The following is a 57,303-nucleotide window of genomic DNA, read 5'->3' as shown; positions in this document are numbered from 1 at the left end:
AGCAGCCTGCTAGTCAAGTCCCACGTGGGCTCTCAGCTTGTTGTAGTCATACACCGCACGGCCCGTGCGCCTGACTCCAGGGTCATGGCATTCCATGTCGTCAATCAAAGCAGCGACCTGCGCACGACCTGCAGCTGAGGCTGCGACGTGACGAGGCATATGATCCCCAAGCGACGGACAGACCCGTTCCGCCCACTCTAAGTACAGGGTTTCTAAAAATCTGCTCAGAAGGACCCGATCCTCCGCCGCCGAAATGACCAAGGTCAGGGGCTCCTCGACGGCCAATTCTGACTCCTTGAGCTTCCGGGGTGGCGGGGTACTGATCTCGCCGCGAAAATGGAGAGAGAATCCGAACGTCGCAGCCAGCTTGTGCTTGACGGCATCGAGCCGCTCCCTCGAATCACACTCGACCCATAACTGGGTCGCAGTAAGGATCAGCCTTGCGACCACCGAGGGTTCAAGAGCCTCGAATGCTCCCCTCTGCACGAAGTACAGAGCCTTTTTCGAGGGGGAGGCTCCATCACCGGAAGGAACCGTCACCTCCCGCTCGAATCCTTCAAGGCTTGCGAGCGTGTCACCCATGTATGCGTACTCGCTATGATCGTACAGAGCCAAGGCATACAGGTAGGGTTGCCCCCCTTTCACCACATAACGAATACTCACCACCGCGTCGAGGAGCGCGGCAAGCCTCATGCGGGCGAAGGTCCAGAGTAAGACATGCCCATAGCGCTTGGCGAATTCCGGCCAATCGCCGAGTTCGAACGACCCGGATGAAATCTCCACCTGCCGCCGATAGTCGAGCGTCGCGTTCAGCAGGCCCTTGCCGTCCTCCTTGGCCAATATGATTGCGGTGCCTGCGATGACCGCCCGCTCCCATTCCACATCGCCAGGCTCGCGAATCAGCCGCGTCAATAACACTTGCCCCTGTTGCAACCCTTTGCTGAATTCTCCGTCCGGCACACGATAGACCCGGGCATCACCTATCGAGTGAAAGACCAGGCGCTTTTCCTGTTCGTCGACCGACAGGAATTCGGCCAGATCGAGATAGGAATGTTTCAGCGGGTCCAGCCACTCACGCTCTTCTTGCGGAATATGCTCTGTGATGATGTCGCGCAACTGCTCGATCAACGTCAGTTGTCCATCCTGCGGGTAGAAGTCGGCGTAGAGTATGAGATTGGCTAACTCCGTTTCCTCCGGCAGGGGGGACAAAAGCGCGCCCCCGCCCCTCTCAAGATAGGGCTGGAGGGCGAATCCCACTGCGATCTGCCGCTGGGCAACCATCCTCGGTTCCAACGAAAGGGATTCCAATCGGGTGAGCAGCGCATCGAGCGACGGGACAAGAGGTACCCAAAGGCCGGCTGTTGCTTCATTCGCGAGCTTCATGGATTTCTTCCATCACGATAGCCTCGGCATCAAGCCAGTCCTCGAGATCCTGCCCGTCTCGGTACCCTCGTTCTTGCCATAATTCATAGGCCTTTCGCGAAATACGATCCAGCATGCCGTCCGGCAGCTCAATAGCTTGTGGCGATGCCGCCAAGGGGGAACGCATCGAGGGTTTCTTTTTTATCGGGGATTTTACCGCACTTGTCATGACCGGCTCCTTGGTTAAGTGTGCGTTACGGGGGTGACTTCTGTCGAAATCACCCTACTACGGCCAGGTCCCAATTTTTGGCTGCGTACTGCAATGACAGGACAGAGCGCTTTTCGCAGGACTGCCTCCGCTACGCTGCCGGAGATGCTGTGCGAAATTCCACGCCGTCCGTGCGTCCCCATGACAATGAGATCACAGGGCAGGGTCTTGGCAGAATCCAGGATTGAATCGGCCGGAGAGCCGCCCCGTAACAGGGATTCCATCGGTACCTGGGAATCCCTGTGCGAGCATGTCAACTCTTCCAGTCGTTTCGTCCAACTCGCTCGTTCCTGGCCGCGTCTCTTGCTATCGCCGAAGCTAAAGTCCAAACCGTACGAGACTGGCTCCAGAACATGCAACAACACGAGGGAGGCCTTCGCCTGCTGCGCCACTACAACCGCGTACTCCAATGCATCGAGGGAGCAGTCTGAAAAATCGACCGGCATGAGGATCCTTTCGAGCGTGACCGGTCTCGACAGAGTACCTCTCTCCTCTGAGTCGGCCGGCTCCGTTCGCACCGTCAATACCGGGCAGGGAGCTCCTCGAATGACCCGCTCAGCGGTACTGCCCAACAAGATATGTGCGAGGCCGGTCTTCCCCCTGGTCCCTACGACGAGGAGATCCGAGTCCTCTGCCTTCGCGGCAGTGATCACCTCTTCACTCGGAATCCCCGTAGCCACTCTCGTCGTAACCGCAATGCCACGCCGCTCCGCACGAGCCTTGAGGTCGACTAACTGCGACGATGCCTGCTTGAGCAGCTCAGCCAAGTATTGCTGATTGACCGAGTAATCGGGATTGAGCCCCGGTAGAAATTCCGCGACGCTGAGCACTGTCAAAGAAGCCCTCCACGAACAGGCCATAAAACAGGCATAGTCTTCCGCCCGCTTGGCCCAGAGTGAAAAATCCGTGGCAAACAGGATTCGCTTAATCAAGGCACTCGTCTCCTTACCTTCCGACCCATAACGTCTGGCAGACAGCTGAAGAACTATTCCAGCATGGCAAAACTTCGACGGCGCACAGGCTGCTCAAAAAGGCCATCCAGCAAGGCCGCAGGCGAGTCGAAACCGGAGGCGTACCCTCTGGGGTACGTTGAGGATTTCGATGAGCCGAGAACGACGCTGGTGGACTTTTTCAGCAGCCTGCATATTGTTTACACTGCCTCCGCGCTGAGCAAGAGCAGCTCACCCGCCATATTCGGATGGATGGAGCAACGGAACTCATATCGGCCAGGCCGTGACAGGTTAAACCGAATCACCGTATCCCGTTTGGGGTCGAGATAGACTCCCCCGAGGCCTCGCCCATAGACAATCACTCCGTCCTTCTCGATCTGGGTGGGCAGGCCCTCAAACATAGCCGACCCAAAATCGTGCCGTTCGGCATCCTCATTCCTGACCTTAATGACTGTGGGAAATCCGAGACGGAGCACGTCCTGTTTGGTCACGAACTTGAAATCTTTGATCGTGACCTGGACGACCTGCTCCGACTGCGAAAACACCGGCCCTGCGGTCTCCCACCAAAACCAGCCAGTGATGGCAAGCACCAGAAGCCATCCCTGCTGCGCTTTCCGACTTGTCATGCTTACCTCCCTTTCAACGTATGCTCGACTGATCGCCTCGGCTTGGACAGCAATGGAACAGTCAGCACCGGACACCCAGCGGTTCGTACCACTTTTTCTGCGGTACTGCCGAAAAAAATCTTATCCACGTTCCCTGAACGCCCGCCGTAACTCCCCATCACCACTAGATCCACTTTTTCGATCCGGGCTGTCTTCGCAATCTCCACAAACGGGCCGCCCTCTAAGATGATTCGTTTCACAGCCACACCTTTGGCTGCCTCCAATTCAAGCAATCGCCGCACATTCAGTCGCGCATGATGCCGCAGCCGACGCTTCTGGCCTTGCGCATCTGAGGGCACCGCCAATAACCCCAGCTGATTGAAGGTCGCCAGTGCACTCGTGTCGACTACATGTAACAGCAGCAACTCCGATTGAAATGTCTTGGCAAGAGTGAGCGCGACGCGAAAGGCTTCTTCCGAGCAAGGAGAAAAATCTATCGGCACAAGAATCTTTCTAAAAAGCGACTCCGCCATGCCACCCCTCCAAGAGTTTGACTCATTCCCTGTATCCCCTGTATCAGCAAGGCCGGTGCCATCCGATCTAGGCTGAAGGCTGAAGGCTGATAGCTTGATGGAATCAGAGAATTTCTCTCTCCTGCCGGACCTTAAGCCATCAGCGGTCGGTTTCTCGCATGTCAGGCGGGGGTGTCCTGCTACAGTTTGGCCTTTCTCTCTGTGGCAAAAGGCAACAGATTCCTCTTCGTTCCTTATGACTCACGTTTCACGCTTCACGTTTCACGCTTCACGAGGCTATTACGGAAACGGCACCGGACTTGCTGGTCTCTGTGTAACGCAACGGAGCACGCATCTATGACAAGGACACAATGGCTGTTGCTGGGAGCTGTCCTAGTCGGACTCGCGGTGGGGGTCTACATCTTGTTTTTCTGCCCCACTGATTGTCAGTGAGCATCGAATGGTGACCGGGCGACGATACGGACGGTTTTCCCATAATCGCCCCGTAACATTGATCAGGGTCGCAGCCCTCAAGGTGAGGGGCAATGAGTGAAACAACGGTAAAACTCACGCGGGGGTCTCTGTCCCTCGAAGGAATCCTCGGCCTTCCGGCGCAGGCGCTTGGAATAGTGGTCTTCGCGCACGGAAGCGGCAGCGGGCGATTCAGCCCCCGCAATAATTTCGTTGCCCGTAAGCTCCAGCAAGGAAGGGTGGGCACGCTCCTGATCGATCTCCTGACTCCCGATGAAGCAGAGGACCGGAGTAAGGTCTTCGACATCGACCTCCTGGCTGATCGGGTTCTCTGGTCCAAAGACTGGCTCGAACAGGACGGTCGAACGAAGGGCCTGGACCTCGGCTATTTCGGGGCCAGTACCGGAGCCGGCGCGGCCCTGCAAGCGGCAGCCAGGGATCCCTCGTCCATTCGAGCTGTCGTGTCGCGGGGTGGCAGACCAGATCTGGCCGAACCCTACCTCTCGTCGGTCACAGCGCCGACAATGCTGATTGTCGGCGGAGACGACGAACCGGTCATCGAGATGAATCGAGCGGCTTACCGGTTGCTGACCTGCCCTAAACGTATGGTCATCGTGCCCGGCGCCTCGCACCTGTTCGAAGAACCAGGCACGCTCGAAGAGGTGGCTGAGCACGCGCTTATCTGGTTTCAGCAATACTTTCGCCCTGCCTCGCCGAGGGCACAGGCCCACGAACAAAGGAGCGTCCTCGATGAAAACCATACTCGCGGTTGACGGATCGGATAATTCTTATGAGGCAGTTCACGCTCTGAAATACTTTGCCAGGGCAGAACAGCTCACCCTGTTTCACGTGCTGGACGTTCCGAAACCGGCCTATCCGATGATGATGCCGGAAGCGGCGGAAGAGATTTATAAGACTCTCGAGCAGAGCATGAGAGAAGACGGCGAGCGGCTGCTCGATCGAATCCAGTCCCTCCTCCCGCCGCACGCAGGCCCTTCGACGAAACAGCTTCGAATCGGGTCTCCGGCAGAGGCCATTGTAGCGATGGCTGAGGAGCAGAAGGCCGATCTCATCGTGATGGGGGCACGGGGCCTTGGCCCCGTCAAAGAGCGGCTGTTCGGCAGTGTGTCACATCGCGTCCTCACTCTGGCCCCCTGCGCCACCTTGATCGTCAACGGCCCGGTCAAGGCCATGAAAGAGATCCTGCTGCCGCTCCAGGGGTCACACTGCTCACCGTATTGCCTGAAACAGCACCACCCTGGCCAAACGATGCCGCTGCGGCCGCTGCCTCTACCGAGATATTGGAGAAGCAGACTGACTTCCTCAATGGTGTTGCGGAACGGCTTCGCGCCATCGGTTATCAGGCGCACGGAGTTGCTACGGTCGGCATACCTGCTACCATCATCCTGCAACAAGCGACTACGCTAAGATCGGACCTGATTCTGATGGGCACAAGAGGCCGGCAAGGAATCACCCGCTTCATGCTCGGCAGCGTATCCCATGCCGTCTTACACAACACGCCCTGCCCGGTACTCGTGTTTCACTGAGAGACGGTCTGTCTGGTCTATCTAGTCTGTCTGGTCTCTCTGGTTTATTTGGTTTGGTTCGGAGTATGAGAGGAACTAAATGTGCCAGCTAACCAGATAGACCAGACAGACTAGATAGACCAAACAGACCTCATGACGGCTTTTTCAGCTCCGCACAAGAATGACTGCGGCCAACAGGACGGCGAGCGCAAGTATGAGCAAAAAGCGAGCGACCCAGGGGGACCACAGGACTAGAGCCCGATCGAACCTGGTACGGCTTTCCATGGGAAGTTGCATGATCTGCCCGACGAGCGGCCCGAGGATAAAATCATGGGCCAGGGTCAAGAATAATAGGATGGTCACGAGTCCCAGCTTGGCCGCCAGGATCCTGGGCCATCCCGACGGGTCTGTGATTGGAATCCCCCTTTCATGCAGCAACAGAGGACCCGTGATTAAGAGGACCATGATCGCGCTCCAGACTACCGCGCGGAATCGCAAGGCCGTCGTTCGAATCAGTACCGCCCTCTGGGATGCAAATGGCTCACGCCTGAGCACCGGCACCAGCACAACCGACAGGAACAGCATACCGCCGATCCAGGCAACGGCCGCGAGGAGATGGAGCCACATCACGAGTAGAGTCATAGATTCACAAAGAAGACCGGTCTGGTCGCCTCTGATCGGAACGGATGAGGTTCCAGCCGAGCCCCAGTATCGCCAGACTGTATCAGAGCTTGGCGATACGGACCAGGCGATCCCGGCTGAGCAGCGTGATGGACCGCCGGTCGAGACTGATGAGGCCCTCCTTGCAGAAAGCGCTGAGCAGGCGGATGGCGGTTTCCACGGCAACTCCCGCCATATCCGCCAGTTCTTCGCGCTTTAGATTGATCCCGATGAGCGTCCCTCTGCCCGCCTTCTGGCCGAAACGAGCCCCCAATTCCAACAGCAGCGCTGCGAGCCGCTCCCGCCCGCTCCGGAATGCAAAGAGATCGCGCTGATCCATCCGGAGGCCCAGTTCACTGCTGAGCAATTGGATCAGCCTGATGGCCAATTCGCTGTTCCGGCGGATGAGTTCCAGGTACGCCCGTTTGTCTATGAAACAGATATGGCAGGGCTCCAGCGTCTCGCAGGTCACCTCATGAAGCGCCTCGTTGCGGAACACGTGTTTCTCGATCAGGTCTCCGCCCTCCGCGATGCGCACGATCTGCCGCTGCCCCCGCGCCGAGGAGCGGGTGAGCTTGACCTTGCCCGAGCAGAGCAGGTACAGCCCGAGGCAGGCATGGCCCTCGTAAAACACAGTCTGCCGGGCGTCGTACTGCAGGGAGTGCCGAAGCTTCTGAAACGTGGCCGACTCCGCGTCGGCCAGGTCGCACAGGATCGCCTTGGCACGCAGGCTGCAGGTCGCACAGTTCTTGAATAAAGCCGAGGACCGTCTCATAGGGTCATCCGTTTTACGCCCTCGCTGCGACGCTCGACCGGAGAACAGGCGCACGATCTAACTTCTGTCGTCCGCTAGAACCCGATCGCGATGTAGGGACCGATGGTCCAGAAGTTATTGACCGTGTTGGTTTGATTGGAAGCCACGTGGTATCGGCTATCCGCGCCAACCCACAACTCCTTCCAAATCCGATATTCCGCCCCGGCGCCGAACTGCACCCCGATGTCCAAGTATTGCGTCTGATTCGACGGCGGGCTGATCACATGAAAGTCGAGTCCAACGGGAATCACCCAAGGTTGGAAATCGCTGCCCTGCATAAACTTCACTTTTGGCGACACGCTGACCGTCAACATGGTCAGTTGCACCTGCGTCGTACCACCGGTGCTCACACCAGTGACCGGCACCGAACCGGTATCCGAGTTCGCGACGGTGTTGGAATTCCACCGTTTGTATTCCACTCCGATTTCGCCCACGACCGCGATATTTTTCATCATGCCCCACACGTCTTTCGTGAGCATGAGATCCGTGCCGGCGCCGACGTAATAGCCGGTGCTGCTGCCATTCGAGGGACCTGTGCCCAATGTGCTGTGCCCATCAGTAAACAGCTCGTTGCTTCGATCGCTACTGAGTTGGGCATAACCTCCGCGAAAGAACACACGATTCCCGGTCGACGTCGCGTCTTCAGCCGAAGCCGGCGACACAGCACACACAGCGGGTACTGCTGCGATCAACAGCAGCACGACGCTCAACCATCCTGCCAATCTGAACCGTAGACTGCCCCTCTCTATCATGACATCCCCCTTTGGTGAGTGTTGCACAGGGGGGTCATGCTAGGCTTGACAGACAGTTTTGACTCTGATGTTCGTCAGTCGAGAACATGATCTTCGTCATGTTCATCACTGCGCGCGCCTCAACAGGGATATCCGGCTCATTACATTAGGAGAGCCGGCGTGAGTTCGAAGCGTCGTTGCGGTGTAACTACTCAGGTATTTAGCAGGGTGTTGACAAACTACTTGAACATGACAGAAACGCAAGGCCCGAATACTCACGGACCCGTTCAGAAGCCGTCGCAGGCTGTTCAGAAAGGCCGTCCAGCAAGGCCGCAGCAAGCGATGAGGCGAAGCGTACTCGCTGCAGTACGTTGAGCCTCTGAGCGCCGCGAGAACGCCGCTGGCGGACTTTGTCAACAGCCTGTTAGGCTGAAGACTGCAGGCCGAAGCGCAAGGCACAGAGTAAACAGCTTGTTCCCACTCTTGTGTCTCTGACCCTTTGATCCTATTCCATTAGCCTTCAGTCTTCAGTCTATCCACCTGACCGATCGGAAGGGTGGCAGCCCCCTGTCGCTCCGACGTCGCGTCAGCCGCCGAGCGTGTCGAGCATGTCCTTGAGGCTCTTGCGGATGCAGGTGAAAATCGGCGTATCGCGCAACGTATAGCGTGAACCCTCGGTTTCGCGGAGCGCCATGACGAGATCCAGAAAGTCTTCCGGCTTATGGCTTTTCCCGGCACGACGGTCAGACGTTTGCCCTCTTGATTTTCGTGGGTGTGATGATCCACGTAGACTGAGCGCTTGGTGATCGAGAGATACGAGTAGGGCGTGCTCAGGTATTGTCCCAGGCCCGAGGCCAGGATCTTGGTGGTCATGTCCTGGAAGAGTTCCAGCTCGTAGCCGATCCGCCACAGCATGATATCGCAGTCGCCCCGGATCCCGATGCAGGAGTAGGCCACGACGAGCACCTTGCCGTTGTAGTCTTCGATCGCGCGGATAAACTCCTGCTTGCCTTTGGTCCGTTCACTCTCCGGGAGGCGCCGCCAGGCCGGGTCGACTTCATAGAAGGCGAAGTTCACATATTGACGCCTAGGTGCTTGGAGCGCGGGGGTTTGTTCTGGTGTCGACATCGAAACTCCTCCGTATAACGTCTTGAAAAATCGTAACTGCTTAGGTGTTCAGGCTGAAGACTGAAGACTGAAGACTAAAAGCCTTCAGCCTATCTACCTGAGTAGTTACAGAAAATTTTTATTCTCGTGTAAGTTCTCCCATAAATTTTTCCCCGCATTCAACCAGCACGTGCAACACGTTGAAGACTTCCGTGGTCAGCAACCGTCTTGACTGTCAAGCACACTGAACCAGGTCCGGGCGCCGGGGAGGCCGATGTTTGAACATCGCGTTCAGGATGATCAGCAGTTTCCGCATGCAGGCGGTCAGGGCCACCTTCTTGGCTTTGCCCACCCCACACAATCGCTGATAGAACGTCTTGATAGCCGGATTGCAGCGTGTCGCCACGAGCGGACGGCGGCGGTGGATCCCGACGCAGGCGGATGTCGGACGTCCGCGACGGCCTGTGGACGCCAGACCGAGAGTTCGGCATGGTCATGGTCTCCTTTCCTCCAACACGTGCCGTTCCACCTCCAGCCAATCTTGGAGGTCGTAGCCGGCCGGCACCCTCGCTTTTCGAAGAGGGCATAGGCGCGGATGGCGATTCTGGCATGGCGTGCGTAGGCATCGGCCAGCGGCGGAACTCCCTCCTCAACCGCCGATGCGGTGCTCTGAGCACTCGTGCTCTTGGTCTTCCTCTTGGCCAACGCCTGCTTGGCAACGGTGCCTGAGGGGGATCTGCGAGTCGCCATCGTGAACCTCCGTTAGGCGGACGCCAGCATCTGCGGTGCAGTCTCCGGAATCGGGTATGGGATGAACGGCCGGTCGAGGCAGTTCAAAGAAAACGCCGGGGTCTTGCCGATGCGGCAGATCGTTTCCGCGATCCGTTCCGGCTTGCCCCAGTCGCTCCACAGCACACCGGCCAGTTCCATGACCGCCACACGGTTCGGCAGCCGTTGGAGCAGGTGCGAAGAAAAGTTATACGCCGGCATCTCCTGATAGACGGCCTCCAAGGCAGAGCGTTCGTCCGGCGTGTCCCAGGCAGACGCCAGCCGTTCAAAGAGAGGCATCATGTCGGGAAAACAGGCGTAACCGGCGTGCCACAACGCCTCCGCCTTGGCGGCGAGGACCAGCGTGTTCCATAAGGCGCCGGCCCGGAGTGCCGCATCCGCCAGCTCGGTCGAAGGCTTTTCGAGAAATGAAGACACCGCGCGGACCGGGTGACTCGGCGACCCGGTCAACGCCGGGCCACGCTCAATCCATCCGTACTCGGTCTCCAACCGATCCGGCTGGACGCCCAGCAAGAGAATCCGGTCCGGTATGGCTTCGATAGACATAATCGCGCGCCGCACGGTGTCGAGAAATCGGTGCTCCGGAAAAATAAAGTGATCCGACGGATGAACCACGATCGTTGCCTTAGGATTGCGGCCCCACACGTAGGACAGCGGCAGGAACACACCCGCCGCCGTGTCACGGTTGGCCGGTTGCAACACGAGTTTGCCGATCGGCCGGCCGCGCAACTGGGATTCCACGTCGAGCCGATGGTGGCGAGCCGCGACGACGACGACGCGGTCCGCCGAAGTGAGCCGTCTCGCACGGTCCACCGTGTGTTGAAACATCGATCGGGTCCCGACGAAGGTGCAATATTGCTTCGGTCGAGACCGACCCAACCATCGCTGCACAAGGGGTTTGACCCGTTCCCCTTCCCCGCCAGCCAACACGATGGACCAGGCCACCCTGCCCGCATCTCTTTGATCTGCCATGATCGTCGTCCTTTCCCCGGCGCTTCCGCCGGTCTGTCTTGTCTGGTCACCTGAGCCGTGACTGGAGTTGGCCGTCTCACTCCTCACCACCGACACCGGGGCCGCGTCACTACCACACTCCTTCTTGTCCGGCTCGGCGGACGGCCGGCCAGGGCTGCGACGCTTTCCCCGGCAATGTACTAGAAGCCTTCAAGCATTGGGTTACGTGGCCTTACCCCGGATCATCACCGCTTCTGCTGCAATCACCGCTTTTGAGAAGTCTACCCCGTAGTTTGTGAGCCAGGACAACATGCTTCCATTCATACTCTGTATCCTCCCGTTCAGCTTCTTGACCTAGCCCTGATCGAATCTGACCAGCCCTTCGGCGAGTCCAAACCTGGATAACCCGTAGATGAGCCACTTCGACGGATCAAAGTTGTACCACAGGGGTCCGTTCCGGTAGTCCCGCTGAAAGGCGTGATGGTAATTGTGGTACCCTTCTCCCAGCGTGATCAGCGACACCCACCAACTGTCCCGGCTGGTATTGGACTGACTGTAGGGCTGACTTCCCCATAGATGGCAGATGGAATTGATGCAGAACGTGGAGTTCAGCACCAGAAAGACCCGCCCGACACCGGCCAGCAAGAAGCAGCCCGCGCCGCCTATCCAGCCGTCGTAGGCGTATCCCGCGAGAAACGGCAGCGCCAGGCCGGACAGGACGATGGGGACGTACCAGCGGTGCTGCCACATCACCACGCGATCCTTGCGAAGCCAGGGCGCGTATCGTTCGGTCCAGTGCGGGCTTTTCGTGAAGAGCCAGCCACAGTGGCTGTACCAGAATCCTCTCGTCGCGTTGTAGGGATCCTCCCCCTGGTCCACGCGCGCATGGTGCCGCGCATGATCGGCGCCCCATTTCAGCGCCGAGTTCTCCAACGCCCAGCCGCCCGCGACCAAGAACGCAGCCTTGACCCAGTCGGGACATCGGAAGCTGCGATGGGAAATCATCCGGTGGTACCCCACGGTGATCCCCAGTCCGCTGATGAGATAGAGGACGCCGCCCATGGCCCAGTCCAGCCGCGTATAGCCATGGACATAGCCGAAGAGCGGCACTCCGATGAGGGCCGTTAACGTGACCAGCGAGAACAGCGCTGCCGTCGGAATATCCAACGCGCTTCGGCTGTTCTCTGCGGAAGCATTCAGGTGATGGCTCATAACGTTCTCTTTTTGTCACGACTCAGGTAGATAGGCTGAAGGGGTTCAGGCTGAAGTATTTGAAATTTCGAACTCCGGCCTTCAGCCTGAACCCCTTCAGCCTGTGCCCGCAGCCTCATGCGCACAGCCCCAACGCTTGAAGCCGCTCCACGAAGGTCAGCGGGCTCGAGTCGATTCCGGCTTCGGTGGCCGCGACCCTCTGGAGTAGATGCGGACGATCTCCGATGTTCCGAAAGATCCGATCGCGGAACCAAGCCACCAGCGGGTTCCCGGTCTCCCACAACCAGACGTACTCATCCGCCACCCGTTGTACACGTTCGATGACCGGCCTCCGCGCCTCCTCGTAAGGAGCCAGCGCTCGCGCCGAAAAATCTCCGCGCACGAAGCAGGACATCTCCAGAACCTCCGCCAGCGCTTTGCCGTCTGCCATCGCATGAAAGGTCCCCTGGGCCACGTGAGGGTGGCAGGCATGCGCCGCATCTCCGATCAGGGCCGCTCCATCCACGACCCACTTGGCTGTGCGCACGCGTATTGGAACCAGTCGGGAGACGTGCTCCCAGGAGGTGATGGTCCGAAGCGCATCGCCGATTCTTGGCTCGACGCGAGCGATGTGCCGTTTCACCCGCTCGAGTCCCTCTTGCCCCATCGTTGGAATCTTGTCGGCGGGCACCATGTACAGCAAGCACAGTTGGTCCGATGAACAGGGGAACAGGCCGAGTATCCGTCCAAGCCCCAAGTAATAGCGAACCTGGTTCTGCAGGTTCCCGAATTTCGGCGGGCACTGCACGAGCATGCCGAGAAAGCCGTTGCGGTACCGCTTCACCTGGGACCGGATCCCCACCGCCCCGCGCACCCACGAGCCACACCCATCCGCGCCGATCGTCACACAGGCGGAGAACTCGCGCTCCTGCCCCCCTTCCATCGCCTTGACACCGGCCACCTGCGCGCCCTGCCGCACAAGTCCGGTGATGCGAACGTTCCTGTGGACCCTCACCGTGGGACAGGCATCGAGCGCTCGCTCAAATAGATGCCGCACCAGATCGGGCAGCGTGATGAGGGCGTACGGCGTCGCATGTGAGAGCGCGCGGTAATCGACCTGACACAGCGGGCCGCCCCTCATGCGATCGAAGTGAAACCGTTGAACCTGCGCGGCGCTCACTTCCTCCAAGCTCTTGAACAGACCGAGTTCCGCCATGGCCTGGAGGCCGGCCGGCTGAATCATTTCGGGCCGATGAACCGGCGGCGGCTCGCCCCCCTGAAGCATGCTGACCCGATAGCCCTTCGCCCCCAGGCGAAGCGCGAGGCTGAGCCCAGCCACACCAGCTCCGACGATCAGGACATCGCTGGAATCCCTCATGCGCCGTCTTTCGTGTGACCCGTCGCGGCAACAGGCTCCACTTGGGATAAAGGGATATGGGGGTAGCGGATACCCCACTATCCCGTTACCCCTCTACCCCGCCGATTGCCCATCACCCCCTAGCCCGCTGCCCTCGTTCGCTCACTCCATCGGCCAGAACTCATGATTGTGCTTAACCCGATCACACCTATGATGATCAAGAAAAAGACGAAAGCCCCTACGAGAAAAAACGTCGCGCGCAGTTCCGTCATCATGATGCCCTACTCCCTTTGCTTTTAACCCGCATAGAGATATCGATGGGGCATTCCCCACTACATCATTCTGTTTCAGAATCCGATTCCTACATAGGCGCCAACCGTGTCGTAATTGTTCACGGTGTTGGTTTGGTTTGAGGCCAAGTAGTTGGTCTGGCTCGACTCCTGCTTCTCGTTCAACCCTGTATCATATCCCCACCCTTGGTTTGTGCCAGGAGAGCCTGTTGTCGCGACTGCGATCGTCGAACATACGGGCTGCACTCGTGAATGCCTCACTCAAGCGAGACGGGCGAGACCGGCGGGAAAAGCACGACAGGCAGGGACAGGGCTCGCACGTCGCGCTCGTCACACCTTTCCCGCTCACCTTACCCCTCACGTCTTCCTACCATCAGCTATCCGCTCTCAGCCGAGCATTCACCATTCATCATTGAACATCCGTATCTACTCAGGTGTTCAGGCTGAAGGCCGAAGACTAAAAGCCTTCAGCCTATCCACCTGGTAGTTACACGAACGAAACAATACAGACGACCCTGGACCTAGATTAGGAGGTCGCCCGTGGACGGCGCTCAGGACGCCGAAGGCCTCTCTCTATTTCCAGCCAGCCGGTTGGTCGGCCCCGCTCTTTTGGCATCCGGAGCACGGGGGCCGACTTACCGTAGTCGATTGCACGGCTTAGTTAGTATGGGAGCACATGCAAACACTTCTTGTCCTCGTTGTTAAAGACCACATCGGCCAGGTTCGACATGCGGCAGACAATCTGCGCCGCCACGCCGCCGGTCCCGCCGAACAGCCCGCACCAGCCCAAGGTCACAAACCCCCAGTGCAACGGCGCCGCAAACAGCTCGTCCACGAACCAGAACGCATGGCCCCACTCATTGAGCCCCACATTGGGGAGAATCATCATCGGCCCCACGATCGCTCCCACCAGCGGGAACGACACGTTATTGGCAAACTGCGGCAACCGGGTCATGGCATAGAGATAACTTGCCACACCCATCGTGATGTAGAGCGGAAAAGTGAAGTAGAAGGCGACGATATGGCTGGCTGTGAAGCTCGTATCGCGGATGATCACCTGGTGCCACGACGCATCCTGCTCCAGGGTATAGCTGCCCGCCCAATACACGCCGAACACGTACATTGCCAGCCACATCATCCAGTAGAAATACCGCTTGAGTTCCATCTTCGGATCCAGATTGGCCAGGTTGCGATCCCGCGTGCTCCAAATCCACCCGAAGATTGCGGCCGCGTTGATGATGTTGGCAGCTGTATTAAATTTCCACAGCCCCATCCAGACCGACTCGAATTCCGGCGTCATCGAGTCCAAGCCGTGGGAGTAGCCGAAGACGCGCTGAAACACGACCTCGGCGCTCACTGCCGCTAACATCGCAAACCAACTGACCTTAAAGATCCTCGAGTCGTACCAGCGCGACATGTCATACCCTGGGTCGCGACCTCCGACTGTTGTACTAGCCATGTTCCTTACCTCCTTTTGAAAGAAAAATAGAACAGAATGAGAAGCTCGGGAAGTGTTCTTGCCGCTCCTGCTTCCGACCAATGTGCGAGCGCACCCGCCTCCTTCCTTAAGCTTATTTTGCCGAAAGAGAAGGAAGCCCACACTGTGATCGGTCAGTCCGGTCTATGATTTATGTCAACATGTTGGGATAGGCCATTGGACCTATGCCTGTGATGACCGGGCAAAAGGCGAGGGGCGCGAGCGCGCGGCGAGGCGCCCGGAGGCGCGTTCCTCGTGAAGCGTATCTCGTTATTCGCGCGAGACTTGCGAGAAAAGCGAGACTGGTCCGACGTGTCATCTTCGCGAGTCGCGCAGAACTCGCACATCTTGCCTGTCGCACTTCACGCTTCACGAACGACGTTTCACGATTAACGCTTGACGAGGCAGGGTTCAGCGCCGGGCAATTCTGGCGAGACGGTCAGGTTTCAGCAGCGTGATAGCCCTTCCATCGATGGTGAGCAATCCCTCATCCCGAAACACACTGAGCAGGCGGATGGCGGTTTCAACCGTGATCCCGGCCATCTCAGCTACTTCTTCCCGCTTGAGAGTGAGCCCAACCCGGACCTGATCGGCGCTTTCCCCCCCGAATCGGTCACCGAGTTCCACGAGCAGGCCGGCCAACCGCTCGCGAGCGGTCTTGAACGTGAACTGGTCGAGCTGATCCATATTTACCCCAAGCTCATGACTGAGGAGTTGGATCAATTTGATCGCCAGTTTGGGATTCCGGTGGATCACCGCGAGGTAGCGCTCCTTGTCGATGACACAGACTCGAGATGGCTCCAACGTCTCGCACGTCACCTCGTGAAGCACCCGCTCGCCGAATCCTTGTTTCTCGATCAGCTCACCAGGACCCAAGATCCGGACAATCTGCCGCTGGCCTCGCGCCGAAGAACGAGTCAGCTTGACCTTGCCCGCACACAACAAGTAGAGGCCCAGGCACAAGTTGCCTTCGTAAAAGACAGTCTGGCGAGACTCGTAATCGAGGGAGCGTTTGATGTGCTGAAATTCTTCGAGATCCTCGCCTTCGAGGTCGCACAACACCGCCTGCGCGCGGAGTGTGCACGTATCGCAATTCCCGATGAGACAGGACTTCCGTTTCATGACTTGTCGATCATTATTTGCCCCTCACCCCCTCACGGCATTCTGAGATTCGGGCACCATTCCACTTCGGCTTGTATCGCAATCGCCTTCAGTTGAGCACGAACGGGTGGGGCGCCGATCTCCCGGACGACTTGAAGGCAGCGCACACAGATGAACTGGCACTGGGCGACGCAGGCGCGATCCGGGCAGTCACCCGCCTCACCGATTCTCGCAGCCTGCCGCGCGCAATGGGCCCAGGGGTCGAGTTCAGTCAAGCTCTCGCGATAACACCTCAGCGCGCTCAAGAACTTCGTCAGACCTTCGACAGGTCGTTCATCGATCGACACCTGGACGTTCGGAAGCTCGCCCGCCGCCCCAATCAGTCGCTCCACGAGATCGAAAGACAGGGACAGATCCGGAAAGATAGCCGTGTACGCCGGTGTCCGGCCTTCCGTCTCAGTTCGAAACATCGGAGCCGAACGGGCCAAGCTGAGCACGAGGGGGAATGCCTCGGAATCGGACTGGGGAATCCGCAGGACCAGACGCATCGCTCGGCTCACCCTTTCCCCTTCGACGGATTCCACCGCAACAGCGCGGCGGGCCCGAAGTAGGCAAACGCATCCTTGAAATTGGAGAACGCTCGCTTGAACGACCCCATCTCTTGATTGGTCACGTATTGCAACGTGAGAATGATCCGTTCTTCGCCCTTTCCGAGGGGCGTGACAGCGTGCCAGAGCTTGTCGCCGTTAAAGAGGACGACTGTCCCAGAGCCCATGGGAATCCGCGTTTCCCTGATTTCTTCGGTCTTCCCGCGCTTCCGCACGCGAGCGACCAGTCGGCAATGTTCCGATTGCTCAACCAGACCGATCAATACCGTGTACCGTTTCCCTTTGTAGTAGGACGTATCGTAATGAAAACCGATGTGATCGCCTGGTTGCTGGTAGTAGTAGAGGGCGCACGAATGGGGATCGTCTTCGGGACAGAGCATGAGGGGCGCATCCACAAGCTGGCTCAGGAACGTGATCAACGCCGGCGAGCGATAGAGGGAGAGGATGGCCGGCGCCTTGTGAAGAACCGTATAGAAGCTGACGCTGCCTCCCTTCTTGTGTCCGGGAACGTAGTTCCGATTCACATCGGGCGTCAGCAGATCTACCTCTCGGAGGAACTGATCGACCACGGGCTGAGTGAGAAAACAATCCAGCACGACAAACTCATTCTGCTCCCGGTAGCAACAGCGGGTTTCTGTGAGATCCAGTCCCTCAATGGCACGGGCAATCTCTTGCTCGATACTGAGTTCCAGATGCCGCATCTCTTCTCCCGCTTGCAGGATGCCCCATCGGTTCACAAGCCACTGGTTTTGAGAACACCGTACAGGAATGGACACGTTTCGTCGCGCCCGGGTGGGTGAAAAGAGCGACTTTTACGGCCTCCTCGACTCATAGGCCCAGGCGGTGATCGAACCGCCGGCGACCAGACTCAGGAGCAGCAAGCCCGGATGACCAATTTCATGTCGCCGCCTCGTCTGGTCTTATTCGCCGTCCATCGCTAAAAAATATATGAGGGGAGCACTCATGCTCCCCCCATAGTTCGGATACTGTGAAGCAACCTTACGTCCGTTGAGGCGGGCCTCTTCCTCCTCAACGAGACGCCAGTATCCGCATGCTTCTCGTGCCGGCATAGACGTCAGCGATACTCTTGATGGGCATAGTAGGTGTACGTCTTGCTCTGCCCCGGACCAATCGTCTGATCGTCCGGATTCGTTCCGACATTGACGCCGAAGGAATCTTTCGGATCGAACACCATCGTATCGACATGGAAACCGGCTTGGGCCTTCGCCATCTCATTCTTCAAGTTGATCTTCAGGCAATCTCCGACATTCACGTGCAGAGTCAACGGGCTCGGCTTCAACTCGCCGGCCTTGACCCGGCCCGACCCCCGTATCATACGGCTTCCCCTCTTATGCCCGCCTCACCAGGTGGGTAGTTGATCTGAATCTCGCTATCAGTCATCAGTCTTCAGCTCTCAGCCAGAAATTGCATCGTGCAGTTCTCGCTGATGGCTAACAGCTGAAAGCTTCTTTGCTTTGTGCTGCATTCCTTGGCCTTTGTTAAGAGCTGGTGGGGGCTTCCTCCTTGTGGGGGGGGGAGGGTCATTCGGAGGCCGGTCCAAAATCACCCAGACCTCCACCACCAGTATATGATATGCGCAACTCGCATGCCTCGATGGAGACACAGGCAGGAAGAGGCCATATTGTCCGCTCCAATCCTTACGATTCGCGGTTGATGACGAATGAAACTGGAATGCGCTGGTCGGTCAGATTTCCACAAATCTAGACAGCCTGAGCAGGCTGAAACGACAAGTACTGTAATTTCAATTGGATGGACTGTCTAAACTGCTGGACAGTACTTCTGGCCTATCTGGGGCAGAAACGGGCAGACTCGAGGACCGTGAACGAGAATAGGGATCATTGTACCGAGCTACGGGAGGTTTGGCGCAGGAGACCATACAGGGACGAGGCGCAGGTCCATTCCTCATCACAGTCCATGTGTACGGAGCTTGTTATAAAGACTGGCCCTGCTAATCTTCAGCAGCTTTGCGGCCTTTGCGCGATTGCCGCCTGTTTGCTGGAGAGCTTGAATAATCTGAGCACGTTCCGCCTGGCGGGTGGCCCCGCTTGTCACGGTGCGGAGATCCTGCCCTGCGGGCTCCAAACCCATCGCTACGAGGTCCTTACAACTCAGTTCGGGGCCGATAGTGGTAACGACTGCCCGTTCGAGATAATGTTGCAGTTCCCGCACATTGCCGGGCCATTGAGCCTGGGTGAGCGTTCGCATTGCATCGGGCGAGACCTTTCGAATCAGCTGCCGGTGGCGCGCGCAGGACGTCGCGACGAAATGCTGTGCCAGAAGCGGAATGTCTTCGCGCCGCTCACGGAGCGGCGGAAGACACAGGGGCAGCACCGCAAGCCGGTAATACAGGTCTTGTCGAAAGGTCTTGGCCTTCACGAGGTCGACAAGATCTTTGTTCGTCGCTGTAATGACCCGCACGTCGATCTTGATCGGCTGGTTCCCCCCAACCCGTTTGATCTCCCCCTCTTGAAGCACCCGCAGCAGCTTGGCCTGAAACGTCGCAGTCGTGTCGGCAATTTCATCCAGGAAGATCGTCCCTCCATCCGCCTCTTCGAACAGCCCCTGTTTGGAGGCATGCGCCCCAGTAAAGGCCCCCTTCACGTGGCCGAATAACTCACTCTCCAACAGGGTTTCCGGCAGCGAACCGCAATCGACCACGACGAAGGGCTTCTCCCGTCGATAGCTGGTGCGATGAATCGTCCTGGCTACCAGTTCCTTGCCTGTGCCGCTCTCTCCTTGAATCAACACAGTTGCGGAACTGTCCGCCACGAGCTGTATCATGTCGAGGATCTCTCGCATCGGCTCACTCGTGCCGATCAGCTCGTCCAGCTTCGATTCTTTTTTCTCCCCCGCTCGCTCGCTGCTCGTCTCCGTTACAGGTTTCGGCAGTTTCTTCAACAACACCAGCACAGACTCGACCTTTCCGCTGCCCGAGACGAGCGGAAAGGCCTGATGCATCCCACAGGCAGTGCCGTCCCCTCCGGAAGAACAGGCTACGGACAGGACCTCGGACGATTCATATAATTTGGTCGCAGGGCAGGTGCCGCAGGGGTCGTTCCGATGGGCGAAGGCCTGATAGCACTTTGCCTGATGGCCGGACGACCGAGGTACTTCCTGGGACCAGGCGGATTCATTCGCGTAGACCACATTGAACTCGCGATCCAACACCGCCACTCGCTCAGAGAAGCCGCCTCCTATCTGTTTGATGGCCTCCAGGCGGGCTACAAGGATGGGATCTGTAAAGGGGTGGACTGCAGAAATTTCTTTTTGAGATCCGGCCATCACACGCCACTCGCATGTAATAAAATCAAGCACTCAGTATAATTCAGTGTATTTTCCCACTCAATGAAGGGCCTAGGAGACGCTGTATGGCTCCTCGTAGTTCGCTGAGGCGGACCGGCTTATCGAAGTAGGCCTCGACGCCGATGGCCAATGCATCAGCTTTCGTCTGAGGATCTCCAAATGAGGTAATTAGCACCATCGGCACCCCGGGAGCAAATGTCCGGAGCCTAGAGATATAATCCAATCCCCCCGCCGGCATCCGAAGGTCCGTCAGGATGAGTGAGGGGCGAGCATCCAGCACCAACCGCAGCGCCTCGTCCCCATCAACCGCTTGTCGAATCGATACCCCCAGATCGTACAATTCATCGCAGAGCAGACTCCGCATCTCCCGATCATCTTCAACGATGAGCACCACAGCCTGATTCTTCTCCTCTGCCATCATTCGCCCCCCTCCATCCGGCCCCTTCCCTGTTTCATGAGCAAATGCACAACCTGTGCGAGCCGGACCCTGTCACTTATGGGGCACGACAGATTTCAGAAGCGAGCTAACTTGTTGGGGTTTTTCTCGTGATGAGTCGCACCGAGGGGAGACAAGCGCCAAGGCTTGCTGACAATTGCGCCAGCTGCCATCTTGCCCCTGTCGCAGATTGCAACAGAAAGAGCGCCGGCCCGCATTACCGGAAGGTTGAGGCTGAGGTTAAGGCTGAGGTGTCAGAAAACTGACAAGATGGAGCAACATCCGAAGTTTCCGGAACGTTTCACTTTTCACGTCTTACGCCTCCCCCCTCACCCCTTACGCCTCACGTTTTCAACGGGGCTTTGTCAAGGGGAAGTCTGATGCAAAACGTCGTACCCTTGCCGACAATGCTTTCTATCGCAATGGTTCCGTTATGTTCGTCGATGATACCCTTCACAACCGTGAGACCTAGACCGGTCCCCTTGCCGAAATCTTTCGTCGTGAAAAATGGCTCGAATACCTTCGAACGGACCTCCTCCGGCATCCCATGGCCTGTATCGGATAGGCAGAGACAGAGGTGGCTGTCCTCCCGAGCGAGGCGCAGCTCCAGCCGACCTCCTTCCGGCATGGCATGGAGGCTATTCGTCACGAGATTGACGAGCACTTGGATGAGCTGGTCCCGGTCGGCACAGACAGGAGGCAATGACGGCTCAATCGTCTTGGCAATCGTAATGCGGCTTTGAGCGATCCTTTCCTCGAACATCTCCAGACTCTCTTCCACGATCTCAGTCAGATCGATGGCCCGCCGCTCCGGTGCCTTCCGCCTGGCAAAGGCCAGGAGTTGGTTCATCACCTTGGTGATTCGTTCGACCTGCGTGACGATCGTGGCAAGGCCCCTCTTCATCCCTTCATCGGCGGTGCGGTTGAGCAGATATTCTGCACGCCCGAGGATCACGTTCATCGGCGTCCCGATTTCGTGCGCCATGCCGGAGGCGAGTGTCCCAAGCTCTGCAATCCGCTCCGTCCAACGGAGCTGTTCCTGCATGCGTTTGAAGTCGGTAATGTCGAGCCCGGCTGCCACAACGTACTCGACCCTGCCGCTGGGATCCGTCAGTATCGTATTCGACCAGGAAATGCGCCTCAGACCCCCATCCTTCCCTTTCCAGTAATTTTCATAATCATTGCGTGGCTCGCCGCCCCTGAGCCGCTCGAACACCGCCCTCACTCCATCAACTTCATCGGGAGACAAGAACAGTTCCCATACATATCGGCCTATCACTTCTTCAGACATGTAGCCTGTCGTCTGTTCACAGGCGCGATTGAATCGCAGAATCCGCCCCTCCCGATCCAGCACGACCACGAGTGCCCCGGCTGTCTCCAGCACAGCGTCGCTGAAGTCCCGCTCTTTCTGAAGCAACCGTTCCGCCCGTTTTCGCTCACCGATATCCACGACCGACGCTAAGACTCGCATCCCCTCCCGCACCCAGATCGGACTGAGGCCGATCTCGATTGGAAACTCTGTTCCATCTTTTCGCACACCGCTAAGATCTCGTCCTTTTCCCATTCCGCGATGTTCTGCGTGGGCGAAGAATTCGTCCCGGTCGCCGGCATGATTCGACCGCATACGTTGCGGCACAAGCATTTCAACAGGTTGTCCGATCAATTCCACCCGCTCATAGCCGAACAGCTGCTCAATCTGCTGGTTCACCAGGAGAATGGTACCGCTTTTATCTACCATCAACATCCCATTCGGAGACAACTCGACCACGAGGCGAAATTGTTCCTCCGCTCGCTTACGCTCGGTGAGATCGCGTACGATCGCCGCAAGACCGGTCGGCTTCCCATCATCCCCCTTCAACGCAAAGACGGTGATGGACACGGGAACTTGGGAGCCATTCTTCCGCAAGTAGTCAATTTCATACTCAACCGGCTCCCCGGCCTGGAGGACCTGGGCTACAGCATGGTCCCGTCGTGCTTGCTGCTGTTCGGGGATCAAGTCGCGCGCATTCATCCTGAGCAACTCCTCCCTTGAGAAGCCGGTCAATTCGGAAAAGGCCCGATTGACAAGGAGAATGGCCCCATCCACTGTTGCATAGCCGATCGCATCCTTCGATGCTTCGACAATAGCTTCAAATTGTTTCAGCACGGACGAGTCCTTCCCGCACAGGCTTGTCGTGGATCAACCCTAACCACATTATTGATGAGCGCTTCTGCTGCAAGCGCCGATCTACCGTGTGAAGCGTCGTTCGTGAAGCGTTTTTCGTTTCGGATTCAGAGCTTTCACTCACAAGAGACGTTACAGGCATCTTCCGCATCTCGTTTCGAGCTTCACGAGATACGCTTCACGGGGGACGCAATTTCGCGACGGAGTGCCATAAGAAATGCGGACTGGGTGGTCATTCCTCTGGATGAGGTGTACCTTCGATCTCGGCGAGCTTACGATACAACGTTTTACGGTCGATACCAAGGGCGTGAGCGGCTTGATACTTGTTGCCTCCGGTCTTTTCGAGGATCTTGAGGATATACTCCTTCTCCACTTGATCCAATGGCAGCGTCCGTTCAGCTGCATCGTCGAGTACGCGCCGATCGCCGCGGGCTCCTTGAATCATTGACGGCAAATCATCAGGAACGATGTTCTCGTTTCGGCTGAGCGTGACGGCCCGCTCGATCACATTTTCCAGTTCCCGTACGTTGCCCGGCCAGGCATAATCCACAAGCATCGCCAGCGCTGATTCGCTCACGCTCTGTACCTGTTTTCCGCGAGACTCGTCATACTTCTTCATAAAGGCATTGACGAGCAGCGGGATATCCTCTCGACGCTCACGCAAGGGAGGCAGCCGCAGCTCGATGACATTGAGCCGGTAATACAAGTCTTCCCGGAAGCGCTTGGCCTTAACTTCTTCCGTCAGCTTGAGATTCGTGGCCGCAATGATGCGCACATCGACGGAAATCGGTTTGTTGGCCCCCACGCGGCGAATCTCTTTCTCCTGGATCGCGCGCAAGATCTTGGCCTGCAGCATCAACGGCAGTTCGCTGATCTCGTCGAGGAACAGCGTGCCCTTCTGCGCCTCCTCAAAGAGGCCGCGTTTGTCCACCTTCGCATCCGTAAAGGCGCCTCGCATGTGGCCGAACAACTCGCTTTCGAGCAGCTGTTCCGGAATGGCGGCGCAGTTGACGGGGATAAACGGCGCATCCCGGCGATCGCTATTGTAATGGATCGCCTTGGCCACTAACTCCTTGCCGGTTCCGCTCTCGCCGGTGATCAGGATATTCGTCGGACTATCGGCCACGCGCCGGATCAGATCGAATATCTCCTGCATCGGTTTGCTCTTGCCGATGATCTGATGAAAACTGTACTCCCTGCGAACCTCGCGCCGCAGCCTGTTCACCTCGCGCCGTAACGACGATTCGCGGATGCACCGCTCCACGATGCGAACCAACTCATCGTTTTTTACCGGCTTGGTCAAGTAGTCGCCGGCGCCCAGCTTCATGGCCTCGACCGCTGTCTCAACCGATCCAAAGGCCGTCATGAGAACGACCCCGATATCCGGGTAGAGACGTCTGATCTCGACCAACAGCTCCGTCCCCGACAGCCCTTTCATCCGCAAATCCGTCAACACGACGGCATAATCCTGCTCGCTCAACAGCGTCAAGGCCTCCTGTCCACTCCCAGCCGTTGTGACTTGATGACCTCGGTCCTTGAGCACATCGTGGACGAGCTCCCGCATTTCCGCATCGTCATCCACAACAAGAATTGCACCCCACTCTTCGGTCATGCTGCACTCCTTCTCCGACCCCGTTTCTTTTGTTTGTTTGGTTTTCTTGTTTATTTGGTTGAAGCAGACTAAAAGGGTCACCGGATGAACGAAATCAACCAAACAGACCAAACAAACCAGACCAACCAGGCAAACCACAGACGAGAGGCTAGCCCTTTACTCTAGAAGCGGTCAAGATCACTCTGGCGCGAAAAGCTACAGATGCACCTTTCTTTTGGGGAAGAAAGCCCCAATATTCGCTCTATCATCAAGGTTTTTGCCGCCTCGCAAGGAGGAATCTGCAAAGGCGGGACCACTACAAGTGGGGCAGGTTGAGGTTAAGACTGAGGCTAAACTTCGGATCAAGAGTCCATTGGTGTCTTTGGTCCTCTTCGCTCTACCTTAGCCTCAACCTCAACCTTACCCTGCTAGGCATCCCATATCGATTATGCTACAAACCTGCCGAATGATGGTCGGGCCGCTGGGCCGGTAGTCTTATGACGATGGGACAACGTGTAACAGCCTCCACGCAAGTGACCCTGGCGGGGTTGTTAATGAGCCTGGCCATAACCGGTTGCCTCTCTCCTATCACGCTGAATCGCGCCGTGATCACGTATGATGAGGCAATTACCGATGCCATCTCCAAACAACTCCTCATCAACATCGCCCGCGCCCACCAGCATCAACCGATCCACTTCACCGGCGTGTCGAATATCGCCGCGACGTTTGATTTCCGTGTCCATGCCGGCGCCACTCCGGCACTTACGGGAGATGCAAGCAAAACCCTCATGCCGATCTTCGGCGGCAGCGTGGCGGAAAACCCCACCATCAGTATTGCGCCGATCGAAGGAGAAGAGTTCACCAAGCGGCTCTTAACTCCTTTTCAGGAAACGAAATTTCTCCACCTCCTTCGGCAACGGTACGACATTGATCTGTTGCTCCGGCTGATGGCGCAGGAACTGCGGGTCACAGAGCATGGCCAGGAGGTTGCCTACCGCAATGCGCCTGCAGACCGGCCAGGCTACGAGATGTTCCGCCGGGTGGTCACGCACCTCTCGGCCATTCAGGACGAAAACCACCTCTTTGCCGAACCGCTTATCTATCCTCGAACTTGGACCATTCCCGCAGGCTCGGTCACAGCCGAAGGCTTTCACGCGTTACAGCACGAGTATCAGATGACCTACAATCAGAAAGACAACACCTACACCCTTCGAAAACTAATCGCCGGACAAATCCACATCACCAACTATGACCCCAACACACTCTCACCTGAGGAGCGTGCCCGGTTGATCGACGAAACGGAGGAAGGGCAGCTCAGCGATGTGTCCTTCGACATCCGCCCAGGGCACGTCGGAGGTGAATTCCCACTCAAGGGAGTTTTCCGATTGCGGAGCTTCAACACCATTCTCAACTTTCTGGGTCGATCGCTCGAAGAAGACCCCGAATACCATGTCGACAAAGATCCGCGAACCCCGCCGGTCCTCGAAAATCCCGCCTACACAATGGAACTCCTGGTGTCGAATGGATCTCCCTCGGGAGTCGATCTCTCAATTCAGTATCACGGAAAACATTATGCCGTAAACACCACCGGGCCGCTGGCACGCTGGAATCGCGAGGCCTTCCAAATGTTGTATCTGCTGTTCCAGATGACCGTCACCGATGTGCCTCGCGTCGGAGTCCCCAGCATCACCATTGCGAAGTGACTTGCCTACAAAATCCCCACTCCTAATACAGGCTACAAAAACACTCTGCTACACCTTCGCTGACCCTCGCATTACGTTTTGCTGTTCCTTGGCAACCACGGCCGTATTGCTCGCTACGAGCCACAAGGTTCCGACCGAGGAATCGCGAACGGCGCATGAGCATTTTCACAAACTCAGCCTGCACATAAAGAGTATCGCTGTGGCCTTCTGGGACAAGCGAGAATACCCCTGTTGCTGCAAAAAGCCCCAATTCTGAGGGGTGACTGCCTACGGAATTTCGTCTCCTACCGAAGAATCACGCGATGTCCTTGACAGTTTCTCGCCCATAGGGCCCATCAGTCGCCAGGAATGCGAATTGCGTAGTGCGCATTAAGATCTTCTTTAAAAGGAGTACCGTTCAAGACAACGTGGCAAGGCTCGTATGCGGAAGGAGGTGTTTCGATGCACTACCGAAAGCTTCTAGGCTTCTTCATGCTCCCCGCCATGATGGCCGTGGTCACCGTAGCGGCTAGTGCCCCGCGCGAACCTGCCGAAGACCGAGTCCCTTCCTCCGCCATGAAGGAAGCCCTCAGCTATAAGGCCCCCTTTGGAGAGGCTCGCACAGCCCCGCCCGAAATCGTCGCAGCGGGTAAAGCGCTCTTCGAAGGCAAGGGGGGGGGTCATCTCTGCCACGGGATCAGCGGCAAAGGCGACGGGCCTGCAGCGCACATGGATAAAGACCCGCCAAGTAATTTCACGAACTGCGCCTTTCAGGAAGAGCGGGAAGACGGGGAACTGTTTTGGATTATCAAATCCGGCAGTCCAGGCTCAGGGATGCAAGCACTCATTCCCGCATTGTTGTCGGAGGAGGAAGGATGGAAGGTCGTGGCCTATGTCCGAACATTTTGCATTGAACATTCGTAGCATCGACTAGCATGATTTTGGTGCTTCGAGGGGGATAGGACCCATTGCATCATCAATGAGCCGGCGCAGGCGAGCGTGAAAGGAAGGGATACCATCATGAGCACTCGCGCGGTACGGGGACTTATCGTCTGTCTGCTTGGACTGATCGGCCTGTTCACGTATGAAATCAGCGTTCTCCTGCCTGAGGCTGATGCCATTCCCGCGTTTGCACGAAAATACGGAGTATCGTGCAACGTGTGCCACGTGCCGGGATTTCCGAAGCTCAATGACTTCGGAAACCAATTTCGTGACCAAGGCTATCAATTTGATGCAGATATAGACCTACCTACTCATCCCAATATCACTATGGGCTACTGGCCCCTTTCAATGCGGACGACGGCCGGTTACCAGGCAGCCAGCGTCCGAACGGATGGAAGCGGCGTCAGCACTGGCGGGTTTGGTTTTACGGGGCTGGATATTTTAAGCTTCGGCCTCCTGCATCGCGACATCTCGTTCGGCCTCGTCTTTACACCAGGCCTTGGAAGCGCCGGGTTTGGCACGGGGGCCTCTGACAGCGATTTGGAGGCTGCCTATGTCCGGCTCAACCGACTCGAACGGTTTCTCGGTGTCACAAGCGAACCGGGGACTTACCTCATGAATCTCAAGGTCGGGAAGTTTGAAATCGATGTGCCCTTTAGCGAGAAACGGAGTCCTACCCTCAACACCAAGTTCGTAATGTATCACTATGCCGCTGGAACTCCCTACACAGCTACGATCGGCGGGACAAGGACCAGTAGTTATGCCAACCCCAACGCCTTCGCGATCGGAGACAATTCACCTGGCGTTGAATTGTCCGGCATTACTAAAACGGCGGTCACAGACGGATTCTTCCGTTACAGTCTTGCTGGTCTCAGCACGAACACGGATGCCTGGCCAGGAGGCTCTACCAACTGCCCCGCAGGGGCGAACTGTGGCCCTGGAGGGCGAAACGTGAATTTCTATGGCCATATGACACAGTCGTTCGGGGGCTATGGCATTGTCACCGGCCATCGCATTGGTGTGTTCGGCGCGTACGGAAACGCTCCTACTGTGGCGAATGCGACCTGCCCCGAATGCCAGGGCGTTGCGGGGAGTGGTCAACCGTTCTATCGGATTGGGGCCGATGTGAGTTTCACCTATGATGGACAATGGAATCTCTTTGGCGCCTTCGTCCACGCGAACGACAGCAAAAATCTCTTTGTGTCACAAGGAATCACAAACGCCCAGAATGCCTCATGGAACGGCGCCTTTGTCGAGTTGGATTGGTTCCCGACTCAATTGCCGCTGGTCGGAATGCCAGGCTGGTTCTTCTCGTATCGCTATGACATCATCAGAAACGACCGGCAAGGCGATCCGACATTTGCCAAGAACTACAATGACGTCGACTCGCACACCTTCTTGGTCCGTTACTTTATCCACCAGTCAAACAGGACCGATATTGCGCTGCATGCAGAATACAACACCTACCGGACGGAAGGCGTAGGAACGAACAATTCGGGGAACCCGTCAGGTGGTGCTTGCGCGCCCGCATGCGGAAATCTCCTAGGGCAAACGATGTTGGTCGGATTCGACTTCGCCTATTGAGGGCAAAAGGGTATGCGCCCCGTCTCTTGCAGCTTCTGCGGTGAAAAAGTATGACAGCTGGTGGGAAAGACAAACGTGCTCTTTCAACTCCCTTCTTAATGATCACCATCCTGGCCGTTGCCATAAGTTTCGGGGCAACACCAGCCAGTCGCGTAGCCTGCGGGATGTGTGAAGAAGCGGATCGATTTGTCCGGCTACAGATTTCCGCGAATGATCGCCCCGAGGAAAGCACTCAACCTTTTTCCCACCCCTTCCGTTGGAGCGCTGAACAATGGAAACCGATCCTGCGCAGTATATATGTTCAAAAAATTGACCAGGGGCTATTCTTTTTTTCCGGTCGGAACGGGCCGAAGTTGCAGGCCTTTACACCGACTGAGGTGGACTATCTCAGCGAAACCCTGACACGAGCGTTTGCTCAGGCGCAGCCTTCGGAGATGGTGGTTTTCGGATTGACGAGCCAGAAGACACGAGAGATGACCGAAATTACGACGGGGGCCTGGTACGTGAAAGATGCACAACTGCATCTTATCCTAGGGAACTATCGCGAAGCCGTGACTATGTCGAGTGTCCGTGAACTGCTGTGGCAGGATCCACTGCACATGATCGCCGGGGCACTCTATGAATTTGTGCCGGGCCCACATCAGAGCTTGACTGGAGAAGGCGGGATTGGGACTTTTCTGATCCCTGAGGCTCCACAATTAGCCCTCACCTATCAGCAGCTCTTATCGGACGCTTCCCGGATAGACGGCGGCCAGGAGAAGGGATCGTCTTCTTCGGCTCACCCGGATTCTTCTCTCGAAGGGAAGCTGAAGCGGCTCAAACAGATTCACGACGAGGGTTTGATCACCGACGACGAATTTGCAGCGAAGAAGAAAATGCTCCTCGACGGGTTTTGACCGCTGACCTCCACATCCGTTTCTCACACTGCCGCACGAACGTGCGGTAGAATGATCCAGATCATGTCTACGCCCTGTTCAGAAAATTGGCCCCTCCTCCCTTCCCGACTGTTGCTGGCGACGATTGCCTGGCTCTTCTGGCCGGGCATCACGCACGCGGTCGACTACGGCAATGAGGTCACAATCCGGATCGAACCGGGCCGGGCTATCGCCACGAGTGTGGTAAGCGGCCGTCGGGAGATTCCCCTCGACCTTCAAGAAACCGTGGCGAGTTCTGTTGCCAGCGGCATCAATGCCGTTGTCGTGACCTCACGTCGCCTGCTGGGTTTTTCTAGCCGTACCTTTATTTGGACGGAGACGGATCGTGATCTCAATGAAAAGGTCCTCGACCGGCTTGTGTTGCCCACTTTCAGTGTGGTGAGAACGGATAAGCATCTGTATGGATTCCGCGGAGCGAACGGAATCTGGATCGATGAAGCCCTCGGCGTACGAGAAACGATCAAGACGACACGGTCGACTGATTATGGAGTAGTGTTCGTCACAAACGAACGGCTCGTGGGATTTACCTCTCTACTCGGTGACTTCTCCTCAAAGGCACTCGGCATCCACGAACACATCACGCGGTTGGATATTGAGCAAGGCCTTATCCTCGTCACCACCAACAAACGTATACTTGTGTTCGGCAACCGCTTGAACGGATGGGAAGAATTTGAGTGAGGCTTTAGCCTAGCCCGCATTATTCATGAACACTTCTGCTGCAATCGCCGATCCGCTGCTACGACGAGCCTTCGGCCAGCGGGCTCGCCCCTCGGACCCTCCACGTACTGCACGAGTACGACTCGGGTCCTCACATCTCCGCACGCCGGTCTCGCGACGCGGCTCAACGATTTCGCGACGAACTGTCATGAGTAATGTGGGCTAGGAGCCTGAGGTTACTGAGCGGGGGGTTCAAACAGGAAACGAGTGCCCACCAGGTACATGTTGACACGCGGGCTTACTGGAATAGATTGGGTCCAACGCACTTCGACGAGTTTGGTGCGTTCTTTTTTCTTCGCCTTTGAAGGCACCTGAATTTCAAAGATCTGCCGCTTGCCCACTTTCTGAGGGAGTAACAACAGCATACCACCCGGGCTCACATTGATCGAGTATCCATACCCTTTCGACGACTTCACCGCAGCGCTGCCCTCGAGCTTCGTCAGCTCGTAGGGACAGGCCCACATGCTGGGCGCACGATCGCCATCTCTCCGTTCCTGTTTGATTGTCATATCGACTTGCAGTGATGTTAGGTACGAAGTGCAACCACAGCCTGCATAGTTTATATTGGTCAAGTCAAAAAGTTCAAGCACTTTTATGCCCCCCCTCTAGCTTCACAAGCTTGGACCGCCAGCAGCGCTTTTCACGTCACTCAGAAGCCTGGGGACAGGCTCCGCTGAGTGCGAATTGACACCCTCGGCCCCTCGTCTCTAGAATGCCCACATGTTCAATGACCGATTCCTCAAAGCCTGCCGGCGTGAGCCGGTCGATTGTACGCCCGTCTGGTTCATGCGCCAGGCAGGCCGCTACATGGCCGAGTATCGGTCTCTCCGTGCCAAATATTCGATGCTGGAGTTGTGCAAAACGCCGGAGCTGGCGGCCCAAGTCACGCTCCAGCCGATCGACCGCTTTCCGCTCGATGCCGCTATTATTTTTGCCGACATCCTGTTACCGCTTGAACCGATGGGCCTCAGCCTGGAGTTTGCGGAAGGGGAAGGGCCAGTCATCCACAATCCGGTGCGAGACCAGGCAGACGTCGAGCGGCTGAAGATAACAGATGGGGGCGAACTTGAGTATGTGGCCGAAGCCATCCGTCAGGCTCAACGGGCGTTGAGCGGACGAGTGCCGTTGATCGGATTCGCCGGAGCACCGTTCACCCTCGCCAGCTATGCGATCGAGGGCGGAAGCTCGCGGAACTACCTGCGCACCAAACAGATGATGTACTGCGAGCCGAAGACGTGGCACCGGCTCATGGACAAGTTTGCGCGCGTCATCACCGGTTATCTGCGAAGCCAGATCAAGGCCGGAGCGCAGGCGATTCAATTGTTCGACAGTTGGGTGGGCTGCCTTTCGGTCGGCGACTACGTCGAATATGTGCTGCCGCATGTCCAATTGATTTTCGAGGGGTTGAAGCGGGAAGGCGTGCCGATGATTCACTTCGGCACTGGCACCTCGGCCATGCTTCGTCAGATGCGAGAAGCAGGAGGGGATGTCATCGGGGTCGACTGGCGGATCCATCTCGATGAAGCTTGGGCAAACGTGGGCCATGACGTGGCAGTCCAGGGGAATCTCGATCCATTAGCATTGTATGCACCGTTACATGAAATCGAACGGCGCGTCGAAGATATTCTGCGCCGGGCCGGCGGCCGTCCGGGCCACATCTTTAATTTGGGCCACGGGATCTTGCCCACCACTCCCATTGCCCATGTGGCAGCAGCCATCGATATGGTCCATAAACTGAGTCAACGACAGGAACGGTGAAGCGTCTCTCGCCTAGTAGGCTACGGAAAAACTCGGCGGGTACGCCGAAAGTTCACTGATGTGTACATCTGGCCTACAGGAGCACACGATGCAGGATGCTCAAAAAGGCTGTCCGGCAAGGCCGCAGCAAGCGAAGAGGCGAGGCGTACGCTTCGGTACGTTGAGCCTCTAAGCGCGGCGAGAACGCCGCCGGCAGACTTTTTCAGCATCCTGCTAGGAACTTCCGCATCTCGTGACCAATCTTCGTACAGTCGGCGTCATCGGCGGAGGAATCTCAGGTCTCTCGACTGCCTTTGCCCTGTGCGAACAAGCAGCCGCCGCCGGTATCCCGATCCGTTGCACAGTAGTCGACGCCGCTTCTGACTGGGGCGGCAAGATCGTCACCCACCGCGTTGGCGATCTCGTCACAGAGGCAGGACCAGACTCCTTTCTGTCGCAAAAACCAGCCGGCCTTGAACTCTGCGACAAACTGGGGCTGACCGATCAGCTCATCAACACGAACGAAACCGGGAAGCGAGCTTCCGTTTTCTCGCGTGGCCGCCTCCATGAACTTCCAGAGGGACTCGTTGTCATTACACCCAATCAGCTAGGTCCCTTTCTCCGAAGCGGCCTCTTGAGTTGGGCAGGGCTCGCACGGATGGGGCTGGACTTGGCCGTGCCTGCGAAGCGGTCACCGGAGGATGAATCACTGGCGGCTTTCTTCCGGCGGCGTGTCGGCCGGCAGGCATTCGAAAGAATGTTGGAGCCTTTGATGGCCGGCATCTATGCGGGAGACGCAGAGCAAATGAGCCTGCAGGCAACGTTCCCGAGGTTCATGGAGTTGGAGCAGCAGTACGGAAGTGTGATTCGCGGAATGATGAAGGCCCGGGGAGCAGGCCCCTCCGCCGGAGAGTCCGGCCGGAAACGCACCATGTTCGTCAGCCTCAAGAACGGCTTATCGGACCTTGTCGTCAGCCTGGTACGCCGATTGACGGATCAAGGAGTTACACTCAGGGCAAGCTGTGCCGTCGACGCTCTGCGTGTGCGATCCCACCAACCCGGTCGCTGGATGTACGACGTCATCCTCCGCGACGGTTCTGTCCTGTCCGTCGATAGTCTCGTGCTGGCCACCCCTGCCTATGTGTCGGCTGAATTGGTTCGTCCGCTCACGCCGATTGCCGGCGGTTTGCTGGAGATGATTCCCTATTCCTCCACAGCAACGATCGCGATGGCCTATCCAAGGACGGCGGTATCCGGGACAGCGGAGGGATTCGGGTTTGTCGTGCCTCGGGCTGAGGGGCGCGACCTCATTGCCGCGACCTGGACCTCGCTCAAGTGGCCACACCGCGCTCCACCCGATCTACTGCTGGTACGTTGTTACGTCGGCGGAGTCGGGCGGGAAGCTATTTTAACGTTGGATGATCAGGCCTTAGTGGCGCGGGTCAGGGCAGAATTGGCTTCGATGTGCGGTGTGACTGCGGAGCCGGGGTATGTGGAAGTCAATCGCTGGATGAGGGCGATGCCGCAATATACAATGGGTCATCTGGATCGGCTGGCTCAGATTGAGGCGGCACTCAGCCGCTATGGGGGACTGATCCTCACCGGCGCCGGCTATCGGGGGGTCGGGATTCCGGACTGCATCCGTGACGGGGCAGTCGCAGCTGAACGTGTCGTGCGCTACCTGTTAGGGGAACGGTCGTAATTTGAAACGCAACGACTCAGCTAGATAGGCTGAAGGCTTTTAGGCCGAAGACTGAAGGTTGGATTTCCGAGCACTTCAGCCTGAACCCCTTCAGCCTAAATACCTGAGCAGTTAACTCGAAACAAGGAATTGCCATGGATAATCGGATAACAATTCTCGATGTGGCTGGGCCCTATCGAGAACCGCGCGAGCAGGTGTTTTCCTACGACTATTCGATCCAACGGGCATCCTGGCCGACCCCTCAGGGCGTACGCGTGAAGGTGGACATTCCGGGGGAGTTAGATGTGATGCGTGACAAAATTCTAGGATCCGTCTCAGGGACACCGGGCCAGCAGCTCATGATTTCGAAATTCCTGTCGAAGCATATCGCGGACGAAAAATTCCGCATCGCCGAAGCTGACGGCATGTTGGCGGAGCGGCGCGATATCGTCATAGCCCCTTTCACGGAGCCTCTGGCTCATTTGTTCCCGCGTCTTGATGCCTGGGCGGTCGAACAGAGGGAGATATTGCGGGCAGAAATCAAAACGTTGGTGGGGCTGTAGTCAGGCTGTCTGGTTCATTTGGTTTATTTCGTTTGTTTAGTTGAACGAGTCTAACCAGACAAACCAAACAAACCGGATGAACCAGATAAACCCATTCGCGCGGTTCTCCGACGGCAGAATGCTCAAAAAGGCCGTCAGCAAGGCCGCAGCCGATGAAAGCACCGGAGGCGTAGCCTCTGGGCTACGTTGAGGATGCTTTCGAGGTGAGAACGCCGCTGGCAGACTTTTTCAGCAGCCTGTTTAAAAGATTTTTCGATAATTCTTCGAGTGCACCCCCGACTCGTCGGCAAAACCGAGCGAGGCACTGTCAGGGTTGCCTGTATCGTTGAGATCGATGCGGTAATGCCCACGGATGGCTTCCATGGCTGTTTCGAATGGAACGGCCTGAGGATAGAGGTTGCCCGGCGCATGCGCGCCGCGCGTGAGGATGCGAATCACGTCGGCCTGCGCGAACTTGAGATCAGACACAACGTAGATGTCAGCGACAGCATGGTCCCCCAATTTGTGGCCGGGCGTTGTGGCCGGCAGGAGCTCGGATAACGTGCCGGAGAGCCGGTCCTGTTTAAACCGTTTCAAGAGTCCCACAACTTGGCTGTCGGTCGCTTCCGGGGGAACAGTAAGACTGATCGCGTTCATGTCCAAAATAGTCGCATGGACTTTGAACAGTACTGGCGCTGCTTCGGGATCTTCGATAACCGGTCCAGCTGGTCCCTCCGTTCCGGCAACTTGCTTGTTCTTCGAACTCGGCACGATGAGGAACACAAAAAGCCAAAGGCCGAACAGCACGCCGAAGACCACGATGAGGGGGTGGATTCCGGCACGCTTGCCTTCCTCGTAGGGATTCGGCTTATCACTCATGACGACCTTCTTCCGCCCCCATGGCGGGATTCTGCGCCTTCGCCTGGTCCCACAGTCGATCCATTTCTGCAAACGAAAGGTCTCCAACCGAACGGCCCGACTCGGTCGCCCGGGCTTCGATGAATTGAAATCGTTCGACGAATCGGTTGGCGGCTTGACGCAAGGCGTCTTCAGGATTCACTTTGATGAAGCGGGAGAGGTTCACGAGTGAAAACAGCACGTCCCCGAATTCCGCGACAATTTGCGCTTGTCGAGCGGTTGCGGCATCGGGCTCCGCCTGGTTCGGCTCGGGGGCTCTGATCGCGACGCGGAGTTCCCGGATTTCCTCCTCTATTTTACCGAGAACCTGATCAAAGCCCTTCGCATCGTGAGTCCAATCGAAACCGACCCGTGCAGCGCGGGCCTGAAGTTGATAGGCCCTCAGAAGGGCCGGCAATGTCTGCGGCACACCGTCGAGCACCGAGGCTGGTCGGCCGGAAGCCTCGCGCTCCGTCCGTTTGATATCTTCCCACCGCATGACGACCTGATCGGCATTCATCGGAACCTGGTCAGCCGCCCCATTCTTGAACACGTGGGGGTGCCGTCGAATCAGTTTGTCGGCCAGCTGCTCCAGTACATCATCGATCGTAAAACTACCGGCCTCTGAAGCGATCTGACTATGAAAGAGCACTTGCAACAGCACATCGCCCAGTTCCTCCGCGAGTTTGCCACGGTCCTGTCGATCCAGGATTTCCAGCACCTCATAGGTTTCTTCCAGAAGATAGGGCTTCAGCGATTCATGCGTTTGCTTGCGATCCCAAGGACATCCATCCGGCGCTCGCAACGCAGCCATCAATTCGACAACGGTCTGAAATCGCTCCGACATTGTTACCCTTTCGATCCCGCAGTTGGCGCCCATTATACCCGGTTCTCGGCAGGCTTCAACCGGCTAGTAGGCTGAGGAAACCCTATTGTGGCACAGTGAAACTCAATTACCCACGCGTACAGCACAACAGAAGGACCATGCGCAGGATGCTCAAAAAGTTCGTCCAGCAAGGCCGCAGCGCACTATCACTCTATTAAGGGGTGGCTGGGATGATCCCACCTGCGCGCGCTACCCCAATCCCCAATTCATTTTCAAGGGTGGCCTGGTCGATCCTCGAGTGCGCGCGTCGAACGAGCACATTCTTATCGTGCGCGTTCCGCGAGCAGGAGGACGGCCAGGCTACCCCACCCATTTTTCAGCATCCTGTTGTGTAGCTTGCGCCTCTCCAGGGCCTGTGATACTGTACGGTCGCTGCATCTGGAGCGGGGGAAACGCCTGTGGCCGCAGAACAGGAAGAAGGATTTGTCGTTCGGGATCGGCGGGGCGGGAGTAGCTCAGACCGTTCTTCCACCACTTCGCCTGCCGCATCGGGGATCCAGCCCCACCAGCAGACTGCACCCTCTGATCCACACCAGGACTCGGGAATTCCCGTCACCTTTTCCTCTTTCGTCATCTCTCTGGGCAGCTCCTCGCTGATGTTGATGGGGGAACAGCTGGACCCCCAACAGCCTCCGATGCCGGTGAATCTACCGCAGGCGAAAGAAATTATCGACTTGCTCTCGGTCTTGGAAGAGAAGACCACAGGCAATCTCACGACGGACGAACAAACGGTGCTGCGGGATATGCTCTACGCCCTTCGGATGAAGTACGTGAGTTTGGCTGCCAAGTAGTCGTACCCCTGCCGCCTGTCGACCCCGGACGTGTCTGCCGGCCACCATGGTCCACGCGCCGTGGTGAGACGCTTTCCAGATTCCATGATCTTGAGCAGGCAGTCTTCCATGTGCCGAGGCGCCGATAATCGGGGATGCCGGATGTGAATGACATCAGGAAGAACAGAGGTTCCATGACCGGAGTCTCACCGACTTTTGTTGGGGCCGGCCGGTCTTCATGGCCATCCGAGCCTGTGACCGAACCGGAACGCCAGAAGATGCATCTTCGGCCGGTCTGGATCGTCCTCATTCTGCTGCTGCCTTGCCTGGCACTGACTTTTTACTATTCTCAGGTCGTCGGCCCCGGTGGCGAGGAAGCGGATTCCCTTCTGCCGACAACCAGCTACGCGTTCGTGCTCCTCCTGCTCAACCTCGATCTGATCGGATTTGTGGTCCTGATGCTGCTGCTCTCCCGCAACCTCATCAAGGCCTACTTCGAGCGGCGGCATCGCCTATTCGGGTCGGGATTTCGCACGAAATTGGTGGCAGCCTTTATCGGATTTTCACTGATTCCAACCGTCCTTTTAGCACTAGTTGCGAGTGGGCTGGTGAATAAGGCCGTGGATGTGTGGTTCAGCGATCAAATTGAACAGGTCATGCGGGACTCCTATGACGTCGCACGAATGCAACATGCCGGCCATATTACCCTGGCTGTGAATAGCGCCAAGGCCATCAGCCGTGAAATTTATCGGGAAGACATGTTGCTGACAGAACAACGCGATCTGCTGGTCGCAGCGATGGCGCGCAAGCGGGCTGAATTCGGTGTGGCCGGGATTGAAGTCTTCTCGGCAAAAATGGAAGCCCTCACGAAGGCCCTGGACCTTGACAACGTGCCTTCATCGGCGCTCGATCTACCGATCGGCCAACTGGTACTCCAGGTCATCAACGGGAAACAGGAAGTGAATGCGGTTCAGGAGGCTCCCACCGGACGTTTGGTGCGGGCTGCCGCTCCAATCGCGGCGAGCGGGCGGAGCGGCGAGATCGGTGGCGTGGTGGTGGTGGAAGCCTTCGTCCCTGAATCTCTGCTGGCAAAAATGGAAGGGATCGGCCGCCAATACGACGAATACAAGCAGACCAAGGCCATGAAAAATCCGATCAAGGCCGGCGCCTATCTCTTCGTCGCCGTCATCACGGTGCTGATTCTATTCGGGGCGACCTGGTTTGGATTTTATGTCGCGCGAAGTATTACGGTGCCGATTCAACAGTTGGCTGAAGCGACCGAGGCGATTGCCCAAGGGGATCTGTCCGTACGGATCGACGCTAAGGCGACCGATGAAGTCGGTACCCTCATTGATTCATTCAACCGGATGACGTCGGATCTGCAGGCGAGTAAGTCTGAGATCGAAGAGGCCAATATTTCGTTGCGCCACAGCAATCTGGAACTGGATCGCCGCCGTGCCTATATCGAGACGGTGGTTGAAACGATCGCCGCGGGCTTGCTCTCCATCGATAAGAACGGGCTCATCACGAACTTCAATCCGTCCGGCGAACGGATTCTCGGGCTTGCAGCGGATCAATTTCGCAACAGACCGGCCAATGAGGTGTTCAAAGAGTTCCGACTCCACCCGTTTCAGACGGTCTACGACCGGATGTTGGCCGATCAGCGCGATACACTGACTCTCGAGGGCCAAATGGAGATCGACGGCAGATTCCTGACCATCGGACTTCATGGGTCGCGTATGAAGGACGAGGCTAATAAGGACCTCGGGATCGTGCTGGTGTTTGAAGATCTCACGGAGTTGATCAAGGCGCAGAAAGTGGCGGCATGGCAGGAGGTGGCGCGGCGGGTGGCCCACGAAATTAAGAACCCGTTGACGCCTATCCAGTTGTCCGCACAACGTTTGCGGAAAAAGTTTTTCGAGAAGTCGCCGGATTTCGAGGCGATCTTCGACGAATCCACGAACGTCATCGTCAACGAAGTGACGAGCCTCAAACATATGGTCGACGAGTTCTCGAAGTTTGCACGGCTGCCGACTCCTCAAATGGCGCATCAGTCGCTCCACGATGTGATCAACGAAGTCGCAACACTCTATCGAGGGGCCCACAAGGATGTGGAACTCATCGTGCAACTCGACGAAGACCTCCCGACTCTCAATTTCGATCGAGAGCAGCTCAAGCGGGTCCTGGTCAATTTGCTGGACAATGCGATTCAGGCGATGCACCAGAAGGGGCGGGTGTGGCTTGCGACGAAGTACGATACAAAGCGCCGGCGCGCCGTGGTGAGCGTGGCGGATGAAGGCACGGGGATTGCGCCGGAGGACCGCGAAAAACTCTTTGTGCCATATTTTACGAGGAAGAAGACGGGAACCGGGCTAGGCTTGGCGATTGTGCGGCGCATCATTACCGATCACGAAGGCCAGATTCAGGCCGGCCCAAATCACCCGAAAGGGGCTGTATTCACGTTTGAACTGCCGGTCTAAACACGTCAAGCAAAGGTAAGGCGTAAGGCGTGAGGGGTAAGGCGATGAATACAACTGTTTTACTTGGACACCTTACGCCTGACGTCTAACGCCTAACGGAGTCTTATGTCTGCATCGATCTTAATCGTGGATGACGAAGAACCGATCCTTACATCATTGAGCAGCATTCTCCGGGACGAAGGTTACGACGTCACGGTGGCCAAGAACGGCGTGGACGCGTTGCGCGCCTACACCATGGATCCACCGGATCTGATGCTCCTCGACATCTGGATGCCCGAGATGGACGGGATGGAAACCTTGCGTCGGGTCCGTGAACTGGCGCCGACGGCGCAAGTGATGATGATGTCGGGACACGGGTCAATCGAAACGGCGGTCAAGGCGATCAAGCTGGGGGCCTATGACTACATCGAAAAGCCCCTGTCGCTCGAAAATGTCACGTTGCGTGTCAAACATGCCTTGGATCAATATCGATTGGAGCAGGAGAATCGGACGCTCCGGACCACAGTCCAACGGAAGTTCGAGTTGGTGGGACAGTCCCCCGCGATGCAGCAGTTGCGGCAGTTGATCCAGACGGCCGGGCCGACCAATAGCCGCGTGTTGATCGGGGGGGAAAACGGCACGGGCAAAGAGTTGGTCGCGCGCGCGATCCACATGCAGAGCGCCAGAGCCAATCGGCCGTTTGTCGCCGTGAACTGTGCCGCCATTCCGGAAACCTTGATCGAGAGCGAGCTATTCGGACATGAAAAAGGGTCGTTCAGCGGAGCGACCTCGATGAAACGCGGACAATTCGAGCAGGCGGACAGTGGCACTCTCTTCCTGGACGAAATCGCCGACATGAGCCTGAATACCCAAGCGAAGGTATTGCGGGCTTTACAGGAGCAGCAATTCACCCGCGTCGGTGGAACCAAGCTCCTCAAGGTAGACGTGCGGGTGTTAGCCGCTTCCAATAAGAATTTGCTGAAGGAAATCGAAAAAGGCACGTTTCGCGACGACCTCTTCTACCGGCTCAACGTGGTGCCGATCATCGTACCCCCGCTCAGAGAGCGCCGGGAAGACATTCCCCTGCTGATTCGCCATTTCATGAAGGTCCATGCGGAGGAGCAAGGATTGCGGATGAAAGAGGTTTCGCCGGAAGCGATGGCGGTGTATCAACAGTACGACTGGCCTGGGAATATCCGAGAACTTCGGAATCTGATTGAGCGATTGATGATCATGGTCCCGGAATCGGTCATCGGTCCTGCACAAGCAGGCATCCCGTTGCAAGCACGCTCAGTTGAGTCGGCCTCCCAGTCTATAGGAGGCGCGATCGATCCCGTCTTCTCTCAATCCTATGACTCTCTGAGGGACGCCCGCAATGCATTCGAGAAGGACTATATCGGTAGAAAGTTGCGAGAGCACCATTGGAACATTTCTCGCACGGCTGAAGATTTGAAAATCGAACGGAGTCATCTCCATCGGAAAATCAAGTTGCTTGACGTGGAGATGCGCCCGGAAGCGTAGAGGGTGGAGGGAGTAGGCAGACTGTTCTTCTTGCTCGCAGAACCCCCACGATAAAACGGTGGTCGCTCGATGCGCGCAGGGAAGAACAATCTGCCTACTCCCTCTGGGAAAGTCTGAGAATCTGAAGAGCCTTCGCTGAGCCCGTGTGCTTGAGGATCGACCAGGCTGCCCCGTATAGATGTAGAGATAAAGAAGAACGAGTTCGCTGCCCTGATTCGGGATTGAGTGCTTGCGCGTTGACCTCTGCAACAGCCCTCCGCTAAGATGCGCCCGCGTATGACAACCTATCGAGATGCCGGAGTCGATATCGATGCAGGCGACGAATTCGTCGATCGCATCAAGCCCCTCGTGCGCTCAACCTTTCGCCCTGAGGTCCTGACAGATCTTGGTGGATTCGGTGGGCTCTTCCGTCTCCAGGCAAAGAAGTATGAGGACCCCGTTCTGGTCTCCGGCACTGATGGAGTCGGCACAAAGCTCAAAATTGCCTTCCTGATGGATCGGCACGACACGGTCGGCATTGACCTTGTGGCGATGTGCGTCAACGACATTGCCGTCAGCGGGGCAGAGCCGCTATTCTTTCTCGATTATTTCGCGACAGGGAAACTCGCAGTCCCTAAAGCACAACAAGTCATTTCCGGGATCGCCGAAGGTTGTCGCCAGGCCGGCTGCTCTTTAATCGGCGGGGAAACCGCCGAAATGCCTTCCTTCTATGTGGAGGGCGAGTATGATCTGGCAGGGTTCGCTGTCGGAGTGGTGGACCGACCGAAGATCATCGATGGCCGTCAGATCGTACCAGGTGATGCCCTGATTGGCTTGGCCTCGACCGGTCTTCATAGCAACGGGTACTCGCTGGCACGCCGTGTCTTATTCGATCAGGCCAAACTCAGCGTGACCAGCTTCCTGCCTGAATTCGACCGGCCCCTGGGGGACATCCTGCTGACTCCAACCAGAATCTATGCCAAACAAATCCTCACATTGATCCAAGAATTCTCTATCAAAGGTATGGCCCATATCACCGGCGGCGGCATTACCGAGAATCTTCCGCGAGTGTTTCCCCCTGGTCTGCGGGCGCAGGTACGACGAAGTGCCTGGTCCGTCCCCCCTATTTTCCAGGCAATCGCGCGGCTCGGGCAGGTGGAGCGTGAGGAAATGTACCGCGTCTTCAACATGGGGCTCGGATTGATTCTCGTTGTCCCTGCGTCGGCCGCCCAGGCCGTCATTTCCCGCGCCACGGATTTGGGTGATCCGGCTTGCCGGATCGGAACCATCGTGTCTTCAAACGGCGACGTTCCATTGGTGGAGTATGTCGATTAAGCGGACGGGTGCGCTTCGTGTCGCCGTGTTGGCATCCGGGCGCGGATCGAATCTTCAGGCAGTCATCGACGCAATCGAAGCCGGGACCGTTCAGGCCAAGATTGTCGCAGTCATTAGCAACAAGAAAGACGCACCGGCATTAGAAAGAGCCCATCGGCATGGCTTGTCCGCTCTCTTCATCGACCCCAAACCCTACGCCGGCAGACCAGATAGTCGTGAAGCCTACGATCGTGAGCTACTCGATGTACTCAAACAGCACGATGTCGAGTTGGTGTTGCTGGCCGGGTACATGAAGATCGTCACCGTGGTCCTCGTGGAGGCCTTTACGAATCGCATGATGAACATCCATCCATCCCTCTTACCCTCGTTTCCTGGATTGGACGTGCAAAAGAAGGCGATCGAGTGGGGCTGTAAGCTTGCAGGATGTACAGTGCACTTTGTGACGGAGGGGGTCGATGAAGGGCCGATCATTCTCCAAGCGGCAGTCCCAATTCTCGATGACGATTCTCCCGACAGACTGGCCGGTCGGATTCTCGAGCAAGAACACACAATCTACCCGCGCGCGGTCCAGCTCTTTGCCGAAGGACGGTTGCGGGTTGAAGGGCGGCGTGTGTTCATCGAGGGTGGAAAGCTGAACGGCGAGGCGGTAATCAGCCCATCATAGCGACCTGTCGATACGCGTGAAGGCTCCACGCCGTGCGCGGGATAGACCATTCCTCGCAAGAACCACTCTGTATACATCCTCAGGAACGAGAGAGGAAGGGGCATGTACTGTTGCACGCCGAGAGGGATGAACAAAAAGGAGTCACTCGCAGGTTTGATAGCTCGAGCCTCGACACGTTTGAGCCAACGCTTGTGCTTGAGAAATCTGTGACGGAGTCAACTGTTTTGCTACCTCGTCAAGCAGCGCACCTGCCTTCGCTTCTCCATTCAACAATGCGAGGCTCTCCCACATATACGCTTTGACGGCGTCCTGTGATATGCCGCGTCCTTTCGCATACATCCAGCCCAAACTCCGTTGCCCCGCAGCATGTCCCTGCTCGGCGGCTTTACGGTACCACGCAACCGCTTCGGTGTCGCTTTGCGGGACGCCTTTGCCGCGCTGATACATGTAGCCCAAATAGGCTTGCCCCGCTGCTTGTCCCTGCTCAGCGGCTTTATGGTACCACGCAACCGCTTCGGCGTCGCTTTGCGGGACGCCCTGTCCGTTCGCATACATCTGACCCAGATTGACCTGCCCCATTGCGTTGCCCTGTTCGGCGGCTTTACGGTACCACGCAACCGCTTCGGCGTCGCTTTGTGGTACGCCTTTGCCGCGCTGATACATGTAGCCCAAATAGGCTTGCCCCCCAGCATGGCCCTGTTCGGCGGCTTTACGGTACCACGCAACCGCTTCGGCGTCGCTTTGCGGGACGCCTTTGCCGTGCTGATACAGGTAGCCCAAATAGGCTTGTTCCACAGCATGGCCCTTCTCGGCGGCTTTACGGTACCAGCTAAGAGTTTCCGCATTGCTCTGCGGCATACCCTGCCCGTTCACATAGGTGATGCCTGAATTGGTTTGCCCAAGAGCATGATTTTGCGCGGCGACTTGACCGTATCCAATTGTAAGTAGGACTGACAAGATCAGATAGAACATCTAGACATATTCCGAGTGATCGACAATTGTCGCCCTATGCTGACATCTTCATAGTTGATTTTATGCGGAAAATGAACTTTGCCAAGATTTGGATCAGATACCAGTCTAGTGAATCTGGACGATCTTTCAAGGAATGGAGCATTCTCGGCAGGAATCACTGTGCAAGCTCCCCCGAATCTGTGACAGGTTCATAGGAGAACCTTCTGGCACAGTTTCCATCATAACGATGTGACAGTCGAACTTCCCGTAGAGACTCATGAAATGGTTGTGTATAATGCGTTGGGCAGTGAGTCGTTCCTCTTATCAGTTGCATGTCGGTCGAGTGGGGGGCTAGCTCAGTTGGGAGAGCACTACGTTCGCAACGTAGGGGTCGGGGGTTCAACTCCCCTGCCCTCCACCACTGGCGTTAACCACGGTTCCCTCCCCTAACAGGCCCACATAGGAACCCGTGGCCGTCACGGCATACCCCCGCCCTCGGTGGTCGTCAAACAGGGTACACACCACCCGCCCTTGAATGAGGCGTTGGAGTGCCAGGCGGGTCTGTGGGGTGTTGGCGTTGAGCACGCCCTTGAGGTTGGCCACATACCCCCGTAGACGCTGCTCGATCCGCTTCCCATCCAGGGAGGCCATGCGCATCAAATTATCCAGGTCCTCCAGTTGCACGGCCAGGGATTTCTTGGCCGCTTCTTCCTTCACCATTTCCGCATAGGCCGAATCCGTCAAACGCCCCGTGGCCGCCAATTCCACAAAGTGGCGCAGGCGGGCTTCCACCAAGGACAGTTGTCGTTCCAAGGCCAGCCGTTGTGTGGGGAACTTGGTCTGCCCGTTGCGAATGTCCAGCAGGGCCCGCTTCACGGCTTCGGCAATCATTTGATCGTCCAGCACCGAGGCCAACCCGTGCAGCAAGGCCGAATTGAGAATGCCTTGGTCAATGCGTAAATCGTTCGCACACACCGTGGGCCCCCGCTTGTGATGGTGGATGCACATGTACACATCCCTGCCGTGTTTGGACCCCCGCCGTTGGGCCACGATGGACCCCCCACACGTGCCACATTGGGCGATGCCACTCAACAGATAGGGGGACGGGAAGGTGGCCCCGTTGGGACTGCGCAGCAGGCGGTGCCCATCGGGGGTCCTGGTATACAGGGCCCCCACACGGGCAATCTTGGCTTGCACCCGCTCCCACAAGTGTTCCGGAACAATGCGCAGGTCCGGCGCGTCCAGGGTGATCCACTCCGCTTTGGGACGCTTGCGGGAAGTTTGGGTGCCGTTGCGGTGAATGGCCTGGCTTTGATTCCACACGATCTGCCCCCGATAGAGAGGACGCCGCAGCATTTCCCGAATACAGCTGGGACACCACCCCTTGCCTTTGCCCATGGGGGGCGGGACCCCTTGCATGTTGAGGTCTTTGGCAATGGTGGTGAGGCCACACTCACTGGCCAAGTAGCGTTCAAAAATCCGCACCACCACGGGGGCCTCCTCACGATTCACCACACGAATCACATGGAGCCGTTGCCCGTCTGTGCCTTTGACTTCCTGGTTGTCATACCCATAGATGCCCCCGCCCACCACATGGCCAGCCAGGGCTTTCCGCATCATGGCATCGTGGGTGCGCTGGCTGGCCTTTTCCCGTTCCATCTCCGCCCCGAAGTTGGTCAACGAGACCATCATCTTATCCATGGCCGTATGCAGGGTGCGCTCCTGGTCGGTCAAATAGTAGAACACCCGCACCCCAGCATCCGTGATCTGTTGCAGGGCATAGGCGGTTTGAATTTGTTCCCGTCCAAGGCGGGATTCTTCCGACATGATGAGGACCTGAAAGTCCGGCCTGGGCTTGAGCGCATTCATCAACCGCAGGAACCCTGGGCGCTTCACAAACTCCGCCCCGCTCACGCCATCGTCCACATAGATGTGGTTATCGGCCACCGTCCACCCCTTCTTGGCGGCGTACACTGTGGCATGTGCAATTTGGCGGGTAACACTTTTGTCTTCCTCGTTCACACCGGTTTGGTCCGTGCTTTTCCTGGCATAAATGGCGGCGCGCATGGTGGGGCCTCCTTGTCTGTACACGTTGATCCGCAATTCCTGCTAGGAAATTATACCGTCCTATATGATGACAAATCTATTCATATTCAGAAGCTGTCCCAGCCGCCCCACACCCTGGGGTGTGGGCACCCAGGGGCGTCACAGGTTGGGGAAGGCCCTCAACCACGTTACCGCCACAGCCACAGCAGCCACCAGACCACCGCCACCAGCATGACTGTGAGCCCAACGATCCACCGAAAGAAATGGTCGTGTGTCATAACAGCCCTCCCCTGCCACTGGCTCCACCCCTGAACAAATCCCCTGATCCAATAATTAATGGCGCACCGACGATGGTGCGACCGACTGACTGACCCCAATCAATCGGTGCTGGGGAATCGGTGCGCCCAAGGTCCCCGTCCCTCGTGTGTGGGGCAATGGCGCAGGCCAGTACCGGTGCGAGCACCCGCGCCAAATTGTTTTTTCGGCACTGCCCCCGTTGCGCCGTGGAGATTGCCCGCACCCACCTATATCCGTAATAGCTGCCCATCCGCTCCCGTCACCTGTCCTGCCCACCAGGGTTTCGGCATTTTCCTGGCAGCAAGCACCTGATTCCGCATCCGGCGATAACACTGCTGGCACAAGGTGTGATCCCTCGGACGTTCCGCCCCGTGCCTGGGCAACCGGTCCTGGAACTTGAGATGCACCGGCCGTCCACATTCACACATCCGTTTCACAGCAGTTCCACCTTGCCCAAGGCCGCCAAGGACTCCGCATCGTGTCGTTGCAACGTGATGGTCGCGCCAAGTTCAACGAGCTTGCCCTGGACGCAGAAGCCTTTGAGCACACGGACCAACGTGGGCCGCAAGAGTCGCGCATCGTTCGGCGACGGTGGACGACTCAGTTCCGCCCGTCGATTGCGCTCGCGTTCCTCCAATTGCCCTCGTGCCCACGCACGTTCCGCCTGTTGTTCAATTTCTTGTACGGTACGCATTGCGATCACTCCTTATGTAATGGAGACGGACTTTGTAAAACTTGCGGGGTAGTGGACGAGCACATCCATCGCCACGCTGACTTGAAACTCCACACGTCCGCTTTGGAAATCGGCATAGGGATTCACGAGCACTTCCACTCCCTGCCCAAACAAGAGAATATCGACGTTGCGGAAATCCCCGACAAGCAGCGAGGCGGACGGCACTTTGGAGGAGACATAGGCCGCGTGTCCCAGCAACTCACGCCCTGGCCACAGGGAACCGGCCCCCGCCGTGATTTCCCGTGCCCTGAGCAATTGCCGCACGCCTGGATGCACGAACCACGCGAGGTGCGCATCGTCGGCATCGGCGGTGACGCAATTGGCTTCCGCTGTGGCGAGGCCTGTGAGATTCAGGGAGGTGCCACTGACGGACTGGACGCCCGCGATGGAGAACATGCCTTGCGGCTGCCCCGCGACACCCGACCCGTTCAACGCGCCAAGATCGAGCGCGTCGTTGCCGAGTTGCGTGAGTAACTGCGAGACAGCCACTTCCGCGTTCGATTGCAACAGGAGTTGCCGTGACACACGATAGTTAATGCCGCCCCGATGAATCGCCGCAGCGGCTTGATTCAGGACGGTCGTGGTATCGTTGGGCACCTGCGTTGTCTCAGTCGGCTGCCAGATAAACGGGGGCTTGGTGGTGACGTGGGGGTGGACCTGATTTTCCGACAAACCCGAAATGAGATTCGCCCCTGCTGCCACGACATTCGCGCCGACCAAGGGCAACGTCAAATCCTTCGTGGTCGTGCCGGTGACGTAGCCACCCGCTGATCCGACACTCGTATTGAGATCGCGCAAATGGGAAAACGGAATGACGATCCGCTGTGGATTGCCGTCCATGGTGCCCCAGGCGTCGTACTCTTCCGGTGCACCGTGCCGGTACCGGCCTTCTGCCGCTGCGAGCAGGGCGCGCACGGTGGAGAGCGTGGTGCGCCGAGGGGCTGTCTGGAGACTGTTGAGCAGGTTGCGGGCACGGTCGATGGACTGTTGTTCAATTAAATTCATGATGCTAGGTCCTCCTTGAAGTGATGAACGATCCTGACTCGATGGATTGTAAAACAATTGCGCCAAACGGCTTCAATTCAGGAGGGAGGGTGTCTGCGGTCAACGGGGCTTTGTGAATGTTGCGATAGCATCGCTCAAAAATTACCAGCACGACCATCGCCGCTTGCCCCTCGGTCAGTCCGGCCTTTCCAGCGAGCGCATCCCGCTTCAACGCATCGAGCAAGGCGGTGCTGACAATGGAGAGCGTATCGCGCTTGTCGTGATCGGCCAATGTGGGGACCGCTCGTGTCGCCCGCCAGGTTTTGAGTTGTTCGAGATCCACCGTGGTGCCATGGCCTCGGCCGACTTCCCCTAACGAAATGGTGGGCGCACCGTTGCGAATCCATTTTCGCAACGTGGCGGGATGGAGGTTCAATAGTTTAGCCGCTTGGGGCAGGGTCATACGTTCCATCCCACCAGCGAGCGCACCAGCAACGACAAGGTCATACGGTGCCGTCACCCCACGGGGGCTGGGTGCACAGGCCCTCCAGCACACGTTCAATTTCCTGGGTCAGGATTGCATGGCATCGGTGCGCATCGGATTCCGCTGTTAACATGGCGCTCAACCGGTCAGGCAGTGCCAACATGCCATCCCGCACTTGCCGGCCAGTTGCAAACAGGTACTTGTCCACCTTCACCCGTTCCACACACTGCCCCTTCAAGATGGCTAACTTGAATTCCCGTTCTTCATTCCTGATGTGCTGTAACCGCACGCGGCCAGCCAGCAACTCTGGACCAGGTTTGGGGGTGATATTGGCCTTGCGCCAGGCTTGCACCTCCCGAAGGTTAAACCGCCGCCTGTTGTGGACCACCGTATACGGGAGGCCCTTGGTGATCCATTTCTGCAACCCGCTGGGTGAAATCTTTATGGCCGCCAGTAACTCGTTTTCTGTCATGAGTGCGTTTCCTCCTTCTATGAAATTTCATCCTGCTGCTAGCGAATATGTGCGTGCCTGCCTACCCGCTTGTTTCACAGGCAGGGAGGACCCGTTGTATTCCTAATATCTTGGCCTCACTCACCGAGCCATTGCCCCACGTGCACATGTGCCCCCGTGGCTTCCATGGGTGGCTGTGCGCCCACCGCCGCTGCCTTGTGTGGCCGATGCCCCAGTCGGTACGGCCACAGGGCACAGGTGGTGACGGTACAGCGTCGAACCTCCACGGCCGAGCCACAGCAACAGTCCAAACATTTTGCCCGAATGGCTTTTAAGGGTCGCAACACTGGCATGGCATACCTCCTTGGCTACGTTTACGAGTGACGGCGCACTATGATTTCCAGTGGCACACCCACCCCAATTGTTCACCCCAAAACGCCTCCCACACCCACCCGTGCCCGTTTTGGTGGGGACTCCCACCAACCGCATCACCCCCTTGCGTGTGCCGACCATGGGGCTAGCCCACTGAATTTGCGCGTAACTCCCCAAATCCATATCCTCACTCAGACCCCCCTTGAATGCGGCGCGTCACGTGATTATGATTCGCCTTTTCGTCGGCACTGGTGCCACGGTGGCCGTCCAGCGTTCCTGGTTCAACCAGGTCATGGGCAATGGAATCCACTGCCCGTTCTCCGTGGTCCACTGTTCACTTTTCACATGGGCCTCCAGGGCGGCCAGCATTATTGAAAACTGTTCCGCCGTGGGCTTGTGGTTTTGGAACCACTTTTCCACCTCACCCTTGGCCACTTTTCGCATATTGGCCGGCCACATTTTCCAGAATGTTTCTGCCCTATCGGCGTGGTCATCCTGCGTCGTCGCAGTTGTGGACGCGGGTACAGTCTTTTCTTCTCTTTGGTTTGGTTGGTTAGGTCTGGTTAGGTTAGGTATGGTTAGGTGGGCAGACTGAAGGCAGACTTTAGTCGGACTGAAGTCGGACTTTAGTCGGACTGAATGTAACTTGTAAATTGCTTTAAGTTTCCCAGGGTTAGCAGTCTTGTATTTATTCTTTAGATACCGACCGGCATAATTAAGCCAGTCGTGCACCACTTTGCCATCAAGTAATTTTTGGCTTTGTAACACTGCCACAAAGGCGCTGGGGTCCCCTGTATAGGCCGCGGCATGGGCAATCATTTCATCGGGCCAATTGGTTAAATCCCCATCCTCTTGTTGCTCCAAAACGGTATGCCAGAAGACAGTAAGATGCCCCACGAAATACACCGGAGTGATGTTGAGTGCATGCGCACCCTGGACCACTTTTCGGTGTCGTACTAGGACCGTGTGACTTTCAATCCAGGGCATTTCTGTGTCCTCATTTGCCTTGTGAAAAATCGCATGCCGTCCAATCCACTATTCATGGTTCCCCACATCACTGCGCCAATCCACGTGTTCGTGCCCACAGTCTGGGCACCGATGGGTCACGCAAGGGTCTGGTTGCCGCTTCCCTTTCTTCTGTGTCCAATTCACAGTCTCACCACGGAGTTCACCGGCCACGTTGCCCCAAAAGAGATAGAGTTGTGCCTGACTGTCATTAAGGACATTGACCTCCTTCGCAAAACTGTAGGCCTGGCGGATACGGCGCTTCACATCCTTGTTTAGGATTGTGCCTGTATAGAATTCCCGCCAGGCCTTCACCTGGGACACGGTGGTCTCCGGTGTGATTTGACCAAATGCCATGAGCATGGTCAGTACTTCATGAGGCAGGAGGGACAGTTCGTACAAGGCGCGGTAGCTGGGGGGCAAATCGTTACACAGGTTACGATTTGCGAGGATGGCATGCGCCGCCACCGCCATGAGCATTTTGGCCGCCGTGACTGAGAAGGGAACGGGCCGGTCAATGGCCTGCGGATGGCCCTTGAACATTTTTTCCCACTGTCCGTGCTTGACGGATTTTCTTGCCGCCAGCAATACCAGACCAATGGCCATGATCCGCTCCACCGCCTCACCGGATGCCGCCATGATCATGTCCGCCCACTCCTGTAGGGTGGGCTCCACTACGGGCAAGCCCGCATCGGCCAGGACCACCGGCAGGTTTGGGGTTACAGGAATGCATATCAACTCTGCGTTCATTGCACTTCTCCTTTCGGGTCCTCATGCCGCTCGTCATCGTTCTTCACCTCCCGCCGGTATTCATTCACCAACATTTCTGCCAACAAGTTGGTCAAATATTCGCGATCTGCGGCAGTGAGTGGGACGGCCTTCATTGCCCCACCTCATGTTGCCGATCCGCAGGGGCCAGGTTCCTGGGATCGGGGTCCAGCCACGGCACCATGATTTTGGCGCGCCGCTTGCGGGGCAGGGCCAGTTGTTGGGCGTACCACAGGGCTAGGCGTCGGGCATGTTCCGCTTGAACAAACTTGGTCCAGTCCTTGGCCTTCTCCTGCTTGGCGGCCGTGTACAACCCTTCTGCACAATGCAAGTACACAGACCTGGCGGAGTAGTTTTCAAAGACTATGAAGTGGAAGTTGCCGATGGAAATGGTTACCCCAGGGGGGTCATACAGGGACTTAGCGGCCAGGCGGGTCCACTCACGGCTTGGGTAGGCTGGTGCGGGGGCTTGCTGTGGGCGGCGGCGTACCATACCGCCCTTACTACAAAAAACCCAGCAAACATGATACTGAGTTCAGTAACTTCGTGTCACTTTTTTGACTTTTTTACTTGATCGGTCCAGGTGGCGGTTGCGGGGAGGTAGAACTGTTCTCCGTCCAGTTCGGCGGCAAAGATCACCGGCCGTGTGTAAGCCAGAGCTGGGTCCAGTTTCCACTGACGCCGGCGGGTGAGCAGGTTGGGGGGGACGTTGGACTCAGGAATGGTCACCATCACATGGCGGGTCACCCGACGGATCAGGTTGGCGTTATACGGGTGACCCACACCTTCCCGCTTTTCATCACGCTTTTTGTAGTGACTCCCACCCAACTCCTTTTGTACTTCCTGAATAAACCATTTGTAGGTGATGGCATTGAAGGCCTTGGGCGACAAGTTGCCCAACACATTCATCACCGCATCCCGAACGAGGACAGGGTCAAGGCGTGGGCCTGTCTTTTTGCGGCGGGGGTGTGCTTTCCGCCATACTGGCATCACCACGCGCCGGATGGCCTGCATACAGGCGGCAGGGTCCTCGGCCTCATCAATAATCTTGCGCAGCCATGGTGGGATGGGCTTTGGCGGGATCTTCTTCATGATGCGTCCCCTCATTGACGCCCTCAGGATTGTAGGGCCGCAAACCGATGAGGAGTCGGTTGTTCGGGAGCTACCCTAGCGGCCCACGGCGTCACTATGCAGTCCCACCAACCCAAATGTAAACGAGCTTGCGCCGACCTCGCCTCACCAGCCAGATTGACAAGAACTTTTTTTTCGCCTAGCATCCCTTGCCAAATCTTAGGCACACCGCACTGGAAGGGGCGATTATGAACTCTCATTTCAAATCCATATTCTTTATCATGTCCATTATCCTTGGACAGTCACTTGCAGTATGGACAATGCCCTCGGAAGCCGCTTTGGTTACCTTTTATTTCAATGGGACTATCGCCGAGGTTCCTAGCCAGATTAAAGCGCTCAATGGTACGGGTGTGAACGGATTTCACGAAGCTCTTCCGTTTTCTGGTCGTTACACAGTTGACACTTCGACTCCTGGCAATTCTGGCCGTTTCGGGGTAGGCGGCGCGATAAATATCAGCCCCATTACGCAGGGCTCCATCACGATTGGCGACTATACGGTGCCGTTCACAGCCCCCCCGTCGGAAACAAATATCGACCTTGTGAATTTCTTTCTGAATGACGAATACCACGCGCAGGTTCTGTTAACGCCTCGCGTCTTTAACCCCAATTATTATCCCGTCAACACGTTCGTGCCATCGCTCTTTAACCTGGACATCACCGACCCTAGTGGTACGATGTTAGACAACCAGACGACACTCCCGGAGACCCCTCCCAGCATCAACGGCCTCAATCAAACCGCCACATGGCGACTGCAGTTCTTCAACAACCAGGGCCAGCCAGTTATGAGGGGCCTTATCACATCTCTTACTACTGTTGCTCCGGTACCCTTGCCCGCGTCCGCCCTTTTGTTTGGGATTGGCATAATCACCCTTCTAGGAATTGGAATTGGTATGCGGTCGTCGAGCCTTCAGGCGTGAACCTTCTGGGGCAATGGTGGCTATGGTATTGGCGACAGCGTCGTCTGGACAAGGTTTTCATTATTGGAGTTCTGGCCACTGTCGTGCCTGTCGTGTTTAATGGTTGGTACTCGATCTACGAGACGTTTTTTGTTGATAAGAGCGTCCAGCTTAGATTTGATCCTCAAGTCACCATTCGAGAGTTCCCGCCCAATGGCCCGCAGTATGACATTCGGTTCGTGGTCAGGAATGCCGGAAAGAACACCGTGAACGGTTTCAATTACACATTCATATTTCCTGAGGATACCCCTAAGCGGTTTGGTCTCGGAGACCGCAACCTGTGGGAAAAGCGAACCCCAGACTGGGTGAGAATTAACGGGAAAGATGTTTATAAGGTGGGAGGAACCCAGAACAGCCCACTGTTCAAGGAACGCAGCGTGCACCTCGGCAATATGTCGTTGAAAGTTCCGCTGGAGAATTTTACTGTGGAATGGCAATTATTCTGGGACGGAGGTAGCTTCCCTGAAGACATAAATAAGTTTGGGACAATGACGATGGAGAATGGGAAGCTAAAGGTGGAGCCCCACTAGCACGCCACGCCCTTACGCCACCTTTGCTAACACATTGATATCAAAGCGCAGGGCGTCGGTCAACCCCACCAGTTGACCCTGCCCTCCACCAAAAATTGTTTAATGCCTAGGCATTAAACATCTTCTCTTTCGCTTCTGACTAGGTTTCGGCAAAGCACCTCCACCCAAGTTGCGGTCACCGGTTCATTCGCATGAATGGCAACATGGCTAAGCTCCAAGCTAACATCAGTAGCAATCTGGTAGCGAGACCAGAGAACTGCTGCCCCTCTCAAGCGATTTAGAGCCGCAGCGAACTAACAAACCGCAGGTCAACACGATGAATCGTGGCATTTGCAGCACCAGCGTTAGAAACAGGATTCGAATATGCAATTCACGGATTGAGATTCTTGATAAAAAAGCTATCTAGCGGCTACAGATGAACAGCGGTTCAGGAAACGGTTTTCGTCATCCTACCCTAGCCTACTCAGACTCATTCAGGCCAAGTCTGGCCAAGAGTTAGGGAAAAGCGAGGGTTTGCGAGAGATCCGAACTTTGGCTGCAATAGAATGGAATGAGCTGGAGTGAGGTGGCGTTGAGCACAACATGAGCACTCCGATACTTGCTTCAACGACTGGCTGCCTGCACTGTACCCTTTTCGAACTCTGCAATTACACATTCCAAGACTGCCCAACACACTGTCTTGGAATGCCCGGGTACCCGCAAGGTCGAGACGCCCCGCGGGTACCGAGAGAGCAGGAGCGCCAGCGATTGCTGAGCGTTACACGTTTTTATGACGCACTGTGGTCGGAATCGTTGCCCTCCCTGTCGTCATCGCGACCCTCATGATCACTGCATGAACTTGGTCGCGGATCACCTCATAGAACTACCTCCATTGAATAACGTACAAGGTCACCCCCCCGCGTGGAATGCCCACGCATCCAATGCCTGCCCAGCGAACTCCGAGCCGTTTCCCAGGATCAAGTCCTCCGCAATGACCGTTTGGCAACGATCCGATCGAGAATGGGACACGCGCTTAATCGTCCTCTCCCTCGATTTCGATTTCGCTCCAGACGACCGAAACACCATCCCAGTCGCCCTGCGCCTTGACCAACGTTTCCACCTTTACCGCAGTGAAAAAGGCCGTTCGACCGATCGCGGCTTCGTTAGGACCTTTGAAGTTACTGTCCGAAATCGACGACGTATTAATGAGAACTCCAAGCACCGTGACGTTGGGATTGCCAACTGATTGCACCGCTCCCTCTAAGATGACTCGGGTGTCCGCGGAGAGTCTCTCAACTTCCGCCGCAATAACCGTGTTGGTCCCGGTCGGACGGCCTCGGACCCTGACGTGTTCTCCAGCACCAAGCTGACCGAGGTTGGAAATTCCCCCTTTGAACTCGGTCTGTGCATTGACAAACACCGTGATGCCGGGAAGACCGGACACGGTCAGATTGGGCGTCGCGCCTCCCGGCGTCACAGTGGCGGCATCGCCTTCGACCTCCACGTTGTCTCTGAACGACACCTCCTTGGCCGTCAGTACACCGTTGGTCAAGGATCCCTCCACTTCAACCTCAACGCCCAGTGCCAAATCGCCAGCGACACCACCTTCAAAAGACGTGCTTGCATTCGTGACCACCGGCACACCATTGACCATAAAGCTGGCAGACGAAGTGAACAAGGTAATTGCGCCTTCGACCTCGACCTCGTCGGCATTCGCTACGTTGATCCCCTCCGGCTCAACCTTGGTGGCGACCAGGGGTTGAGAGGCTTGTGTGCAAGGACTGCCTTTCACTTCCACCAGCACATCATTCCAGGCGTTACCGGCCGGATTCGGCATGTCGCTAAAGTCGGTCGTGCCGCTGTAGTTCACCGTCAAACCTCCGATGGTAAAGGTCTGCGCGCCGCTGTTGTGATTTTCGACGATGCCTTTCACCTCACAGGTAGGCGGCAGGCTTTTCTTCTCGATCAGCGTGGCAGTGATCAGCCCTTTGCCTGTCACGAAACCATTCACCTCCACGAGGTCTCCGAGGAGAAGTCCACTGATATTCGGGGGGGTCGTGCCGTTGTCGATCAACACCGTCTGGCCTAAGACCACAATCCGGTCGTTCGTCGCCGGAATGGATTGAATCGCCCCTTCCACGACATCTTCCTGAGTGATGGTCGCTGCTGACCTTGTGCCAGTGGAGGACAAGGAGCCATTGACCGTCACGACCATGCCCACCTTGAGATCGGTCTGCGATCCCGACTGTCCATCGACCATGAACGAGCTGTTCTGAGTGTCATATTCCTTCCCGTTCAGTATGACGCTGCCAAATCCCGTGATGGTACCCGAACTCACCGAAGACGAGGCCGTTACGCCGGTCCCCCCTCCACCTCCGCCGGAGCATGACAAGGCGGTCAGCACACAGAAACCGGCACCGAGTGTGGCAAACAAGGTTGTGTGTCTCATGGTTTAGTCCTTTGGTTGTCCGGCCTGAAAGTCTTCTTCGAAATAATAAATGCCGAGACCGACACGTTTGCGCCCCGTTCCGTTCACGGCTGGATTGACATCCCGGTCCCGTCGTGCGAGCCAGCGATCGATGCCTTCCAGGAAGGCTTGGGCTCGATCAGCGGACAGGCGTTGAAATTCCTGAACCGCTTCCACCGGTACGTTGTCATACATGACTTTGCGCTGGAATCGTGGAACGGTCTGGGCCTTGAGATTGTGGGCGATCGTCGCGATGAGATCTGCGGTATCCGTCCCCAGGATGTGGAGCTTCTCCGTTTCACTCTTTTCCGGCACATAGAAACGAGCGTGCAGGCGAATGCACCCATCTCGTGTCTTCCTGACCGCTCCAGCCCGGAGGAGCTCATCCAACATCGCCCTGACCGGCATATCTCCACTGTAGCATCGTACCAATGCTCCGAACGACGCGGGCTTGCCCTCGACCGGCAGGGCAAGCGGCTCACCAGCTGCGTCATGGAAATCCTTGTCGCGAATCCACCCGGCCATGACACGAGCCGCACGGTTGTACCGGTCTGTGGCCTCCTGATCCTCCACGTCAGCCGTCGTCATGATGCGCCGCACCTCCTTACGCGTGAGGCCCGTCAATATCGAAACCCGCGAGGTCGTCTGTTTTCTGCCCGGCAGAACAAATTCCTCGGCAGCCACGCGCACATAAACCCGGCGCGCGACCGCTGCCAGCACATCGAAGGGGATACCGTGCCGCAGAAGAATGCGTACGAGAGGGCGCAGCAAGACGGTGAGCGCCGCGACGATCGGTTGTGTGTGATGGCGAGTCATTTTATGGGATTAATATCCCAAATATATCTTCCGTTGTCAATCCCCCTTCCTGGGTTCGTGCCTCACGTGAATCGTGGCGTCGAGTGCTCTTCGAAAAAGAAACCGTGGTTGGGACGTGGGATACGCCGTGGAGAATGGTTCCCCTAGTGGACCCTAACCGCGCATTGCATTCAGTGTGGCTAAACTATAACAGAACTATCACGTCCCATCGGTTTTGACGGATGCATCCCGTTCTTTTGACTCTGCGGTAAGTGATTGAGATCGAAGCGATAAGATGAGATCGTGCCCTCTAGTCTCCAGGACATCAGGGGTTTCAAATCTCGTGGCGTCAACATCAGAGTTTGCTACCACGGTGCTACCAGGACAGGACAAATCACCCCCATCTCCACCCATTTCTGGAGCATCTCGGTTTGTGGTTTCTTGTGGGGTTAGGATGTCTGAGGTTGGACTAGCTGAAATTCGTAAACCGCAGGTCAGACTCTTAAGCTACTAAAGCAACCCCTTGAATAGTCACGCCAAGCGCGTCGGTTAACGACGGTAGAAACGCCTGCCCTCCACCAAAATTCTCGTAAAAACCTAAGGAAGGTCTGATTTATTCTCCGTTCATGATGTGCTAAGGGTAGCGCAGCACTGAACGGGAGGCGCGCCCATGCAGCAATCGACATTTGCCGAGGTTACGTTTGAACAGTATCGCAAGCCCACTCGCCGGGAACGGTT

At 57.0% G+C, this 57,303-nt stretch carries 57 protein-coding genes, 1 tRNA gene and 2 pseudogenes; 19 read left to right on the top strand and 41 right to left on the bottom strand.

The window, feature by feature from the left end:
- Window positions 1-9 precede the first annotated feature (9 nt).
- The 5 genes from HZB34_03860 to HZB34_03840 all read right to left on the bottom strand — a co-directional run bounded on the left by HZB34_03860 (window position 10) and on the right by HZB34_03840 (window position 3,718).
- Window positions 10-1,383, bottom strand: a complete 1,374-nt coding sequence (locus HZB34_03860; GenBank protein ID MBI5315083.1) for a hypothetical protein — start codon at window positions 1,381-1,383, stop codon at window positions 10-12.
- Complete coding sequence (locus tag HZB34_03855) at window positions 1,367-1,591, bottom strand: DUF2934 domain-containing protein (GenBank protein ID MBI5315082.1); 225 nt, start codon at window positions 1,589-1,591, stop codon at window positions 1,367-1,369. The genes HZB34_03860 and HZB34_03855 overlap by 17 nt, the downstream gene beginning before the upstream one ends.
- Window positions 1,592-1,605: 14 nt before the next feature.
- Window positions 1,606-2,562, bottom strand: coding sequence for a universal stress protein (locus HZB34_03850; protein ID MBI5315081.1), 957 nt, complete (start codon window positions 2,560-2,562; stop codon window positions 1,606-1,608).
- A gap of 218 nt (window positions 2,563-2,780) precedes the next feature.
- The gene (locus tag HZB34_03845; GenBank protein MBI5315080.1) at window positions 2,781-3,206 is read right to left on the bottom strand and encodes a cupredoxin domain-containing protein; all 426 of its coding nucleotides are present in this window, start codon (window positions 3,204-3,206) and stop codon (window positions 2,781-2,783) included.
- 2 nt (window positions 3,207-3,208) lie between these two features.
- The gene (locus tag HZB34_03840; protein MBI5315079.1) at window positions 3,209-3,718 is read right to left on the bottom strand and encodes a universal stress protein; all 510 of its coding nucleotides are present in this window, start codon (window positions 3,716-3,718) and stop codon (window positions 3,209-3,211) included.
- Window positions 3,719-4,242: 524 nt separating this feature from the next.
- Here HZB34_03840 and HZB34_03835 point away from each other — a divergent pair.
- On the top strand, window positions 4,243-4,941 hold the full coding sequence (locus HZB34_03835) for an alpha/beta hydrolase (protein ID MBI5315078.1): 699 nt from the start codon (window positions 4,243-4,245) through the stop codon (window positions 4,939-4,941).
- Window positions 4,919-5,596, top strand: coding sequence for a universal stress protein (locus HZB34_03830; protein ID MBI5315077.1), 678 nt, complete (start codon window positions 4,919-4,921; stop codon window positions 5,594-5,596). Before HZB34_03835 ends, HZB34_03830 begins: the two co-directional genes overlap by 23 nt.
- Window positions 5,597-5,859: 263 nt before the next feature.
- Here HZB34_03830 and HZB34_03825 read toward each other — a convergent pair whose 3' ends face one another.
- The 9 genes and pseudogenes from HZB34_03825 to HZB34_03785 all read right to left on the bottom strand — a co-directional run bounded on the left by HZB34_03825 (window position 5,860) and on the right by HZB34_03785 (window position 13,315).
- Window positions 5,860-6,336 carry a hypothetical protein gene (locus HZB34_03825; protein MBI5315076.1) on the bottom strand — a complete coding sequence of 159 codons (477 nt, stop codon included), beginning with the start codon at window positions 6,334-6,336 and terminating at the stop codon, window positions 5,860-5,862.
- Window positions 6,337-6,418: 82 nt separating this feature from the next.
- Complete coding sequence (locus HZB34_03820) at window positions 6,419-7,129, bottom strand: Crp/Fnr family transcriptional regulator (GenBank protein ID MBI5315075.1); 711 nt, start codon at window positions 7,127-7,129, stop codon at window positions 6,419-6,421.
- A gap of 74 nt (window positions 7,130-7,203) precedes the next feature.
- Window positions 7,204-7,920, bottom strand: coding sequence for an outer membrane beta-barrel protein (locus HZB34_03815; GenBank protein MBI5315074.1), 717 nt, complete (start codon window positions 7,918-7,920; stop codon window positions 7,204-7,206).
- Between the two features lie 565 nt (window positions 7,921-8,485).
- Window positions 8,486-9,027, bottom strand: a pseudogene (locus tag HZB34_03810) (chlorite dismutase family protein).
- Window positions 9,028-9,241: 214 nt separating this feature from the next.
- Window positions 9,242-9,415, bottom strand: a pseudogene (locus tag HZB34_03805) (IS110 family transposase).
- On the bottom strand, window positions 9,331-9,756 hold the full coding sequence (locus tag HZB34_03800) for a DUF2934 domain-containing protein (GenBank protein ID MBI5315073.1): 426 nt from the start codon (window positions 9,754-9,756) through the stop codon (window positions 9,331-9,333). Before HZB34_03800 ends, HZB34_03805 begins: the two are co-directional and overlap by 85 nt.
- A gap of 12 nt (window positions 9,757-9,768) precedes the next feature.
- A complete protein-coding gene (locus HZB34_03795; GenBank protein ID MBI5315072.1) occupies window positions 9,769-10,767 on the bottom strand; it encodes an NTP transferase domain-containing protein in 999 nt (332 codons plus the stop codon).
- Window positions 10,768-11,100: 333 nt separating this feature from the next.
- Complete coding sequence (locus HZB34_03790) at window positions 11,101-11,958, bottom strand: fatty acid desaturase (GenBank protein ID MBI5315071.1); 858 nt, start codon at window positions 11,956-11,958, stop codon at window positions 11,101-11,103.
- A 115-nt stretch (window positions 11,959-12,073) separates the two neighbouring features.
- The gene (locus tag HZB34_03785) at window positions 12,074-13,315 is read right to left on the bottom strand and encodes an FAD-dependent monooxygenase (GenBank protein ID MBI5315070.1); all 1,242 of its coding nucleotides are present in this window, start codon (window positions 13,313-13,315) and stop codon (window positions 12,074-12,076) included.
- A gap of 478 nt (window positions 13,316-13,793) precedes the next feature.
- Here HZB34_03785 and HZB34_03780 point away from each other — a divergent pair, with 478 nt between their 5' ends.
- On the top strand, window positions 13,794-14,000 hold the full coding sequence (locus HZB34_03780) for a hypothetical protein (protein ID MBI5315069.1): 207 nt from the start codon (window positions 13,794-13,796) through the stop codon (window positions 13,998-14,000).
- A 245-nt stretch (window positions 14,001-14,245) separates the two neighbouring features.
- On the opposite strand, the gene HZB34_03775 is transcribed toward HZB34_03780, so the two are convergent.
- From HZB34_03775 to HZB34_03735, 9 genes are all read right to left on the bottom strand, one after another.
- The gene (locus HZB34_03775) at window positions 14,246-15,043 is read right to left on the bottom strand and encodes a methane monooxygenase/ammonia monooxygenase subunit C (GenBank protein MBI5315068.1); all 798 of its coding nucleotides are present in this window, start codon (window positions 15,041-15,043) and stop codon (window positions 14,246-14,248) included.
- Window positions 15,044-15,472: 429 nt separating this feature from the next.
- Window positions 15,473-16,183 carry a Crp/Fnr family transcriptional regulator gene (locus tag HZB34_03770; protein MBI5315067.1) on the bottom strand — a complete coding sequence of 237 codons (711 nt, stop codon included), beginning with the start codon at window positions 16,181-16,183 and terminating at the stop codon, window positions 15,473-15,475.
- Between the two features lie 32 nt (window positions 16,184-16,215).
- Window positions 16,216-16,722, bottom strand: coding sequence for a hypothetical protein (locus HZB34_03765; GenBank protein ID MBI5315066.1), 507 nt, complete (start codon window positions 16,720-16,722; stop codon window positions 16,216-16,218).
- A complete protein-coding gene (locus HZB34_03760) occupies window positions 16,719-17,471 on the bottom strand; it encodes a 2OG-Fe(II) oxygenase (protein ID MBI5315065.1) in 753 nt (250 codons plus the stop codon). Before HZB34_03760 ends, HZB34_03765 begins: the two co-directional genes overlap by 4 nt.
- 374 nt (window positions 17,472-17,845) lie before the next feature.
- Window positions 17,846-18,106, bottom strand: a complete 261-nt coding sequence (locus HZB34_03755; protein ID MBI5315064.1) for a hypothetical protein — start codon at window positions 18,104-18,106, stop codon at window positions 17,846-17,848.
- A gap of 590 nt (window positions 18,107-18,696) precedes the next feature.
- On the bottom strand, window positions 18,697-20,073 hold the full coding sequence (locus HZB34_03750) for a sigma-54-dependent Fis family transcriptional regulator (GenBank protein MBI5315063.1): 1,377 nt from the start codon (window positions 20,071-20,073) through the stop codon (window positions 18,697-18,699).
- A gap of 43 nt (window positions 20,074-20,116) precedes the next feature.
- Complete coding sequence (locus HZB34_03745; protein MBI5315062.1) at window positions 20,117-20,515, bottom strand: response regulator; 399 nt, start codon at window positions 20,513-20,515, stop codon at window positions 20,117-20,119.
- A 358-nt stretch (window positions 20,516-20,873) separates the two neighbouring features.
- Entirely contained in the window at window positions 20,874-22,676 is a 1,803-nt protein-coding gene (locus HZB34_03740) for a PAS domain S-box protein (GenBank protein MBI5315061.1), read from the bottom strand.
- Window positions 22,677-22,926: 250 nt separating this feature from the next.
- Window positions 22,927-24,306 carry a sigma-54-dependent Fis family transcriptional regulator gene (locus HZB34_03735; protein MBI5315060.1) on the bottom strand — a complete coding sequence of 460 codons (1,380 nt, stop codon included), beginning with the start codon at window positions 24,304-24,306 and terminating at the stop codon, window positions 22,927-22,929.
- 476 nt (window positions 24,307-24,782) lie between these two features.
- On the opposite strand from HZB34_03735, the gene HZB34_03730 reads away from it, so the two are divergent.
- From HZB34_03730 to HZB34_03710, 5 genes are all read left to right on the top strand, one after another.
- Window positions 24,783-25,988, top strand: coding sequence for a hypothetical protein (locus HZB34_03730; GenBank protein MBI5315059.1), 1,206 nt, complete (start codon window positions 24,783-24,785; stop codon window positions 25,986-25,988).
- A gap of 441 nt (window positions 25,989-26,429) precedes the next feature.
- Window positions 26,430-26,891, top strand: coding sequence for a cytochrome c (locus HZB34_03725; protein ID MBI5315058.1), 462 nt, complete (start codon window positions 26,430-26,432; stop codon window positions 26,889-26,891).
- 96 nt (window positions 26,892-26,987) lie between these two features.
- Entirely contained in the window at window positions 26,988-28,493 is a 1,506-nt protein-coding gene (locus tag HZB34_03720) for a hypothetical protein (protein MBI5315057.1), read from the top strand.
- A gap of 50 nt (window positions 28,494-28,543) precedes the next feature.
- The gene (locus HZB34_03715; protein ID MBI5315056.1) at window positions 28,544-29,389 is read left to right on the top strand and encodes an SHOCT domain-containing protein; all 846 of its coding nucleotides are present in this window, start codon (window positions 28,544-28,546) and stop codon (window positions 29,387-29,389) included.
- Between the two features lie 63 nt (window positions 29,390-29,452).
- Window positions 29,453-30,106 (top strand): hypothetical protein, encoded by a 654-nt coding sequence (locus HZB34_03710; GenBank protein MBI5315055.1) that lies wholly within the window; start codon window positions 29,453-29,455, stop codon window positions 30,104-30,106.
- Between the two features lie 215 nt (window positions 30,107-30,321).
- Here HZB34_03710 and HZB34_03705 read toward each other — a convergent pair whose 3' ends face one another.
- On the bottom strand, window positions 30,322-30,654 hold the full coding sequence (locus tag HZB34_03705) for a hypothetical protein (GenBank protein ID MBI5315054.1): 333 nt from the start codon (window positions 30,652-30,654) through the stop codon (window positions 30,322-30,324).
- A gap of 211 nt (window positions 30,655-30,865) precedes the next feature.
- Between HZB34_03705 and hemE the strand changes: the two genes are divergently transcribed.
- The 3 genes from hemE (at window position 30,866) to HZB34_03690 (ending at window position 34,126) form a co-directional block, all read left to right on the top strand.
- On the top strand, window positions 30,866-31,903 hold the full coding sequence (gene hemE, locus HZB34_03700; GenBank protein MBI5315053.1) for a uroporphyrinogen decarboxylase: 1,038 nt from the start codon (window positions 30,866-30,868) through the stop codon (window positions 31,901-31,903).
- Between the two features lie 232 nt (window positions 31,904-32,135).
- A complete protein-coding gene (gene hemG, locus HZB34_03695) occupies window positions 32,136-33,584 on the top strand; it encodes a protoporphyrinogen oxidase (protein ID MBI5315052.1) in 1,449 nt (482 codons plus the stop codon).
- 134 nt (window positions 33,585-33,718) lie between these two features.
- Entirely contained in the window at window positions 33,719-34,126 is a 408-nt protein-coding gene (locus tag HZB34_03690; protein ID MBI5315051.1) for a hypothetical protein, read from the top strand.
- Between the two features lie 240 nt (window positions 34,127-34,366).
- Here the strand turns inward: HZB34_03690 and HZB34_03685 are convergent, their stop codons facing one another.
- Both HZB34_03685 and mazG read right to left on the bottom strand, forming a co-directional pair.
- Complete coding sequence (locus HZB34_03685) at window positions 34,367-34,984, bottom strand: hypothetical protein (GenBank protein ID MBI5315050.1); 618 nt, start codon at window positions 34,982-34,984, stop codon at window positions 34,367-34,369.
- Window positions 34,977-35,849: a nucleoside triphosphate pyrophosphohydrolase gene (gene mazG, locus HZB34_03680; GenBank protein ID MBI5315049.1), complete on the bottom strand. Its 873-nt coding sequence runs from the start codon at window positions 35,847-35,849 to the stop codon at window positions 34,977-34,979. Before mazG ends, HZB34_03685 begins: the two co-directional genes overlap by 8 nt.
- A 437-nt stretch (window positions 35,850-36,286) precedes the next feature.
- On the opposite strand from mazG, the gene HZB34_03675 reads away from it, so the two are divergent.
- The 5 genes from HZB34_03675 to HZB34_03655 all read left to right on the top strand — a co-directional run bounded on the left by HZB34_03675 (window position 36,287) and on the right by HZB34_03655 (window position 42,616).
- A complete protein-coding gene (locus tag HZB34_03675) occupies window positions 36,287-36,679 on the top strand; it encodes a DUF1844 domain-containing protein (GenBank protein ID MBI5315048.1) in 393 nt (130 codons plus the stop codon).
- Between the two features lie 173 nt (window positions 36,680-36,852).
- Window positions 36,853-39,138, top strand: a complete 2,286-nt coding sequence (locus HZB34_03670) for a HAMP domain-containing protein (GenBank protein MBI5315047.1) — start codon at window positions 36,853-36,855, stop codon at window positions 39,136-39,138.
- Between the two features lie 105 nt (window positions 39,139-39,243).
- A complete protein-coding gene (locus HZB34_03665; protein MBI5315046.1) occupies window positions 39,244-40,638 on the top strand; it encodes a sigma-54-dependent Fis family transcriptional regulator in 1,395 nt (464 codons plus the stop codon).
- A gap of 276 nt (window positions 40,639-40,914) precedes the next feature.
- Complete coding sequence (locus HZB34_03660) at window positions 40,915-41,952, top strand: phosphoribosylformylglycinamidine cyclo-ligase (protein ID MBI5315045.1); 1,038 nt, start codon at window positions 40,915-40,917, stop codon at window positions 41,950-41,952.
- Entirely contained in the window at window positions 41,942-42,616 is a 675-nt protein-coding gene (locus HZB34_03655) for a phosphoribosylglycinamide formyltransferase (GenBank protein ID MBI5315044.1), read from the top strand. The genes HZB34_03660 and HZB34_03655 overlap by 11 nt, the downstream gene beginning before the upstream one ends.
- A 141-nt stretch (window positions 42,617-42,757) precedes the next feature.
- On the opposite strand, the gene HZB34_03650 is transcribed toward HZB34_03655, so the two are convergent.
- A complete protein-coding gene (locus HZB34_03650) occupies window positions 42,758-43,588 on the bottom strand; it encodes a sel1 repeat family protein (GenBank protein MBI5315043.1) in 831 nt (276 codons plus the stop codon).
- Between the two features lie 324 nt (window positions 43,589-43,912).
- On the opposite strand from HZB34_03650, the gene HZB34_03645 reads away from it, so the two are divergent.
- Window positions 43,913-43,988 (top strand) — tRNA-Ala (locus tag HZB34_03645).
- Here the strand turns inward: HZB34_03645 and HZB34_03640 are convergent.
- The 12 genes from HZB34_03640 to HZB34_03585 form a co-directional block, all read right to left on the bottom strand.
- A complete protein-coding gene (locus HZB34_03640; GenBank protein ID MBI5315042.1) occupies window positions 43,967-45,634 on the bottom strand; it encodes a recombinase family protein in 1,668 nt (555 codons plus the stop codon). The two genes, HZB34_03645 and HZB34_03640, sit on opposite strands and share 22 nt — an antisense overlap.
- Before the next feature lie 503 nt (window positions 45,635-46,137).
- The gene (locus HZB34_03635) at window positions 46,138-46,347 is read right to left on the bottom strand and encodes a hypothetical protein (GenBank protein MBI5315041.1); all 210 of its coding nucleotides are present in this window, start codon (window positions 46,345-46,347) and stop codon (window positions 46,138-46,140) included.
- Entirely contained in the window at window positions 46,344-46,604 is a 261-nt protein-coding gene (locus HZB34_03630) for a hypothetical protein (GenBank protein MBI5315040.1), read from the bottom strand. Before HZB34_03630 ends, HZB34_03635 begins: the two co-directional genes overlap by 4 nt.
- A 12-nt stretch (window positions 46,605-46,616) precedes the next feature.
- A complete protein-coding gene (locus HZB34_03625) occupies window positions 46,617-47,648 on the bottom strand; it encodes a phage major capsid protein (GenBank protein ID MBI5315039.1) in 1,032 nt (343 codons plus the stop codon).
- Window positions 47,649-47,652: 4 nt separating this feature from the next.
- Window positions 47,653-48,090: a helix-turn-helix domain-containing protein gene (locus tag HZB34_03620; GenBank protein MBI5315038.1), complete on the bottom strand. Its 438-nt coding sequence runs from the start codon at window positions 48,088-48,090 to the stop codon at window positions 47,653-47,655.
- A 40-nt stretch (window positions 48,091-48,130) separates the two neighbouring features.
- Window positions 48,131-48,583 (bottom strand): hypothetical protein, encoded by a 453-nt coding sequence (locus HZB34_03615; GenBank protein MBI5315037.1) that lies wholly within the window; start codon window positions 48,581-48,583, stop codon window positions 48,131-48,133.
- A gap of 116 nt (window positions 48,584-48,699) precedes the next feature.
- On the bottom strand, window positions 48,700-48,915 hold the full coding sequence (locus HZB34_03610) for a hypothetical protein (protein ID MBI5315036.1): 216 nt from the start codon (window positions 48,913-48,915) through the stop codon (window positions 48,700-48,702).
- Window positions 48,916-49,150: 235 nt separating this feature from the next.
- Window positions 49,151-49,921, bottom strand: a complete 771-nt coding sequence (locus HZB34_03605) for a hypothetical protein (protein MBI5315035.1) — start codon at window positions 49,919-49,921, stop codon at window positions 49,151-49,153.
- A 48-nt stretch (window positions 49,922-49,969) separates the two neighbouring features.
- On the bottom strand, window positions 49,970-50,689 hold the full coding sequence (locus HZB34_03600; protein MBI5315034.1) for a hypothetical protein: 720 nt from the start codon (window positions 50,687-50,689) through the stop codon (window positions 49,970-49,972).
- Complete coding sequence (locus HZB34_03595) at window positions 50,686-50,823, bottom strand: hypothetical protein (GenBank protein ID MBI5315033.1); 138 nt, start codon at window positions 50,821-50,823, stop codon at window positions 50,686-50,688. Before HZB34_03595 ends, HZB34_03600 begins: the two co-directional genes overlap by 4 nt.
- Window positions 50,820-51,200 carry a hypothetical protein gene (locus HZB34_03590; GenBank protein MBI5315032.1) on the bottom strand — a complete coding sequence of 127 codons (381 nt, stop codon included), beginning with the start codon at window positions 51,198-51,200 and terminating at the stop codon, window positions 50,820-50,822. The genes HZB34_03595 and HZB34_03590 overlap by 4 nt, the downstream gene beginning before the upstream one ends.
- A 56-nt stretch (window positions 51,201-51,256) precedes the next feature.
- On the bottom strand, window positions 51,257-51,799 hold the full coding sequence (locus tag HZB34_03585; protein ID MBI5315031.1) for a hypothetical protein: 543 nt from the start codon (window positions 51,797-51,799) through the stop codon (window positions 51,257-51,259).
- A gap of 227 nt (window positions 51,800-52,026) precedes the next feature.
- Here HZB34_03585 and HZB34_03580 point away from each other — a divergent pair, with 227 nt between their 5' ends.
- On the top strand, window positions 52,027-52,755 hold the full coding sequence (locus tag HZB34_03580) for a hypothetical protein (GenBank protein MBI5315030.1): 729 nt from the start codon (window positions 52,027-52,029) through the stop codon (window positions 52,753-52,755).
- 83 nt (window positions 52,756-52,838) lie between these two features.
- The gene (locus HZB34_03575) at window positions 52,839-53,324 is read left to right on the top strand and encodes a hypothetical protein (protein ID MBI5315029.1); all 486 of its coding nucleotides are present in this window, start codon (window positions 52,839-52,841) and stop codon (window positions 53,322-53,324) included.
- 1,012 nt (window positions 53,325-54,336) lie between these two features.
- Here the strand turns inward: HZB34_03575 and HZB34_03570 are convergent.
- Window positions 54,337-55,752: a hypothetical protein gene (locus tag HZB34_03570; GenBank protein MBI5315028.1), complete on the bottom strand. Its 1,416-nt coding sequence runs from the start codon at window positions 55,750-55,752 to the stop codon at window positions 54,337-54,339.
- 3 nt (window positions 55,753-55,755) lie between these two features.
- Window positions 55,756-56,586 (bottom strand): hypothetical protein, encoded by an 831-nt coding sequence (locus HZB34_03565; protein MBI5315027.1) that lies wholly within the window; start codon window positions 56,584-56,586, stop codon window positions 55,756-55,758.
- Window positions 56,587-57,303: the final 717 nt, after the last annotated feature.

It is taken from the genome of Nitrospirota bacterium (genome assembly GCA_016219645.1).
In the GTDB taxonomy this organism is placed as follows: Bacteria; Nitrospirota; Nitrospiria; order Nitrospirales; family Nitrospiraceae; genus Palsa-1315.
The sequence above is the reverse complement of the archived record's forward strand: the minus strand, read 5'-3'. Positions and strand labels throughout refer to the sequence as shown.

Coding starts and splice junctions, on each gene's coding strand:
- HZB34_03860 (MBI5315083.1), bottom strand. CDS start 1,383: ATGAAGCTCGCGAATGAAGCAACAGCCGGCCTTTGGGTACCTCTTGTC.
- HZB34_03855 (MBI5315082.1), bottom strand. CDS start 1,591: ATGACAAGTGCGGTAAAATCCCCGATAAAAAAGAAACCCTCGATGCGT.
- HZB34_03845 (MBI5315080.1), bottom strand. CDS start 3,206: ATGACAAGTCGGAAAGCGCAGCAGGGATGGCTTCTGGTGCTTGCCATC.
- HZB34_03840 (MBI5315079.1), bottom strand. CDS start 3,718: ATGGCGGAGTCGCTTTTTAGAAAGATTCTTGTGCCGATAGATTTTTCT.
- HZB34_03835 (MBI5315078.1), top strand. CDS start 4,243: ATGAGTGAAACAACGGTAAAACTCACGCGGGGGTCTCTGTCCCTCGAA.
- HZB34_03830 (MBI5315077.1), top strand. CDS start 4,919: ATGAAAACCATACTCGCGGTTGACGGATCGGATAATTCTTATGAGGCA.
- HZB34_03825 (MBI5315076.1), bottom strand. CDS start 6,336: ATGACTCTACTCGTGATGTGGCTCCATCTCCTCGCGGCCGTTGCCTGG.
- HZB34_03820 (MBI5315075.1), bottom strand. CDS start 7,129: ATGAGACGGTCCTCGGCTTTATTCAAGAACTGTGCGACCTGCAGCCTG.
- HZB34_03815 (MBI5315074.1), bottom strand. CDS start 7,920: ATGATAGAGAGGGGCAGTCTACGGTTCAGATTGGCAGGATGGTTGAGC.
- HZB34_03800 (MBI5315073.1), bottom strand. CDS start 9,756: ATGGCGACTCGCAGATCCCCCTCAGGCACCGTTGCCAAGCAGGCGTTG.
- HZB34_03795 (MBI5315072.1), bottom strand. CDS start 10,767: ATGGCAGATCAAAGAGATGCGGGCAGGGTGGCCTGGTCCATCGTGTTG.
- HZB34_03790 (MBI5315071.1), bottom strand. CDS start 11,958: ATGAGCCATCACCTGAATGCTTCCGCAGAGAACAGCCGAAGCGCGTTG.
- HZB34_03785 (MBI5315070.1), bottom strand. CDS start 13,315: ATGAGGGATTCCAGCGATGTCCTGATCGTCGGAGCTGGTGTGGCTGGG.
- HZB34_03775 (MBI5315068.1), bottom strand. CDS start 15,043: ATGGCTAGTACAACAGTCGGAGGTCGCGACCCAGGGTATGACATGTCG.
- HZB34_03770 (MBI5315067.1), bottom strand. CDS start 16,183: ATGAAACGGAAGTCCTGTCTCATCGGGAATTGCGATACGTGCACACTC.
- HZB34_03760 (MBI5315065.1), bottom strand. CDS start 17,471: ATGCGGCATCTGGAACTCAGTATCGAGCAAGAGATTGCCCGTGCCATT.
- HZB34_03755 (MBI5315064.1), bottom strand. CDS start 18,106: ATGATACGGGGGTCGGGCCGGGTCAAGGCCGGCGAGTTGAAGCCGAGC.
- HZB34_03750 (MBI5315063.1), bottom strand. CDS start 20,073: ATGGCCGGATCTCAAAAAGAAATTTCTGCAGTCCACCCCTTTACAGAT.
- HZB34_03745 (MBI5315062.1), bottom strand. CDS start 20,515: ATGATGGCAGAGGAGAAGAATCAGGCTGTGGTGCTCATCGTTGAAGAT.
- HZB34_03735 (MBI5315060.1), bottom strand. CDS start 24,306: ATGACCGAAGAGTGGGGTGCAATTCTTGTTGTGGATGACGATGCGGAA.
- HZB34_03730 (MBI5315059.1), top strand. CDS start 24,783: ATGACGATGGGACAACGTGTAACAGCCTCCACGCAAGTGACCCTGGCG.
- HZB34_03725 (MBI5315058.1), top strand. CDS start 26,430: ATGCACTACCGAAAGCTTCTAGGCTTCTTCATGCTCCCCGCCATGATG.
- HZB34_03720 (MBI5315057.1), top strand. CDS start 26,988: ATGAGCACTCGCGCGGTACGGGGACTTATCGTCTGTCTGCTTGGACTG.
- HZB34_03715 (MBI5315056.1), top strand. CDS start 28,544: ATGACAGCTGGTGGGAAAGACAAACGTGCTCTTTCAACTCCCTTCTTA.
- HZB34_03710 (MBI5315055.1), top strand. CDS start 29,453: ATGTCTACGCCCTGTTCAGAAAATTGGCCCCTCCTCCCTTCCCGACTG.
- HZB34_03705 (MBI5315054.1), bottom strand. CDS start 30,654: ATGACAATCAAACAGGAACGGAGAGATGGCGATCGTGCGCCCAGCATG.
- hemE (MBI5315053.1), top strand. CDS start 30,866: ATGTTCAATGACCGATTCCTCAAAGCCTGCCGGCGTGAGCCGGTCGAT.
- HZB34_03690 (MBI5315051.1), top strand. CDS start 33,719: ATGGATAATCGGATAACAATTCTCGATGTGGCTGGGCCCTATCGAGAA.
- HZB34_03685 (MBI5315050.1), bottom strand. CDS start 34,984: ATGAGTGATAAGCCGAATCCCTACGAGGAAGGCAAGCGTGCCGGAATC.
- mazG (MBI5315049.1), bottom strand. CDS start 35,849: ATGTCGGAGCGATTTCAGACCGTTGTCGAATTGATGGCTGCGTTGCGA.
- HZB34_03670 (MBI5315047.1), top strand. CDS start 36,853: ATGACCGGAGTCTCACCGACTTTTGTTGGGGCCGGCCGGTCTTCATGG.
- HZB34_03665 (MBI5315046.1), top strand. CDS start 39,244: ATGTCTGCATCGATCTTAATCGTGGATGACGAAGAACCGATCCTTACA.
- HZB34_03660 (MBI5315045.1), top strand. CDS start 40,915: ATGACAACCTATCGAGATGCCGGAGTCGATATCGATGCAGGCGACGAA.
- HZB34_03655 (MBI5315044.1), top strand. CDS start 41,942: ATGTCGATTAAGCGGACGGGTGCGCTTCGTGTCGCCGTGTTGGCATCC.
- HZB34_03650 (MBI5315043.1), bottom strand. CDS start 43,588: ATGTTCTATCTGATCTTGTCAGTCCTACTTACAATTGGATACGGTCAA.
- HZB34_03640 (MBI5315042.1), bottom strand. CDS start 45,634: ATGCGCGCCGCCATTTATGCCAGGAAAAGCACGGACCAAACCGGTGTG.
- HZB34_03630 (MBI5315040.1), bottom strand. CDS start 46,604: ATGCGTACCGTACAAGAAATTGAACAACAGGCGGAACGTGCGTGGGCA.
- HZB34_03625 (MBI5315039.1), bottom strand. CDS start 47,648: ATGAATTTAATTGAACAACAGTCCATCGACCGTGCCCGCAACCTGCTC.
- HZB34_03620 (MBI5315038.1), bottom strand. CDS start 48,090: ATGACCCTGCCCCAAGCGGCTAAACTATTGAACCTCCATCCCGCCACG.
- HZB34_03615 (MBI5315037.1), bottom strand. CDS start 48,583: ATGACAGAAAACGAGTTACTGGCGGCCATAAAGATTTCACCCAGCGGG.
- HZB34_03610 (MBI5315036.1), bottom strand. CDS start 48,915: ATGCCAGTGTTGCGACCCTTAAAAGCCATTCGGGCAAAATGTTTGGAC.
- HZB34_03605 (MBI5315035.1), bottom strand. CDS start 49,921: ATGCCCTGGATTGAAAGTCACACGGTCCTAGTACGACACCGAAAAGTG.
- HZB34_03600 (MBI5315034.1), bottom strand. CDS start 50,689: ATGAACGCAGAGTTGATATGCATTCCTGTAACCCCAAACCTGCCGGTG.
- HZB34_03595 (MBI5315033.1), bottom strand. CDS start 50,823: ATGAAGGCCGTCCCACTCACTGCCGCAGATCGCGAATATTTGACCAAC.
- HZB34_03590 (MBI5315032.1), bottom strand. CDS start 51,200: ATGGTACGCCGCCGCCCACAGCAAGCCCCCGCACCAGCCTACCCAAGC.
- HZB34_03585 (MBI5315031.1), bottom strand. CDS start 51,799: ATGAAGAAGATCCCGCCAAAGCCCATCCCACCATGGCTGCGCAAGATT.
- HZB34_03580 (MBI5315030.1), top strand. CDS start 52,027: ATGAACTCTCATTTCAAATCCATATTCTTTATCATGTCCATTATCCTT.
- HZB34_03570 (MBI5315028.1), bottom strand. CDS start 55,752: ATGAGACACACAACCTTGTTTGCCACACTCGGTGCCGGTTTCTGTGTG.
- HZB34_03565 (MBI5315027.1), bottom strand. CDS start 56,586: ATGACTCGCCATCACACACAACCGATCGTCGCGGCGCTCACCGTCTTG.